We start from the raw sequence: 56314 nt of genomic DNA on the forward strand, positions 1-56314 counted from the left end.
CCCGCCGCCCCCGCCGCGCCGGTCGCGCAGCGGGCGTGGGAGGGCTCACGTACTGTCGGCGGCGGGTTGTTTAATGGGGATTCGTGGAGAAGGGCGCCGTGCACGAGCAGTTGGCGCTGGTGCGTGCCCGGGTGTCGGCGCCGCCGAAGCCGGTGCAGCCGGCTGAGGATCGGCCCGTGGCCCGGATCGCGGTGGATCTCGAGCCGCCGCATCTCGACCGCTACTTCGACTACGCCGTGCCCGCGAAGCTCGCGGAGACGGCGCAGCCGGGCGTGCGGGTGCGGGTGCGGTTCGCCGGGCGGCTGGTGGACGGCTTCCTGATCGAGCGCTGCGAGAGCTCCGACTTCACCGGCTCGCTGGTGCCGATCGAGCGGGTCCTCTCGCCGGAGCCGGTGCTCAGCCCCGACCTGCTCGCCCTCGCCCGCCAGGTCGCCGACGCTTACAGCGGCACGCTGGCCGACGTGCTGCGGCTCGTCATCCCGCCCCGGCACGCCGCGACCGAGGCCGAGAAGCCGTCGCCGCGCCCGCTCGGGCCGATCCAGGCTCCTGATCCGGCGCCGTGGTCGGCGTATCCGGGCGGGGCCGGGTTCCTCGGCGCCCTCGCTTCGGGCGAGGCGCCGCGCGCGGTGTGGACCGTGCTGCCGAACTCGGACGCCTACGGAGCGCTCGCCGCCGCAGTCCAGGCCACGCTCGCCGGGGGCCGGGGCGCCGTGGTCATCGCCGCCACCGGCCGCGACGTGGCGCGGATCGATCTGGCGCTGACCAAGGCGCTCGGCGAGGGGCGCCACGTCGCGCTGACCGCCGACCTCGGCGCAGCCGAGCGCTACCGCCGCTGGCTCGCGCTGAGCCGGGGTCAGGTCCGTGCCGTGGTCGGCACCGCGGCCGCGCAGTTCGCGCCGATCGACAGCCTCGGGCTCGTCGCGATCTGGGACGACGCCGACTCCGGCCACGCCACGCGCCTAGCGCCGTACCCGCACGCGCGTGAAGTGCTGCTCATGCGTGCGCACCAGGCGAAGGCGGGCGCACTGATCGCCGGATACACGGCCACGGCCGAGGCCGCGCACCTCGTGCAACGACACTGGGCCCGGCCGCTCGCGGCCCCGCGCGCCGTCGTGCGCGACCACACCCCGCGCGTGTTCGCGCTGAACGAGGAGCGCGGACGAGACCGCGAGCTGAACCCGGGCGCCGTCGCCGGTCACCTGCCGCCGCAGGCCATCCGCCTCGCGCGCGAGGCGCTGGCGCACGGTCCGGTGCTGGTCCAGGTCCCGCGCTCCGGTTACCGCCCCAGGCTCGCGTGCGCCCAGTGCCGCGAAACCGCGCGTTGCGCGCACTGCAACGGCCCGCTGGCGCAGCCCGGCCCGCGGCAGGATCCGAAGTGCGGCTGGTGCGGACGCGCCGCGACCCCGTGGAGCTGCCGGAACTGTAACGGCGTCGCGCTGCGTTCTCGTGCGACAGGTGTCCACCGCAGCGCGGAAGAGCTGGGCCGCGCGTTTCCCGGCACGCTGGTGCGCGAAAGCAACGCCGCGCGCGGCGTGATCGACGTCGTCCCCGGCGAGCCGGCCCTCGTCCTCGCGACCCCGGGTGCCGAGCCCCTGGCCGACGGCGGTTACGCCGCCGCCCTGCTCCTCGACGCCCCCGAGATCCTCAACCTCCCGACGCTCCGCGCCGCAGAGCAGGCCGTCCGCCGTTGGCTCGGCGCCGCGGCGCTGGTCAGACCCGCGTCGCGCGGGGGAGCGGTCCTGCTCTGCGCCGACGGCACGCTGCCCGCGGCCCAGGCCGTGCTGCGCTGGGACCCCGCCGCCTTCGCCCGCCGCGAACTCGCCGACCGCACGGAGCTCGGCTACCCGCCCAGCGCCCGCATCGCCGAACTCACCGGCCCGTACCCCGCCCTCCGCGAAATACTGGACCTCGCCGACCTGCCCGACGGCGCCCAGCTCCTCGGCCCCGTCCCCGTCCAGCGCGCCGGCGAGCAGACCGAGCGCATCCTCGTCCGCTGCGACCGCGCCGACGGCGCCCGCCTGGCCAAGGCCCTCAAGTCCGCGCTCGGCGTCCGCACCGCGAAGCACGGCGCCGACCCGGTCTGGATCCGGATCGATCCGGTGGACCTGGCGTAGGGCGTTCGGCTCGCGGCCGCTGTCCGACGCTGCCGTGGCACATGCCCTGCCCGATCGTCCCGGCCGCAGCCGCCCTCGGTTCAGCACACGGAATCGGTACTGAAGCAGACCGCGGATGGAGTCAAGGAGTTGATTAGCTTGTTCTCCGGCCGCGCCCCGAGCGCCTCGAAGAAGCGCCCGCGAGAAGTGCCGGATTCGGGGAACCACCACTCGTGGAACGAACCGAGGGCGGCGAGATCGGGCGTCATGCCGAAGTCCAGGCGGCATTCGACCCGGGCCAACCCGCCGTCGGCGTCGGTGGCCAGCTGTCGGACGAGACTCAGGATGAACACCGACTCGCCGTCCTGGCCGGCCGGTCCGTACTGGTAGAGCAGGCCGTCGGCGTCGGGGACGTCAGCGGCGTCCACTTCGCGGCCGGCGAATTCGCGGAACGAGCCGAAGGCGAAGACCGCGTGGTGAGGCAGGGGTCCGTACCCCTGGAAGCCGTCCTGCCGTTCGAGCATGGCTTCCCACGCCTTGGCGGCCTCGTGGAGGTGCAGGGGGCGGTCGAGGAGGATCGGCCTCGGCGCGATCCACGGCGTGGAGGTGCCGTCGGCGTGGTATTCCTCCCCGTCGTCTCCGACAAGGCGGGCGCCGAGCTTCTGCGCGATGACGGCGAGTTCGGCCGCGATGTCGTGGGCCTTCCAGATCGTGATCAGGCTTTCCCGCCAGCCGAGCGTCCAGCCGGTATCGCCGTCGTCGCCGGGAAAGGTGAAGGCCGGCGGCCGGCCGGCGCCGACCGAGTGCTTCCTCAAGCGTGGTTCGGCCTCGGCGACCGCGATCCATTCCTCCAGCGAGATCGGATACATGGCGTGGTCCCACCAATGGTCCGCGCGTGTGATGTGCAGGTCGTAGCCCACTGCTTCCCCCTCGGTCGGCTGGATGCGTCATCAGAGTGCCACCTGCCTCCGACACGGCCCGAGGGGGGTCGACGCGCCGGTAAACTTGTGTGGAACAACGTCCAGCGCGGCTTAAGGGGCTCGAACCGTGGCGATCCGACCGATCAGGCTCTTCGGCGATCCGGTGCTGCGCACCCCGGCCGAGCCCGTGGTGGACTTCGACAAGGAGCTGCGGGTTCTCGTCAAGGATCTGACGGAGACGATGGTCGACGCTCCGGGTTCCGGGCTGGCGGCGCCGCAGCTGGGAGTGTCGCTGCGGGTCTTCACGTACAACGTGGAGGGCGTGCTGGGGCATCTGGTGAACCCCACGCTGGACCTGTCCGACGAGACGCAGGACGGGGACGAGGGGTGCCTGTCGATTCCCGACCTGCGCTTCCCGTGCACGCGGGCGCTGCGGGTGGTGGCGAAGGGCTTCAACGAGTACGGGGATCCGATCGTGGTCGAGGGGAGCGAGATGCTGGCGCGGTGCGTGCAGCACGAGACCGACCACCTCGACGGCATCCTGTTCGTCGACCGGCTGGACCGGGAGCAGCGGAAGGCGGCGCTGCGGGCGATCCGGCAGGCGGATTGGGCGGGGCAGACGGTTCGGGTGAAGGAGTCGCCGCACCCGACGTTCGGTCGGGCCCGCTGATGCGCATTCTGTTCGCGGGTACGCCGCAGCCTGCAGTTCCCTCGCTCGAGGCGCTGATCGCCTCCTCGCGGCACGAGGTCGTCGCCGTGCTGACCAGGCCGGACGCGCCCACGGGGCGTGGTCGCCGGATGGAGCGGTCGCCGGTGCGGAAGGTCGCCGAGTCGCACGGGATCGAGGTGCTGGCGCCGCGGCGCGCGCGGGATCCGGAGTTCCTGGAGCGGCTCGCGGAGCTGGCGCCGGACGTGTGCCCGGTCGTCGCGTACGGCGGGCTGATTCCGCCGGCCGCGCTGGCGATTCCGCCGCGCGGCTGGGTGAACCTGCATTTCTCGCTGCTGCCCGCGTGGCGCGGCGCGGCACCGGTGCAGCACGCGCTGCTCGCCGGGGACGAGATCACCGGCGCGTGCACCTTCCTGCTGGAGGAGGGGCTGGACACCGGTCCGGTGTACGGGACGGTGACCGAGGAGATCCGGCGCACCGACACGAGCGGGGACCTGCTGGAGCGGCTCGCCATCGACGGGGCCCGCCTGCTGGTCGCGACGCTCGACGGGATCGAGGACGGCGAGCTGCACCCCGTGCCGCAGCCGAACGACGGCATCACGCTCGCGCCGAAGATCACCGTCGAGGACGCGCGCGTGGACTGGAAGACGCCCGCCCAGCACATCGACCGGCAGGTGCGCGCGTGCACGCCCGCGCCCGGCGCGTGGACGACGCTGGGCGGCGAGCGGGTGAAGCTCTTCCCGCTCAGCCCGCTGCCCGGCGCCTGCGACGTCGAGCCGGGCCGGATCGTGCTGGACAAGCGCGGGATGACGGTGGGCACCGGCTCCGGGCACGTGGTGCGGCTCGGCGACGTGCAGCCGCAGGGCAAGAAGCGGATGAGCGCCGCCGACTGGGCGCGGGGCCTGCGGCTGACCGACGACGCCGCCCGGTTCGAATAAGATCATCCGATGCCTGCAACCAACGACCCGGCGCGGCGGACCGCGTACGACACGCTTCGCTCGGTCTCCCAGAACGACGCGTACGCCAACCTCGTGCTGCCCGGCCTGCTGGCCGAGCGCCGCCTGGACTCGCGCGACGCGGCGCTGGCGACCGAGCTCGCCTACGGCACCCTGCGCGCGCAGGGCACGTACGACGCGATCCTGGCCGAGTGCGTGGACCGGCCGCTCACGCAGCTCGACCCGGAACTGCTGGACCTGCTGCGGCTCGGCGCGCACCAGTTGCTGGCCACGCGCATCCCGCCGCACGCCGCCGTCGCCGCGACGGTCGACCTGGCCCGCGAGGTGCTGCACGAAGGCGCAGCGCGGATGTCGAACGCCGTGCTGCGCCGGGTCGGCCGGTCCTCGTTCGACGAGTGGATCGAGCGCATCGCCCCCGATCCGCAGGATGACCCCGAGGGCTACCTCGCGCTCGACCGCGCGCACCCTCGCTGGATCGTCTCGGCGCTCTGGGACAGCCTCGCCGCGCACCGCGGCGGCAAGGTCGCGCACGACGAGATCGACCGGCTGCTGGCGGCGGACAACGAGCGGCCCGGCGTGACGCTGGTCGCCCGGCCGGGGCTGGCGAGCGTCGAGGACCTGCTGGACGAGGGCGCGGAGCCGGGCCGGTTCGCGCCGACCGCCGCCTACCTCTCGCACGGCGATCCCGGTCGGCTCGAGCTGGTGCGGCGCGGCCGCGCCGGTGTGCAGGACGAGGGCAGCCAGCTCGTCGCGCTGGCCGTGGCCGACGCGCCGCTGGACGGCGATGACGGACTCTGGCTCGACCTGTGCGCGGGCCCCGGCGGCAAGGCGGCGCTGCTGGCCGCGACCGTCGCCGAGCGCGGCGGACGGCTCGTCGCCGCGGAGCTCGCGCCGCACCGCGCCCGGCTGGTCAAGCGTGCGCTGCAGCCGATCCCGGGCCTGCACAAGGTGATCACGGCCGACGGCACGGAGCCGCCGTGGCGGGGCGGGTTGTTCGACCGGGTGATCGCGGACGTGCCGTGCACGGGGCTCGGCGCGCTGCGCCGCCGGCCCGAGGCGCGCTGGCGCCGCGAGGCCAAGGACGTGGCCCTGCTCGCCGAGACGCAGAAGAAGCTGCTCGCGAGCGCCCTGGACTCGGCCCGGCCCGGCGGCCTCGTCGGCTACGTCACCTGCTCGCCGCATCTCGCCGAGACCCGCATCGTGGTCGAGGACGTGCTGCGCGGCCGGGACGACGTGGAGCAGCTCGACGCGCGCCCCCACCTGCCGGGCGTCCCCGAGCTGGGCGACGGTCCCGACGTGCAGCTGTGGCCGCATCTGCACGGCACCGATGCGATGTACATCGCGCTGCTCCGGCGCAGGTGACCGTCGCGCGGTAGGGCAGAATGGGGTCCATGGCCGTACAGATCTCGCCCTCGATCCTCAACAGCGACTTCGCCCGCCTCGCGGACGAGGTGGCCGCCATCTCCGCGGCGGCCGACTGGGTGCACGTGGACGTGATGGACAACCACTTCGTGCCCAACCTGACCCTCGGCCTGCCGATCGTCGAGTCGCTCCTCAAGGTCTCCGAGCTGCCCCTCGACTGCCATCTGATGATCCAGGACCCGGACCGCTGGGCCCCCGCGTACGCCGAGGCGGGCGCGCGTTCGGTGACCTTCCACGTGGAGGCGGCCGCCGCGCCGATCCGGCTGGCCAGGAGCCTGCGCGCGGCCGGCGCGCGGGCCGGGATGGCGCTCAAGCCCGCGACCCCGATCGAGCCCTACGAGGACCTGCTGCCGGAGCTCGACATGGTGCTGATCATGTCGGTGGAGCCGGGATTCGGCGGCCAGAAGTTCCTGGAGACGGTGCTGCCGAAGGTGCGGCGCACCCGCGACGCGATCGCCCGGCACGGCGGCCAGATCTGGCTGCAGATGGACGGCGGCGTCTCCGCCGAGACGATCGAGCGCTGCGCCGACGCGGGCGCCGACGTGTTCGTGGCCGGCTCGGCCGTGTACGCGGCCGAGGACCGGGACCGCGCGGTGCGCGAGCTGCGCGCGCTCGCGGAGAAGGCCACCTCGGACTCCTCCTGGGCGTGCGCGCACTGAGCGCGCCTTGCCGAACCCGCTGATTTCGAATACTGACGCGTAGGGACGTGTCCTGACGGCCTTCGCGTGCGAACATGGGAAAGGGCCGTGCCCTCCGCGTCGTCGGGTGATGCGGAGAGCACGGCCCGTTCCCGCGGACCTGTCGCGGGGGATGGGGGAGCCCGCAGGTCCTAGCCGAGGTTGTCGAGTTCGCCGTTCTTGACGCCGGCGAGGAACGCGCCCATCTCGGCGCGGTCGAAGAAGAGGACGGCGCCCTCGGGGTCGCGCGAGTTGCGCGCCGCGACGAGTTCCCCGCCGAACGGCGCGAACTCGACGCAGTTGCCCTGGGAGCCGCTGTAGGAGCTCTTGCGCCAGCCGGTGATCTTCGTGTTCTTGCTCATGTGCGCAGCCTTTCGATGAATCCCGTGCACCGTAGTTCTGCAATTGCATGTGCTTCGTGCAGAACGTAGCACGCGTACGCGGCTCAGCGAAGGGGCACGTGTGGAAATCACACGTCCCAGTGATGCGCAAATCTGTTCTCGGCTACAGTTCCAGCCGAAGTTTCTCAAGGAGCTGACGGCTCCCACGAGGCGTCTCGGCGTCCACGACGAGGCGGTCGAAGGCGCGTCCGTAGACCTCGAGCTCGTCCGGGCGCTCCAGATAGAGCGCACCAGTCAAATGTTCGATGTAGGCGATGTCCGGAAGCTCCGCCTCGGCGAAGCGGAGCACCGAGAACGCGCCCTCGGCCACGTAGCCGCTGCGCGAGAACGGCACGATCTGCAGCGAGATGTGCGAGTGCTGGACCGCCTCGAGCAGGTGCTCGATCTGCTTCTTGAGCATCGCCGGACTGCCGAGCGTGCGGTGCAGCACCGACTCGTCGACGACCATCCACAGCCTTGGCGGGTTCGTGCCGTTCAGGATCCGCTGGCGGCGCATCCGCAGGTCGACCTGGCTGTCGATGGTCTCCTGAGCCGCCCGCGGCTGGCCGTGCGCGATCACGGCGCGCGCGTAGTCCGGCGTCTGCAGCAGGCCGGGGATGAACTGCAGTTCCCAGCTCTGGATTCGGGCCGCGGCCTCCTCGAGGCCCACGAAGTCCTCGAACCACTTCGGCATCCGCTCGTTGTAGCGGTGCCACCAGCCGGTCTGCCGGGACTGCGCGACCAGCGAGATCAGCTGCTGGCGCTCCTCGGGGTCGTTGAGCCCGTAGAGCGTGAGCAGGTCCTCGACGTCGCGCTCCTTGAAGCTGATCCGGCCGGTCTCCAGCCGGCTGATCTTCGAGGCCGAGCCGCGGATGCTGTATCCGGCCTCGGCGCAGCTGATGCCCGCCTTCTCGCGCAGCCGGCGCAGCTGGCTGCCCAGAATCAGCCTGCGGACCGAGGGCCCGGCGCGTCCGGCGGTGTTCTCAGCGGCCGTCATCCTCGGTCCTTCCTCGCTGCGGATCAGGATTCGTGCAATTGCGAACGTGGTACAGGGTTCTACGCTAAGTTACCTCACGCCCGAACGCCAGTGCCGAGTCGTGGAAAAACACAGTCGGTTAAGGAGATCGCTACGATGACGGAAACCCCCGCCCCCCCGGTGACGGACAAGCTGCCGCCGGTGGGGGTGGACCCCACGAGGGCGAGTATCGCGCGGGTCTACGACGCCTTCCTCAACGGCAAGGACAACTACGAGATCGACCGCACCGTGCTCAAGCAGGTCCAGGAGCACATGCCATCGGCCCAGGAGCTCGCCTTCGAGAACCGCGGCTTCCTGATCCGGGTGTGCCGCTTCCTGGCCACCCAGACCGACATCGACCAGTTCCTCGACCTCGGCTCCGGCCTGCCGACCGCCGAGAACGTGCACCAGGTGGTGCAGCGGCTGCGCCCGGAGGCGCGGGTCAACTACGTGGACAACGACCCGGTGGTGCTGGCCCACGGCCGCGCGCTGCTGGAGGAGAACGAGAACTGCCGCTTCGTCAACGCGGACATCTTCGACACGAAGTCGATCCTGGAGAACGAGGAGATCCGCAGCTTCATCGACTTCGGCCGGCCGCTCGCGCTGTTCCAGATGGGCACCCTGCACCACTACAACGGCCCGCGTGAGCAGCCGAAGGCCATGATGCGCGAGTTCATCGACGCGCTGCCCTCCGGCTCGTACGTCGGGCTCTCGCACTTCCTCGACCCGCAGAACGAGCACAGCACCACCGCGCGCGACGCGGAGGACGCGTTCCTGCACAGCCCGATGGGCTCGGGCACCTTCCGCACCCACGCCGAGCTGCTCGAACTGTTCGACGGCCTCGAGCTGGTCGAGCCCGGCCTGGTGCGCTGCGCGGACTGGTGGCCGGACGGGCCGCAGCTCAAGTCGCTGACCTCGGCCCAGCGCTGCATCGCCGGCGCCGTGGGACGCAAGCCCTAACGGCACGTCGGATCCCTCCCCGGGACCATCGGCTCGACCGCGCCGCCTCAGTCAGGCGACGTCGTCGAGCAGGTGGTCCCGATGCGCGACCGCGGCCGCCTCGGTGCGGGACGAGACGCCGAGCTTGGCGAGGATGTTCGAGACGTGCACGGACACGGTCTTCGTCGTGATGTAGAGCCTCGCGCCGATCTGGCCGTTCGACAGGCCTTCCGCCACCAACCGCAGCACGTCGGTCTCACGGGCCGTCAGCTGCGGCGCCGCGACGGCCTTCTCCACCTCCTCCGCGGGCACGACGCTCATCAGCCGCGCGCTGCGGGCCAGCTCGTCGATCTCGGCCAACAGCGCCGCCGCCCCGAGCCGCACGGCCGCCGCCCGCGCCTCCCGCGCCGCCTCTGCGGCCTCCTGGCGCCGTCCCGGCGTCCCGGCAGTGGCCGCGGCCTGACGGAGCCTCAGCTGGGCTCTGAGGAACACCGGCGCGCCGATCCCGTCGGCCCGCTCGGCCAGCGCCGCCCAGTCCGCCGAGCGGCGGTCCAGCTCCGCCTCGACCAGCGCCGCGTACAGCTCGTGGATCGGCGCACGCCGCGGCATCTTCTCCGCGGCGTCGCGCAGCAGGCCGATCGTCGAGTCCGGACCCTCGCCGCCGAGCTCGGCCTCGGCGACCGCCGCCGCGTACAGCAGCTGCCACGCCCACCACTCGTAGCCCTCGCCGACCCCGTCGCCCAGCACGGCGCGCACCGCCGCGCGCGCCTCGTCGATGCGGCCGCGCGCGGCCGCGAGCTGGAGCAGCGCGGCGTGATCCGGGATCCGGTACTGCAGCTCCTCGTCGGCGCCCTGCGCGTGCCGGCGCTGGACGACGCTGCGCAGCGACAGGTCCGCCGCATCCAGCTCGCCGCGTGCGATCTGCAGCAGCGCACGCATCCTGAGCAGGCTCGGATCCTGGATGCCCGGCAGGCTGTGGTTCAGGTCCGCGTCGATCTGCTCGGTGGCCTCCTGCCAGCGGCCGAGCTCGATCAGCGGCTCGGCGACGTTGTTGCGCAGCATGCCGCGCTGGGCGCGGTTCGACGCCGAGACGGTGCTCAGCGCGCCCCCGGCGATGCCCGCGGCCTCCGAGTACAGCCCGACCTTGCAGAGCTCGTCGGAGATGAAGATCTCAGTGCGCGAGAGCAGCGTCGGGGTCCGGCCCATCGCCCTCGCCTCGTCCCGGGCGGCGTGCTGGAGCTCGAGGCCCCGCTCCCAGTCGCCCGAGTGGAACACCGCCGTCGCGTACGCCGACAGCGCCAGCACCCGGTCCTCCTGGTCCGCGTACTTCAGGCTCAGATCGCGCGCCTCGGTGGCCACCTGCAGGGCCTCGCTCACCCGGCCGTAGATGCACAGCTTCGACGCGAGCCGCGCGAGCACGAAGGCGCGCTTGGCCGGGTAGCGGTCGGCGGGCAGCAGGTCGACGGCGCGGTACCAGTCCTCGAACTCGATCCGGCCGAGGTGCGCACGGTGCATCGCGCGCTGGTCGTAGAGGTGCGCGGCGAGCGTCGGCCTGGCCTGCTCGTCGATCGCGGCGAGACCGGCCTCGGCGAAGGACAGGCCGCGGTCCGGGTTGCCGGCGCGGCCGGCCGCCAGCGAGGCGCGGTACATCCAGTAGACCTCGTCGGCCGGGTCCTGCCCGTCGCGCGGCACCGCCGACCACAGCTCGAGGGCGCGCTCGAGCATCGCGAGCTCGTCGGAGAACGCGAAGCGCGCGTTGGCGACCTTCGCCGCACGCAGCGAGGCCTTCAGCGCCTTGTCCGGCTGGTTCGCCCGGTACCAGTAGTGCGCCGACTGCACCTCGCGGGCGTCGTCGCCGACCAGCTCGGGCGACTCCTCCAGGATCTCGCCGAGCCGCCGGCAGATCCGCGCGCGCTCGCCGGGCAGCAGATCCTCGCGCAGCACGGCACGCATCAGGGCGTGCCGGAAGCGGAACGCGTCCTCGGTGCAGTCGCCGGTCAGGATGTGCGCGTCGAAGGCCGGGCGCAGCCGGTCGGCGAGTTCGGACTCGTCCAGCCCGGCCAGCCGCGCGATCAGCGCCGTATGCGTGGGCTGATAGGCGCAGCAGATCAGCCGGAGCAGCGCCGTCGTCGGCTCGGGCAGCCGTTCCACCCGGGTCAGGAACAGGTCGTGCAGGGTCCAGGACAGCTCGTCCGCATCCCCGCACTCCACGCTGCAGGCCAGCTCCTCGGTGAAGAACGCGTTGCCCTCGGCGCGGCAGTAGACGTCCTCTACCATCTCCTCGGTGACCGGCGAGCTCAGCAGCGCCGCGAGATGCAGCGCGCTCTCCCGGCGGCTGAACCGGCGCAGATCGATCCGCTCCACCTCGCGCACCCGGGAGAGCTCGGCGATCAGCGGGCGCAGCGGATGGCCGCGGTGCAGCTCGTCGTCGCGGAAGGTGCCGATCAGCAGCACGCGGTCGCCGCGCAGCACCCGGGCCAGGTAGCCGAACAGGTCGCGGGTCGCCCGGTCGGCCCAGTGCAGGTCGTCGAGCAGCAGGATCAGCGGCTTCTCGGCGGCCGCGCAGACCAGCACCGCGCGCACCGCCTCGAACAGCCGGGAGCGGGCGAACTGGTCGTCGATCCTGGCCGGCGGCGCGGCGCCGAACTCCGGCAGCAGGCGGGCGAGCTCGTCGCGCTCCCAGCCCTCGCAGGTGATCAGGTCCGCGTCGTCCAGTGAGCGCAGCGCGCCGGTGAACGCGGCGTAGGGCACGCCGTCCCCGCCGACCTCGATGCAGGATCCGGCCGCCAGCAGCGCCCCGCTGCGCCGGGCGAACTCCTCGACCAGCCGGGACTTGCCGACCCCGGCCTCCCCGCCGAGCAGGACCGTCTGCGCGGACCCGGCCGCGGACCGCTCGAGGGCGGCCCGCAGCTTGGCCAGCTCGCTCTTGCGGCCGATGAACTCCCTACTCACTGACCTCGCCACACCGCCGAGTCTCCCATGGCGCGCCGACAATCGGAGAGGGGTTATCCGGGCCGGGCCCGCGTCCACCCGGCTCATCCGATGTCCGCGGCGCACTTCGCCGCGCCGCGCTGCTGCGGGATCCTGGCCCGTGCGCCGCCGGATCCGTCCCGGCGCCGGGCCTCGCGCCTGCCGAGCTTGAGCGCGCGCACCACGGCGTTGCGCCGGGCGGCGGCCTCCAGCTCGGCCTGCCGCTGGGCGGCGAGCGCGTAGCTGAAGCTGTAGTCGGTCTGGGGGTTCATCATCGGGATCTCCTCGAGCCGTTCTCCGGGGGATCTCCCCGGTGACTCAAGATTCCCGCCCCAGGTAGGCCCGGCGGATCGGACGATCTCCCGATTCCGCGGGCCTCCTCGCGGCCGCCGGCTACCTTAGACGGCGCCGTGGCTACCTCAGGCGGCGCAAGATCGACGAGCGCTACCTTAGGCCTGGCCTAGTGCCGTCGGTCGGCCTGGTTCGGGCCGCTCGCCGGGTGCGTCCGGTAGCCCGCCGCGTACCGCACGCTGACCGCCGCGAACAGCAGTCCGAGCGTGCCGAGCACGGCCGCGCCAGCCACGATCCGGCCCCAGCCGCCGCCGCTGACCGGTGCCAGGGCCGCGAGCAGTACGAGGGCGGACCCGGCGTAGGCGTATACGGCGTGATTCAGCTGCTGGCCTGCCGGGCGCCCGGGCGCGGTCCCCGCGTCGGCGAGGATGAGGTAGGCCGGCAGCAGCGCGAGCTCGACGACCATCAGCCACACCGGCGGGCTCTGGAACGCGGCGAGCAGCGCGGCCGCCGCGGCGAGGAGGGTGTTGCGATAGCGCTGGACCTGGTGCCAGAACCGGTGCGACCGCGCCTCGGGCCGGTCGACGACCGGTGATCCCGCCCAGAAACCGGCGAGAAGCGCCAGGCCCCCGAAGAACCACTGCGGGCTGAGGTAGTCCGGCCAGCCCGCCGGATCGAGGGCGCCGACGAGCAGCGCCGCGCCGAGGACGCGCGTCGGCAGTGACTCCGTCTTCGGGGGCTCGATCCTCTTCATCGCGTCCTCCCGTGCACGGGCCGGCGCAGCAGCGGCGCGAGGGCGAGGTCGAGCGAGTGCTCGCCCTCCCAGGTCACCACCGGCAGGCCGCGCTCGGTCAGGCTGAAGCGCAGCGCGTCGCCGTCGAGCCGCCACAGCCGCAGCGCGAGCGGCGCCCCGGGGTCGTCGGGATCGAGCCGCGGCTCGCCGACCGGGATCTCCACGACCACCGCCGGGTTCCCGCGCAGCGCGAGGTCCTGCAGCGCGTCCACGAACCGGTCGTCGGCCAGCGGGGTGACGGCGTAGACCAGGGCGCCGTTCGGCTGCGCGGGCGGCGGCACCCGGTCCAGGTCGGGGGTCTGGTAGCCGAGGTCGCGGCGCACCTCGAGCACCGATTCGACGATCCGCAGCAGGTGCTGCCCGCCGGTCCCCGGGGAGAGCCAGCGCAGCCGGCCGCCGAGCGAGACGATGCCGACCCGGTCGTGGCTGCGCAGATACGCGCGGGCGATGCCGGCGGCCACCCGGACCGAGTCGTCCAGCGTGCTGCCGCCGTGCGCGCCGACCACGTCGCCGAACGCGTCAAGCAGCACGACCGCGTCCGTCGCCTGCTCCGCCGCGAACTCGCTGATCTGCACCGATCCGCGGCGGGTCGTCGCGGCCCAGTGGATCCGGCGCTGCCGGTCGCCCCAGCGGTACGGACGGACGCCGACGAACTCCAGGCCCTGGCCGTGCTGCCGCGAGGTGTGCTCGCCGAGCCGGTTCGGCAGCCGCGTCGGGATCGGCGTCAGGGAACTGTCGTCGGGCAGCGGGAAGATCTCGCATTCGCCCAGCTCGACCCGCACGGTCTGGCGCGCCAGACCACCGCGGTCGTAGACGTCCACGTCCACCGTGCCCAGGCTCCAGCGGCCCCAGCGGCGCGCGGTGAATTCGAGGTCGAGCACCGCGCCGTTCTGCGCGAGGTCGATCAGCTCGACGCCCGGCCCCGGGTAGACGGCCGGGTCGAGGCCGCCGGCCGCGCCGACGTAGGACAGCTCGATCCGCGCCCGCATCGGCTCGCCCTCGAAACAGCGTCGCACCGGGACGCTCGTGCGTCCCTCGACCCGCTCCGGCCGGGAGCCCGGCGTCGCGGCCAGCAGCAGCCAGACGACCGGCCCCGCGGCGAATGCGAACGCCCAGGCGTGCCCGCTGACCAGCGCGCCGATCAGCGCGCAGGCGGCCACCAGGGTCAGCCGGTGCGCGCGCTCGGACAGCCGCCAGCCCGTCGGCCGGGCCGACGGCGGCTCCAGCGGCTCGACCGGCGTCTGCGCGCCGCCGAGCGCCCGCAGCAGGCTCGGTTTCATGCGCCGGCCGCGTCCTGCGCCGCCGCTTCCCTGGGCATGGTGCGCGGCGTCGGCACCGACCGCACCAGGCCGGCGACGATGTCGTCCGAGCTGATGCGGCGCACCCACAGCTCCGGCCGCAGCGTGATCCGGTGCGCGAGCGCGGGCACCGCGACCGCCTTCACGTCCTCGGGCACCACGTAGTCCCGGCCGCGCAGCACGGCGTGCGCGCGGGCGAGCTGGACCAGCGCGAGACCGCCCCGCGGCGAGGCCCCGACCTGCACCTGCGCGTGCTCGCGGGTCGCGGTGATCAGGGCGATGACGTAGTTGAGCAGGTCCTCGTCCACCTCGACCTTCTCCAGGCTGGCGCGCATCGCGAGCACCTCGGAGGCGTCCGTCTTCGCCTCGAGCACCGCCTCCGGCACGGCCCGCTCGAGCCGCCGCTTGAGCATCGCGGCCTCGTCCTCGGCGGGCAGGTAGCCCATCCGCGTGCGCAGCAGGAAGCGGTCCAGCTGCGCCTCGGGCAGCGAATACGTACCCTCGTATTCGATCGGGTTCTCGGTCGCGATCACCACGAACGGCTGCGGCAGCGGCCGGGTCACGCCGTCCACGGTGACCTGGCTCTCGGCCATCGCCTCCAGCAGCGCCGCCTGGGTCTTCGGCGGCGTCCGGTTGATCTCGTCCGCGAGCAGCAGCTGCGTGAAGACGGGTCCGGGCCGGAAGACCATCTCGGTGGAGCGCTGGTCGTAGAACGGCGCGCCGGTCACGTCCGAGGGCAGCAGGTCGGGGGTGAACTGGATGCGGGTGAAGTCCAGGCCGAGCGAGGTGGCGAAGGACCGGGCCAGCAGGGTCTTGCCGAGGCCGGGCAGGTCCTCGATGAGCACGTGGCCGCCGGCGAGCACGCCCATCATCACCAGTTCGAGCGCGTGGCGTTTGCCGACCACGGCGCGTTCCACCTCGTCGAGCACGGTCCGGGCGCGCTGCCCCGCCTGCTGGGGCGTCAGTTCGTCGGTCATCTCGGTTCGATTCCTCGGGTCCCGGTGTCTCAGTACAGGTCGTCAAAGGTCGTACGGAAGGCTCAGAGCTGCTCCAGCCGGTCCACCAGGGCGCTCAGGACGGCGTCGGTGGGCGGCGGGGCCGGGGCCGCGCTGCGCCGGTCCAGCGCCTGCCGCGGCCCCTTCGCCGGCGGCGGCGTCGGCGCCCGGCGCGGATCGATCCACGGCCACAGGTCCGGGCCGATCAGCTCGGCGGCCCGTTCGGGCTCGGCGTGCAGGCTGATGCCGTACTTCTCGGCCAGGCGTACAGCGTAGAGGCGTTCCAGCTCGGGCTTGACGGCGTGCTGGAAGTTGCCGGTGGACGAGCGTGCCGCGGCGACCAGCGAGGTCCAGCCGAGCATGCTCAGATTGCGCTGCCGGACCATCCGCAGCGGGCGGCGGTACCGGCCGTCCATCACCTCGGAGCCGCTCACGTACGCGGCGAGCCCGATCCCGAGCACCGTCAGCAGGATCAGGCCGGTTCCGGCCGCGAGCCAGCCGCCGACCAGCACGAGCACGACCTCGATGGCGAGCGCGCCGGCGCCGAGCATCGAGAGCAGCACCCGGGGGCGAGGGACCGGCGGACGCTCGAAGACCATCAGCCGGCCTCCGCGCTCGCCGTGAGCTGCGCGGTGATCGCGTCCAGCGCGTGGCGCGCCTGGTCGAGCTGAGCGGCGTTCATCGGATGCGTGGAGAAGCGGGCCTCGCGGAACAGCCGGGCCAGGACCAGCGGAGCGGGGCCGCTGACCAGGCCGCTCTCCGTGGCGCGGCGCAGAAGGTCGGCCGGGCTGTCGGATTCCAGACGCGGCACGCCGGCCTCGGCCAGCGAGTCCTCCATCGCCGCGTAGCACGCGATGATCGCCGCTCGCGCCTCACCCTCCAGCGCGTTGCGCCCGGCCAGCAGGGCCGCGCCGAGCACCGACTCGTCCTGCGCCTCCTCGGCGAGCGCCGGCGGCGGCGCGCCGGTGATGCCCGGCTGGTCCTTGCCGAGCTCGCGCAGCTTGAGGATCAGCAGCGCGACGGCCGCGGCGGCCACGAGCAGCAGCATGACGCCGAGGATCGCCAGGATCAGGCTCAGCGGCAGCTTGAAGGTGGTGTGGTGCGTATTCGCGTTCGTCGTCGGCTTCTGCTGCTGGGGCGTCGCCGACGGCGTGCCGGTCGTCAGGATCTGGATGCACTGCGACCCGCACGAATCCTGGACGCCCGAGGCCTGCGGCCGCATCAGGTACAGCGTGACCGGCACGGCCGCCGTCAGCACCGCGACGACCGCGAGCACGCCGCGGTTGAGCCGGGCCTGCGCGGAGGAGTCGGGCTCCGTCGCCGAGATGCGCTCGCGCAGCTTGACGATCGACACGATCCCGACGCCCACCGCCGCGGCGGCGAACAGCCACCACTGGTCGGCCAGCGGCCCGGAGCCGTGCGTGGCCGCACCCTTCGCCGAAGCCAGCGCGGACGCGCCGAGCGCCAGCAGCAGCACGGCGACGACGGCGAGCACGGGCCGGGGCACGCGTATTCGTCCGCTTTGCCCCATGGCGCCCTTGTTCACGTACTTCTTCCCCACGTCGTGCCCCGCCGCCTCGGCGCGCCGGAGAATGTACCGCCTGCCACCCTGCCACAGCCCGCACCTCGCTGTCAGCACATGCACCGGTCGATACTGCGCCGTCCGGTGGCGTGCCGTGGCGAGGCGGGCCGGGTGGTGAGGCGGGCGGGGCGGTGCAACCGGCGGCGGTCGGCCCGCGCTTGGAGGCACCGTCAGAGGCGGGAGAGCGTGGTCGACGCCTCCAGCAGTTCCGAGCCGATGAGCTTGAGCTCGGCGCGCACGTCGGTGGGGATCTCCCGGAACCGAGCCGGCAGCTGCCGTGTCGACTGATAGAGCGAGAGCTTCGGCAGCGAGTCGGCGAGCTCCGTGTGCCGGTCCATCAGCCGGGCCAGCCCGTGCCGCCGCATCCGCGCCATGCTGTCCGCGAGCCGCAGCGACACCAGCCAGACGCCGAGCTGCCAAAGCGGGATCAGCACGAGCCAGATCGCGACGTACACGTGCGTGGCCGAGGCGAGCGTGACCGTGACGTGCTTGAGGGAGCCGATGGTGCGCAGCACCTTCGGCTCGTAGAGCGTCTCCAGCTTCGAGGGCAGCCAGTAGAGGGCGAGCGACAGGGAGCTGAGCACGAAGGGGATCGTCACGTAGATCGACCAGCGCACCCACGTGCCCGGAGCCTGGAAGCGGCAGTTGAGCCGCATGAACGGCGTCGGCACCAGGACCGAGGTGATGTTGCCGATCGCGATCGGCGCCAGCGGGAGCACGGCGAGCTCCGGCAGCGCCCGCGGCACCCATGCGTCCGAGTGTCCGAGCCGCGCGACGATCGCGATGACCGTGCACACGAAGAAGAACTCGCAGATGAACAGCATCAGGTTGCGCACCCGCAGGATCCGCGCCGGATCCTCGCCGGAGCGCAGCAGATCCGCCGCCCACACCGGCTCGGCGGCGAGCTGGTTGGTCAGCGACCCGTCCGCGATCGCGCTCAGCACGACGAGCACGACCGTCGGCATCGGATCGTTGGTCAGGTCCGGACGGGTGAACAGCACGATGTACGCCAGGAAGCCGTACCCGAAGCCCCAACTGCACAGCAGCCCGTAAAGCCAGTCCGGCCGCGTCCGCACCACCCGCATGAACTCCCCGTGCAACGTCGGCCGCTTCGGCACGTCCCGCGCGGCCGCGGCGTTCGCCGGAGCGAGGGCGTCGGGTAAGGCCTGTGGCATGGTCGGCGCGGTTGCGGGGTTCGCCGGAGCGTAGGCAGTGGGCAAGGCCTGCGGCATGTCCCGTGCGGCTGCGGGGTTCGCCGGAGCGTAGGCGTCGGGTGAGGTCTGCGGCATGGCCACGTTTAGCGGGCTCGGCGTGGTCGCGGCGATGACCGGCACCGCTGTGACCGATTTCGGCGGCTTCGGCTCGGTCGTCGCGACAGCTGCCTCCAGTACGTCCGCTGAAGGTCCTGCATCCCGCGGGATCGGCGTGCTCGGCGCCCGTGCCGGATCCAGCGGTGCCGCGGCGCCGTCTCCCAAGGCGCCCACCGCTGCCACCTGCACGTCTGTCGTCGTTTCCTGCGCGTCCATGCCCGCCCTTCCGCGGCAGTGCTCGCAACTGACGGCAGGTCAGACTACCCACACCGCGGCGTACGTCGCCAGGTTCCGATCACCGCGGCCGGAAGCGTTCTCCGAACGTGAGAGAAACCCTCGGTTTCGGTGGCGCAGTTGCGCCACGGCAGGTTCCCGCCACGGCGCAGGACTCCCATGGCGGCCGGTCGCCGGGCATGCTGGTCCGGTGGCTCGGGCGGCGACGGAGGGGCGCCGGTCGCGCTCACACCTGCCCGGGGCCGGGAGACCCCGCACGGTGGAGTACAGCGGGGGGAAGCTGTGCGACGGGCCGGTGCAACCGGTCACCCCCGCCGATGGGACCCCTCGGCGGCCCGACCCGGCCCGTCGCGCCACGCTCGCGGACTCCCGCGACCTGCCGCTGCGACTCCCGCGGATCTGACACCGCAGACGTGATTGCCCGGTCGCGCAGGCCTTCCCGCCACCTCATCCTGCCGACCCTGGCGGAGGTTCACCTCTGCGCGGCGCGCGTCACCTCCCGGTCGGCGGCACCGCCAGCTTGAACTCGACCCTGACCGCGGCCTTCCCGCCGGCCATCCTGCGGACCTCGGTGGAGGTTCACGTCTGTTCTGCGCGGCGCGCGTCACCTCCCGGTCGGCGGCACCGCCAGCTTGAACTCGACCCTGACCGCGGCCTTCCCGCCGGCCATCCTGCGGACCTCGGTGGAGGTTCACGTCTGTTCTGCGCGGCGCGCGTCACCTCCCGGTCGGCGGCACCGCCAGCTTGAACTCGACCCTGACCGCGGCCTTCCCGCCGGCCATCCTGCGGACCTCGGTGGAGGTTCACGTCTGTTCTGCGCGGCGCGCGTCACCTCCCGGTCGGCGGCACCGCCAGCTTGAACTCGACCCCGTTCGGGTCGGTCAGTCCGGCCATGCGGCCGAACGGCGTGTCGGCGACCGGGTCGGCCAGGTGCGCGCCGCCCGCCAGCGCCGCGGCGACCGCGATGTCCACGTCGGCGACCTGGAAGTACGGCCGCCAGTGCGGGGTCTCCACCTCGTCCACCCGGAAGATCCCGGCCCGCGGCTCGCCGTCCACGTGCAGCGTCCAGTACGAGTCCGGCATCTGCTCCATCGCCTGCACCTCGGCGTCGAACAGCGCGCCGTAGAACTCGGCCGAGGCCTTGCCCTCGGTCGTCACCAGTTCGAACCAGTACAGGCAGCCCGGCTCGCCGTAGATCTCGAAGCCGTGGAACGAGAGCGCCTGCCACAGGCCGAAGTGCGCGCCGCCCGGGTCCACGCCGTGCGCGAAGCGGGCCATCTCGCCGGCGTTCATCGCCGGGCAGATCACCTTGCCGCCGAGCTCCGGGATCCTGGCGACGGTGGCCTCGGCGTCGCGGACCGAGAAGTACCCCGTCCAGGGCATCATCGGCTGGTCCTCCGGCATGTAGCCGATTCCCGCCACCGTCTTGCCGTGCACCTGCTGCACCGCGTAGCGCGTGTTCTCGTCGTTCGGGTCGGGATCTCCGGTCCAGCCGAGCAGCGGCTGGTAGAACTGCAGGCACTCCTGCTGCCTGGTGAGCAGCGTGTCGAGCCACGCGACAGACCCCTGCGGGTGCGGGTGGGTGCAATCGGGCATCGTGCTCAGCCTCCTGGCGGGATCGCCGTTTTCGGGATGATTCGGTCCTACCCGAGTCACTCTGCCACCGACGTCCGACATTCGCGCCCAATCCGGCCGACTCACCGTTCTATCGGTTCCGGCGGGGGCGGGCGGGGCTACACGTTCTCCGCGTGCGGGATGTTCTCGACGGCGTGCTCCGCCTGGCGAAGAGCCTCGTCGAGCAGAGGCTTGATGTGGTCGCCGCGCAGCCGGTAATAGCGCGCGCGGCCCTCGGCGCGCTGGTCGACGAGGCCGGCCAGCCGCAGCTTGGCCAGGTGCTGGCTCGCGGCGGTGGGCGTGCACCCGGCCGTCTCCGCCAGGGTGCTGACGCCGAGTTCCCCGTCGCGCAGCGCCCACAGCAGCCGCAGCCGGGTGGGCTCGGCGAGCATGTCCAGGTAGGAGACGGCGAACTGGACGTGGGCGTCGGGCAGGATGCGGCCGAGCGCGGGTCTGTGGTGTTCCTGGAGATGCTCGCCGGGGTCTGCTGCGGGGACCATGCCTCATCATCTCACCTGCGAACTATCCGCAGGAAGCAGCTGTGTGCATTTACCTTCCCATATTCACTGATGTGAAGGTGTCGGGTACCGTGGCATGCATGAACTCCGCCTCCGCGCTCGTTCTCGCCGCGGCCGGGGTCGGCTTCGGCCACGCCGTGCTGCCGGACCACTGGGCTCCGCTCGCGGTGCTCAGCCGCACCCGCAAGGACCCGCTGCCCCGCGTCGTGCGCCGCTCGCTCGCCGCCGCCGGCACCCACGTGCTGCTGTCGCTGCTGCTCGGCGCGCTGCTGATCGGGGTCGGACTGAGCTTCCGGGCGGCGGTCCTGCGCTATGAGGATTACGTCGTCGGCGGACTGCTGATCACGACGGGCGCGGTCTTCCTCGCGCTCGAACTGACCGGTCGGGGGCACGGCCATCCGCACGGCAATCCGCACGACCACTCGCACGGAGACGGCCACGAGCACGGGCATGATCACGGACATGTTCACGACGGTGGGCACGCTCATGCATACAAGGCCGGCCATGATCATGGTCACGGACACGGACATGATCACGGGTCGGATCACGCTCACGCGCACACCTCAGCGACCGGCGGCGGGCGGGTGCGCGGGGCGCTCGCGCTTGCGGTGCCGTTCGGGGCCGCGGCGTCGCCGGATCTGACGATCCTTCCGGTCTTCCTCGCCGCAAGCGCGCTCGGCGCGGCGGCGGCGGTCGGCTCGCTGTTGGTCTTCGCCGGCGTGACGGTGGCGACGATCGTGGGGTTGACGGTCGCCGCGTCGCTCGGTGCCTCGCTGCTCACCGGGCCGTGGATCGAGCGCCGGGCGAATCTGCTGACCGCGGCGACGCTGCTCGTCTTCGGCGGCCTGATCGCCACCGGGCTGCTGTAGAAACCGCGTCCGGACAGTACTTGGAAGACGACTCAGAACACGATGGGGCTGCGCCGTTCTAGTCGGGCGACGTCGCGCCAGCCGCGCTCACCGTGCTTGCCGATCTTCTCCTGCACGCCGAGCGTTCGGAAGCCCGCCCGCTCGTGCAGCGCGAGCGAGGCGACGTTTTCCGGGAAGATCCCCGCCTGAAGCGTCCAGACGCCCGCGGCCTCGGTCGACTCGATGACCCTGGCGAGCAGCGCCCGGCCCACGCCGCCGCCGCGCGCGTCCGGACTCACGTAGACCGAGACCTCGACGACGCCCGCGTAGACGGGCCGGCTGGAGACCGCCGAGACGGCCACCCAGCCGAGCACCGCGCCGTCCTGCGCCGCGACCGCGACGAAGCGGTGGAGCGGCAGCTTCCCCGCGTCGAACGTCGGCCAGTCGGGAGCCGCGGTCTGGAAGGAGGCGTTCCCGGTGTCGAGGCCGGCCTGGTAGATCGCCAGCACCGCGTCCGCGTGCTCGGCGGCCATCGGGACTACCTCGAACTCGGACATGCCCGTCACGCTAAACCTCCCGGGTTTCATTTCGGTTTCCCCCGGAACCGGGTCAAGACCCTCCGCATCCAAGCTGCGCCGAACAAGCGGCGGAGGGATGGGGAGCCAGGCATGACGAGAATACGCAGACGTGTGCGTCGCACGGTGGGAATGATCATCCTGTTGGCGCTGGGAGTCGCCGGAACGGGCATCCTCGCGGGCTGCAGTCGTAACAGCTCGTCGGCGGGTTCGTCGACGAGCGCGGGCCGCCAGGTCCCGGCCGCGCAGGGCAACGCCGGCGCGGCGCAATCGGGGAGCACCGCGGCGAGTTCGAAGACGGACGTCAGGAACACCGCCGATCTGATCGTCATGGCGGGGCTGCAGCTCGCCGTGAAGGATCCCGAGCAGGCCGCCGGACAGGCCGAGCAGGACGTCGTCGCGGCGGGCGGGTACGTCGCGGGGGAGGCGGAGGGAGTCGGCACGCAGGTGCTGCCGGGCACGGTCACCACCGCGGACTCGTCCGAGAGCACTGATACCGGAGTCAGCCCCCTGTCCCTGCCGGCGCCGGACGCCGCGGCGAACTCCGACGAGGCGCTCCTGCTCGTGCGCGTGCCGCCGGCGAAACTCGACGCCGTGCTCGCCGAACTGGCCGGTTCGGGCGACGTCGCGTACCGCACCCGGTCCGCGACGGATGTGACCGGACAGGTCGCCGACGTGAACAGCCGGATCGCCTCCGCGCAGTCCTCGATCGCCGAGCTGCGCGGCATGATCGACAAGGCGGCCTCGATGAACGACCTGATCTCGCTGGAGCAGGCCCTTGCCACCCGGGAGTCAGACCTCGAATCGCTGGAGGCGCAGCAGCGCGCTCTCGCCGACCAGACGGCCTACGCGACGGTGACCATCGGGTACTACGAGCCCGCCGGCGCCGCGACGGTCGAACCGGCACCTCGCCAGGCGGGTTTCCTCTCCGCGCTGCACGCCGGCTGGCACGCGCTGCTGGCCGTGTTCCGGGTGATCATGATCGGCGCCGGCTGGGTGACGCCGTTCGCCGTGCTCGTCGCCCTGCTGTGGTGGCCGGTGCGCCGGGCCCGACGGCTGACCTGGTGGAGCCGCCGTCCGGGGCATCGGACAGAATAGGTGGATGCCGATCTTGCCGCCGGCCGGGGAACTCGCCCCGGCGAGCCCGTACGTGGACCTCGACCGCGAGAGCTGGAGCGGCCTGCGCGAGCGCACCCCGCTGCCGCTCACGGCCGAGGAGGTCGAGCAGCTGCGCGGCCTCGGCGACGAGATCGACCTCGACGAGGTCCGCGAGATGTACCTGCCGATCTCACGGCTGCTGAACCTGTACGTCGGCGCGGTGCACGGCCTGCGCGGCGCGCTCGGCACCTTCCTCGGCGACCCGGCCGAGACCGGCGGCGTCCGCGAGACCCCGTTCGTGATCGGGATCGCGGGCAGCGTCGCGGTCGGCAAGTCGACCACCGCGCGGCTGCTGCGGGCGCTGCTCGCTCGCTGGCCCGAGCACCCGCGCGTCGAGCTCGTCACCACCGACGGCTTCCTGCTGCCCAACGCCGAGCTGGAGCGGCGCGGGCTGATGCAGCGCAAGGGCTTCCCGGAGTCCTACGACCGGCGCGCGCTCACCCGCTTCGTGGCCGACATCAAGTCGGGTCGCGACGAGGTGACCGCGCCGGTCTACTCGCACCTGGTGTACGACATCGTGCCCGGCGAGCGCGCCGTCGTGCACCGGCCGGACATCCTGATCGTCGAGGGCCTGAACGTGCTGCAGCCCGCGCTGCCCGGCCAGGACGGCCGCACCAGGATGGCGCTGGCCGACTACTTCGACTTCAGCATCTACGTGGACGCGCGCGAGTCCGACATCGAGCAGTGGTACCTGGCCCGCTTCCGCAAGTTGCGGGATACGGCGTTCACGGATCCGAGCTCGTACTTCCGCCGCTTCACCGAGGTGTCGGAGCAGGAGGCGCTCGACTTCGCGCGCGGCGCGTGGGCCAACATCAACCGGCTCAACCTGATCGAGAACGTGCTGCCAACCCGTGGCCGCGCCACGCTCGTGCTCCGCAAGGGCGCCGACCACCGCATTGAACGCGTCCGCCTGCGGAAGCTTTGAAGCGCATGCAGGTGCGCCCAGGCCGGGATGCCGCTGGCCAGGACCCGGTCGAGCGTCCGCTGCGGACGTACTCGGGGCGCGCCCCAGGGTGCCCCAGCCGTCTGCTGGAAACGCAGCCGGCTGCGCATGCTCGATGTGAGCCTGCGCAGCCCGACGCGATGGTGGCCGGGGTACGGCGGGGGTCAGGCCCCTGCCGCGCTCGAGTCGGTGATGCCGGAGATGATCTGCGAGTTGACCGTGGCCAGGCTGGGCGCCTGGGAGGACTGGTCCACGCCGATGTCGATCAGGGTGTAGTAGCCGGACTCGCCGGTGACCGGCAGGGCGATCAGCTCGACCGTGCCGCTGGGGCCGGAGTAGTCCGGGGTCACGCTCCAGGTCACCTCGTAGCCGGACCGCCCGGCCACGGTGATCGCGCCCTGGCCGGTGACCTTGTGCGCGGAGAGCGTGCCGTAGTTGCCCTTGGCCATGCTCGCGATGTCGGAGGTCGCCACGCTCTGGGCGGACGAGCCGGAGGTCGTGGTGAAGTTGACGCCGCCGCGGGTGCACTGCGGGGTGGAGCCCGAGGTGGTGCCGTTCTCCGAGGCCAGCGCGCTCGGGCAGGTGTAGGTGCCGGTGCTCAGCGTCGGCCAGGAGCCGTTGCCGCTGGTCGAGCCGGACTGGCCGGTCCAGCCGCTGGGCACCGGGATGTTCAGCCCGTCGATCGGGTCGGAGACGGTCTTGCCGCTGCCGCCGGTCACCGTCGGCTCGGGCGAGGCCGAACTGCTGCTGCCGCTGCCGGGGCCGCCGTTGCCGCCGCCGAACCCGCCGCTGCCGTTGCCGCCGCCGAAACCGCCGGTCGGGCCGGTGGTCGGCTGGCTGCCGCTGGAGGCGGTCGTGCTGCTCGAGTCGTTGTGGAACGCGAAGTACGCGCCGATGCCGCCGCCGATGAGCACGACGACCACCGCGGTCGAGATCAGGGCCCTGAAGGCCGAGCTGCGCCTGCCGCCGCCGCCCGGGGTGCCCGCGTCGCCGCTGCCGAGGGGCCGCACCATGGCGCTCCACCCGGAGCCGTCCCACCACCGCTCCACGGGAAGGCCGTCGGGACCGGTCTCTCCGGTCGGGTACCAGCCAGGAGGGGCTGAGGGTTGCGTGGGGTCCGGTATCGACATGTCTGGAGGATATCTGCGCGGCACCTTGAGACTGTCGTGACCAGGCTAAGAATTCCCCGAACAACACCTGTGGGAATCTTAGGCATCACCCGTTCCGCTCAGTCGATCACCTCGAACTCGGCCCCGACGCGCAGCGCGCCGACGGTGTCCGGGATCAGGTTCACTGCGAAGTAGACGGCCTTGTCCTCGCGCCGGTGCTTGCGCAGCGCCTTCAGCGGCTGCTGCCCGGCGAAGCGGCCGAGCTCCGGGTCGACAGTCGTCATCACGCAGCGGTCGCAGCGCTTGACCACCCGGAACCGCTGCCCGCCGATGCTCACCCGCTTCCAGCCGTCCTCGGCCCACGGCTCGGTGCCCTCGACCACGAGGTTCGGCCTGAAGCGGGTCATCGGGACCGGCTCGCCGCCCATCTCGACGATCCAGTCGCTGAGCGCGGCGAGCGAGGAGGCCGAGGCGAGCAGGAGCGGGTAGCCGTCCGCGAAGGAAACGCGGTCCTCGGCCCGGGAGTAGTCCGGATCGGTCGGCCGCGCCCCGGTGTCGTCCATCCGGACCAGCCGCGAGGGCAGGCCCAGGAAGTCCGTCACCCAGGCGTCCGCCTCGCTGCCCGCGGCCGCGGCCGGGCCGGTGAACCGCCAGACGGTGACGGTCGCCTCCGCGGCGCCGGCGGCGCGGGAGACCGGCGGCAGAATCAGGTCCGGCATGCCGGGCGCGGTCAGCCGCAGGCCGTTCCCCTCGGTGTACGCGGGCCGGATCAGGGCCATCCGGGGCAGCTCGCGCTGCGTGCGCAGCCGCCCGGCCGCGTCGGTGACGAGCCAGCGACGGTCCCCGGCCAGGCCCCAGGGCTCGAGCTCGGCCGACTCCAGGTCCACCCGGTGGCAGGACTTCACCGGATAGATGTGCAGCGACTTCAGGTGTGCGGTCATGCCCGGATCAGCCAGCCAGTGCGAGAGCGAGCGGGAGGACGGCGGGTGCGCCGGCCCGGCGCAGCAGCCGGGCGGCGACACACTTCACCGGATAGATGTGCAGCGCCTTCAGGTGTGCGGTCATGTCCGGACGAGCCTGCCAGTGCGAGGGCGAGCGGGAGGACGGCGGGTGCGCCGGCCCGGCGTAGCAGCCGGGCGGCGAGACTTCACCGGATAGATGTGCGGCGCCTTCAGGTGTGCGGTCATGTCCGGACGAGCCTGCCAGTGCGAGGGCGAGCGGGAGGACGGCGGGTGCGCCGGCCCGGCGTAGCAGCCGGGCGGCGAGACTTCACCGGATAGATGTGCGGCGCCTTCAGGTGTGCGGTCATGCCCGGATCAGCCTGCCAGTGCGAGGGCGAGCGGGAGGACGGCGGGGGCGCCGGCCCGGCGTAGCAGCCGGGCGGCGACGGTCATGGTCCAGCCGGAGTCGACGAAGTCGTCCACCAGCAGCACCGGACCGGGGCATTCGGCGAGCCGGCCGCGCAGCTCGGGGTCGAGGTCGAAGGCCTCGTGTACGGCGCGCAGCCGCCAGGCGCTGTTGCTCGGGCCGGCGTGCGCGTCCTCGCGGACGCGGTGTACGGAGCCCGCGATAGGCAGCTTGCCGATCTCGGAGACGCCCTCGGCCAGCGAGCTCAACAGCCGCGGCCGGGTGCGCGACGCGATGGTCACGATGCCGACCGGACGGCCCACGCCGCTCCAGCCGGGTCCGCCGGACGAGGCGGCCGCCGCAGCTGCTCCCGAGGCCCCCGGCGAACCCGCCGCCCGCGCTCTCGCCGATCCGGGTGCGCCCGCCCCCGGGGCCGCCGGCCCGTCGCCCGGACCCGCGCCGCCGGACGGGTCCGTCGCCCACTCCTTGAGCACGTTGACGATCGCGCCGAGCAGTTGCGGCTCGACCGGCCGGTCCGGCGCTCCGGTGCCGAGCAGCTCGCGCAGCGCCGCGCCCCAGCCCAGGTCCGTCAGCCGCGCCAGGGCCCGGCCCTCGGCGGCCAGCTCGCCGGCCGGGATCTTGCCCTTCAGCTCGACGCCGACCGACGGCATCCCGCTCGGCCACTGCCGCCGCGGCTCGATCGACACCCAGGCCCGCTTCGCGTGCGAGCCGGCCGCCGCCACGACGCCCCGCGAGACCTTCGCCTCCAGCCTGCGGCCGGTGCAGTTGTCGCAGCGCCCGCACGGGGCCGCCTCGGTGTCGTCGAGCTGGCGGCGGAGGAACTCCATCCGGCAGCCGTCGGTCTGCGCGTACTCGAGCATCGCCTGCTGCTCCCGCTCACGCGCGGCGGTGATCCGCGCATAGCGCTCGGCGTCGTAGAACCAGGGCCGGCCGGTGCCGATCCAGCCGCCCTGCACGCGCTTGACCGCGCCGTCCGCGTCCAGCACCTTCAGCAGCAGCTCCAGCCGCGAGCGCTTGAGGTCGACCAGCGGTTCGAGGGCCATCGTGGACAGCGGCTTCGGCGCCTCGCCCAGCGCGCCGAGGACGCGCTCGACGGTGCCCTGCGGCGGGAAGGCGAGCGAGGTGAAGTACTTCCAGATCTCCTTGTCCTCCGCGCCCGGCAGCAGCACCACCTCGGCCCGCTCGACGCCGCGCCCGGCCCGGCCGACCTGCTGGTAGTACGCGATCGGGGAGGAGGGCGCGCCCAGGTGGACGACGAAGCCGAGATCCGGCTTGTCGAAGCCCATGCCCAGCGCGGAGGTCGCGACCAGCGCCTTGATCTTGTTCTCCAGCAGGGCCTGCTCGGCCTGCCGCCGGTCCTCGTCCTCGGTGCGCCCTGAGTACGCGGCGACCGCGTAGCCGCGCGAGCGCAGGAAATCCGCCGTCTCCGAGGCCGCCGAGACCGTGAGCGTGTAGATGATCCCCGAACCCGGTAGCTCGCCCAGCTGCTCGGCGAGCCAGGCCAGCCGGCTCGCGCTGTCCGGCAGGCGAAGCACCGACAGATGCAGCGACTCGCGGTCCAGCGGTCCGCGCAGCACGAGGGTCGACTCGCCGGTGCCGAGCTGCTCGGCCACGTCCCGCGTCACCCGCGCGTTCGCCGTCGCCGTGGTCGCCAGCACCGGCAGGCCGGGGGCGAGCGAGGCGATCAGCTCGCGCAGCCGCCGGTAGTCGGGCCGGAAGTCGTGCCCCCAGTCGGAGATCGAGTGCGCCTCGTCGACGACCAGCAGGCCGACGCTCGCGGCGAGCCGGGGCAGCACCCCGTCCCGGAAGCCGGGGTTGTTCAGCCGCTCCGGCGAGATCAGCAGCACGTCCACCGAGCCCTCGGCGATCCGCGCCTGGATCTCCTCCCACTCGGGCAGGTTCGCGGAGTTGATCGTGCGGGCGCTGATCCCCGCGCGCCCGGCGGCCTCGACCTGGTTGCGCATCAGCGCGAGCAGCGGCGAGACGATCACCGTCGGGCCGGCGCCGCGCGCCCGCAGCAGCGCCGTGGCCACGAAGTAGACCGCCGACTTGCCCCAGCCCGTCCGCTGCACGACCAGCGCCCGCCGCCCCTCGACGGCCAGCGCGCGGATCGCAGCCCACTGATCCTCGCGCAGCCGCGCCGACTCCCCGGCGAGGCGGCGGAGCACGGCCTCGGCCTCGTCACGGGTCGGTGCGCCGGTCGCGGCGGACGGTGATTCGCTCATGCCGTCTTTTGTACAGGTTCGTTCCGACGAAGGGCGAGTTCGGGCCGGTCACGTGGGAAGATCCGACCCGTTTCACGCTGAGACCGGCACTCCGAGGCCGTCCAGCACGACGGCGTTCGGCAGCTCGGCGAGCACGGCCCCGGGCAGCCAGAGCTTCGAGCCGCGGATGCCCGAGCCGACGACGACGTGCGGCGCCTCGGCGACGGCGCGGTCGACCAGCACCGGCCAGTCCGCGGGCAGCCCGATCGGCGTAATTCCGCCGTACTCCATGCCGGTGAGACCCACCGCGTCGTCCATCGGGGCGAACGACGCCTTCCGCGCGCCGAGGTGCTTGCGTGCGAGACCGTTGACGTCGGCCCGGCTGGTCGCGAGCACCATGCACGCCGCGTAGAAAACCTCGCCCGCCTTCTTGGCAGCGAGTACGACGCAGTTGGCGGATTCGTCAAGGGCGACACCGTATTCAACGCAGAACGCCGCGGTGTCGGCGAGCGTCGGATCGATCTGTGCCACCTCGACGCGGTCGGCGAGGCCGAGCTTGGCCACGGCGTCGAGGGTTGATTCCGCCAGGAGTTCGGGCCGGTCGAGCGCGGGTTCGTGTGTGAGCTTCCCAGACATGGCGTCCAGCTTGCCACGGCTTTACCCCGGCCGTGGTGTGATGAGCAGAGCGTGAAGTCCGACGGATTTCCGTGATCCGGCTGGTCCCGGACCGTCTCCGTTAGGGAAGGACGGCGAATCCGCGCGATACGCGTGCGAGGCGATGGGAGTGTGCGGCGTGAGCCTACAGATGGATACGGCGCGGGTTCGCGCCGCGCGGTCGGGCGATCCGGAGGCGCTGGACGCGGTGGCGACCGAGTATCTGCCGCTCGTGTACAACATCGTGCGCCGCTCATTGCGGCACAGCGCGGACGTGGACGACGTCGTGCAGGAGACGATGCTCCAGCTCGTACGCAACGTCGGTTCGCTGCGCGACCCGGAGCGGCTGCGCCCGTGGCTGGTCGCCATCACGGTCAATCAGATACGCGACCATCAGCGCATGGCCGTCAGGGCCCCGAGTTCGTTCGACGACCGGCTCGACATACCCGATCCGGGCGGCGAGTTCGTCGACTACACGCTCATGCAGCTCGACGTGTCCATGCAGCGCCGTGAGACGCAGCAGGCAGTGCAGTGGCTCGATCCGGATCACCGCGAGCTGCTGGCGCTGTGGTGGCTGGAGGTGTCCGGGCATCTGACCCGGCCCGAACTCGCGGAGGCGCTCGGCGCCGACTCGCACAACGTGGCCGTGCGGGTGAGCCGGATGAAGGAGCAGCTCGACGCCTCGCGGCGCATCGTGCGCGTCCTCGGTCTCAGCCCGCGATGCCCCCATCTGGACGACGCCGCTTTCGACTGGGACGGCGAGACGTCCTCCGTATGGCGTAAACGCTTCGCGCGTCATGTCCGTGAATGCCCGACTTGCGATGCCGCGACCCGAGATCTGATCGCGCCAGAGCGGCTGCTCGCCGGCCTCGCGCTGCTGCCGATTCCCGCCGCGTACGCCGCGTTCCGCGCCACATCGCTGTTCATAGAGGTCGCTCCGCCCAAGCCCCGCCCGCGCCACGGAGCGCATCGCGGCGGCAAGGTGGCGGGGATGACCGCGGCCAAGCCGATCGGCATCGCCTTCGCCGCGATAGCGGTCGTCGCGGCCGGCGCCGTCGCCGTGGACACGCTGGGCGCGAAGCAGAACACCGTCGCGATAACGACGACGGCCACCGGTTCGGCGATCGCCTCGAGCCCGCAGGCGTCGCCGAGTGCGCTGACGATCCCGACCGTCTCCGCGTCGCCGAGCAAGTCCGCGACCTCCGCCAAGCCCACTACGGCGCCGACCACGGCCCGAACCACCGCCGTCCAGCAGACCACGGCTGCGGCCGTCGTCGTCAGGACGTCGAGTGCGAGTTCTAATTCGGCCGCTCAGGCGGTCCTCGACGTGATCAACAACGCGCGCAAGGCGGCCGGCCTCAAGCCGTACACGATGGCCGGCGGCCTCGTGAGGAGCGCCACGGCGCACAACACGGTGATGGAGGGCGGCTGCGGGCTCTCGCACCAGTGCCCCGGCGAGGCCGCGTTCGGCGACCGGGAGACGGCGGCCGGCGTGCACTGGAGCGCGGCGGGCGAGAACATCGGCGAGGGCGGCCCGGAGAGCGACACCCAGTCCGCGATCACCGACATGGCCGTGGGGTTGACGAACAGCATGCTCGCCGAGAAGGCGCCGGACGACGGCCACCGGCTCAACATCCTGAGCAGCACGTACACCGAGGTCGGCATCGCCGTGACCCGGGATAGCTCCGGCACGGTCTGGATGACGCAGGACTTCGCCGCCGTCTCGTGACGCGGTGGCCGTCCGGTGCTCAGCCGGGAGACCGTGACCCGGGATAGTTCCGGCACGGTCTGGATGACGCAGGACTTCGCCGCCGTCTCGTGACGCGGTGGCCGTCCGGTGCTCAGCCGGGAGACCGTGACCCGGGATAGTTCCGGCACGGTCTGGATGACGCAGGACTTCGCCGCCGTCTCGTGACGCGGTGGCCGTCCGGTGCTCAGCCGGGAGACCGTGACCCGGGATAGTTCCGGCACGGTCTGGATGACGCAGGACTTCGCCGCCGTCTCGTGACGCGGTGGCCGTCCGGTGCTCAGCCGGGAGACCGTGACCCGGGATAGTTCCGGCACGGTCTGGATGACGCAGGACTTCGCCGCCGTCTCGTGACGCGGTGGCCGTCCGGTGCTCAGCCGGGAGACCCGTCCCCCAGCGCCTGCTCCGCCGCATCGAGCTCGCGCTGGGCGTCCGCGGTCCAGGCCGGCAGCAGGCCCTGCGCGCGGGAGAGCTCGACGGCGCGCCGCAGCAGCAGTACGGCGCGGCGGGGGTTGCCGTTCTCCCGCTCCGCCCGGCCGAGCGCGACCAGGCCGCTCGGCACCAGGCGCCGCTCGCCCTGCTCCTCGCGCAGGTCGAGCGAGATCTGCAGGTGCTGCACGGCGACCGCGGTCTGCCGGTCGGCGACCAGGTGGTAGAAGCCGAGGTGCCGGTGTATCTCAGAGCGCGTGTACAGGTCGCCTGCCGCCTCGAGCGCGGGGATCAGCGACTCCGAGCGCCGGTAGTGCGTCATCGCGGCGTCCCAGTCCTTGTTCAGCACCTGCTCGACCAGCCCGAGGCCGAAGGACGCCCGCGCGCTGCCCGGTTCGTCGCCGGCCTCCTGGAAGCCGGCCAGCGCCTCGGCGAACAGCTCGCGCTCCGCGGCGACGTCCGCGGGCGCCGGGGTTCCGCCGTCGGCCAGGACGAAAATGTTGCGGAAGTGCTGTACGTACCCCAGCTGGTTCGCTGCGGCCGCGGACGCCGCCGCATCGCCGTCCCGTGCGGCGCGCTCAGCGGCGGCCCGCGCGAGCAGTTCGGCTCCGTCGAGGTCCCCGGTCCGGAAGCCGGCTTCGATCAGGGCCTCATCCGCCGCGGCGAGCAGCTCCGCCGCGGTCATGTCAGTGCTCTGTCCAGAAGTCATGAACCCACTGTAAGGGGCGGCGAGTCGCCCCAGTCCCAACGGATTCCCAAGCGGCAGGGCCCCGCGGACAGCGCGACGGCGAGCACCGAGCCGATCGCGTCCGGCTTGAGCAGCCGCTCCTGCGGGCGGGCGTCGGCGTCGAGCTCGGCGGTGCGGTACGAGTAGCAGGACTCGGGCAGCGCCGCGACGTCGAAGCGCACCTCCATCAGGTACTCGCGCACCGGCACGTGCAGTGCCGTCTGCATCGACGTCGAGTACGGCCGCGGCATCCCGTTCTCGTGGTAGTACTCGAGGATGATGATGTCGCCCCGGCTCAGCGGGCGGTCGAACAGGATCTCGGCGACGCCCAGGCCGATCGCCTGGTTCTCGACCACCTTGCCGATCCGGTGCGGCGCCTCGACGCGCAGCCGCGGCGGCTCGCCGGGATCGTCGCGCTGGAAGCCGGTGATCCACCGGTCCGGTCCGTCCACCTCGGCGCGCAGCAGCTGGCGGCTGTACATGCCGCGCTCCCGGCCCTGCGCGTCGAGTTCCAGGCGGCAGTGCGTGCTCAGCCGGGTCAGCGCCTCGTCCCAGCGGGTGTCCACCTGGCGCAGCGCGGACTCCATGTCGACGGGGTCGGAGTCGCTGAACGCGGCCAGGCCGCGGGTGTCCGTCACGGCGGCGAGCCGGCGCCCGCGCGGGCGCGGCGGGCCGATCAGCGCGGACAGCGCCTTCGGCGGCACGCCGAGGACCTCTTCGAGGTCGGCGAGCACCAGCAGCGAGGCCGGCCGCTCCGGCCGGTAGCGCCCGGACTGCCAGGAGCTGAGCGTGGCCACCGAGATCCGCGAGCCGCGCCGCTTGAGCCGGTCCTGGATCCGGTCCAGGCTCAGCCCGCTGGCGGCCACGGCGGCGCGCAGCGCCTCGTCGAACGGCCCCGTGTTGAGCAGGCGCGCGAGCCGGGCCTCGGCCCGTTCCCCGGCTTCCGCGGCACCGCCGCGCGGCGCCCCGGGGTCCGCCGGACCCGAGTGCATCACCGATGTCCTCCCGGCCTCTCGCGCGGCGTCGCCCCCTAGGGGAGAACGTACCGGTCAAAGCCCGCGCGATGGTGAGTGGTTTCCTCAGGTGTTCTCCGAATCGTGACCTTACGTTGATCTTCGCGTCGGCCCCGCGCAACGGTGCGTCCGCCGGATCGATTGCGTCTTCGTGCCCTGCTATGTCGGGAATTGTAGGGACGGCCGGGCAATTCGCTCAATGCTAAACGGCCGGAAAACCCTTGTCGGCCCGCACGCAACACCCGCAAGCTGAGCAACGGCCGCACCGATTGCCCACACACGTCGGTGCGGTTCAACCGGCGTGCCGGGCGGCCCCCCGTTCCCGCCGCCCGGCCGCGTCCCTTTACACCCACGAGAGGGAGAGCAAGGACATGTCCCACAGGTCTCACGTCCGCATGATCGCGCTCGGCTCGGCCGCCGCCACGGCCCTGTTCGCCGCCCCCGCCGCGTTCGCCGCGGACGGAACCGTATCCGCGCCGCTGCAGGTGACCGCCGCCCAGGCGCACCAGGAGAGCCACGGCCTGCACGCGCTGGCCCACCGCAGCAGCACCACCGTCTCCTCGAGCAACTGGTCCGGCTACGCCGCGACCGGCGGCAGCGGCGCCTTCACCCAGGTCTCCGCCTCGTGGACCCAGCCCGCCGTCACCTGCGGGTCGAAGACCACGTACTCGTCGTACTGGGTGGGCCTCGACGGATACAGCAACTCCGCGCTGGAGCAGACCGGCACCGAGGCCGACTGCATCCGCGGCAAGGCGACCTACGGCGCCTGGTGGGAGGTGCTCCCGGCCTCGGAGAGCGCGTACTCGGTGACGGTGAAGGCGGGCGACGCGCTGAGCGCCAGCGTCGTGGACAACGGCAACGGCACCTTCACGATGACGCTGTCCGACTCGACCGAGGGCTGGACGAAGACGACCACCGCCAACGGCTCCTCCGGCTACCAGGACTCCTCCGCCGAGGTCATCGCCGAGGCGACCGAGGTCAACGGCAGGATCGCGAACCTCTCCGACTTCGGCACCGTGACCTTCACGAACGCCGAGGCCGACAACACCTCGCTCGGCAGCTACTCGCCGACCGAGATCGTGATGGCCGGCACCTCGGACACGAAGGCGCAGCCGGGCTCCATCTCCGGGGGCACCTTCAGTGACACCTGGGAGAACTACAGCTGATCACAGCTGTCCACCAGCTAGGAGCGTGGTCGCCGACCCCCGCGCATCCCGCCTCCTAGGCGTGTGACCCACGCCGCGGTCCCGTCCCGCCGCCACCATGCGGCGGGACGGGACCGTTCCTTATCTCCGGTAATTCCGGGTGATTCCGGGAGAGCCCACCTAAACTCGGCCGAATGAGGATCCTGTTCGGCTCGACGTCCCTGGCCGGCCACTACGGGCCGCTGCTGCCCTTCGCCCGCTCGTTCGCCGCACGCGGGTGCGAGGTGCTGTTCCTGGTGCCTCCGGAGGCCCGCTCCGCCCTCGAGGGGGCCGGTTTCGCGGTGCGCGAGGCGGCGACGCCCGATCCCGTCGAGCACCAGCGGATCAAGGACGCGGTCGCCGCGGATCCGACGGCGGCGGCGCTGCTGATGAACCGCGACTACTTCGGCCGCCTGTGCACGGAGGCGATCCTGCCCGCCGCGCTGGAGGCGTGCGCCGCCTGGAAGCCCGACCTGGTCGTGCACGAGCCGTGCGACTACGCCTCGCCGATCGCCGCGCACCGCGCAGGGATCCCGCACATGCAGGTCGCCATCGGCCTGGCCCGGCTCGAATGGGGCAGCCTGCACGATTACGCGGCGCAGGTGCTGCCCGCCTACGAGCCGGACGCCGTGCGCATCATCGTTGAGGCGCCGTACGCGACGCGCCTGCCGGAGAGTCTCGACCCGAGCGACTATCCGCAGACGATCCGGTACCAGGAGGATGCTGAGACGTCGCCTGCGGAACCCCTCGGCGCGGATCTCGCGCCGGAGGGCTCGACTCTCGTCTACGCGACGCTCGGCAGCGTCACCCCGAGCACGGAGTTCTCCCCGGGTGCATACCGCGTGCTGCTGGACGCCTTCGCGCTGCTGCAGCGCTCGCGCCCGGAGATCAGGGTGCTGCTGACGACCGGCCGCGACCTCGATCCGGCGACGCTCGGGGCCATCCCGGGCAACGTGCGCCCCGAGCGCTGGGTGCCGCAGGAGCGCGCGTTCGCCGCCGCGCGGGCCGTGGTCAGCCACGGCGGCTCCGGAACGGCGTACGGCGCGCTGTCGGCCGGGCTGCCCGGCGTCTTCCTGCCGCTCTTCTCCGACCAGCCGCACAACGCGAGGCTGATCGCGGCCGGCGGCGCGGGGATCCAGATCGAGACCGCGGACATCCGGGAGCACGGCATCCCGCTCGCCGCCGAGCCCGCCGACCGGGCCCGGCTCGCCGCGCTGGCCGCGGAGCTCGCCGGGGCCCTGACCGCGGTGCTCGACGACCCGTCGTACGCGGCCCGCGCCCGGGATCTTGGCGCCGGGCTGAGCGCGCTGCCGGCGCTCGAAACAGTCGTCGGAGTATGGTCGGCGAAAGCCGCGCTCCGTTCGAACATTTGAGCTAAAGTGGAGCCATGGCAACCACCCTTCTCCTGATCGACCTGCAGCGGAACATGTTGGAGCCACCCGAACAGGTCCCGACGGCGCACCAGCTCATCGTGCTCGTGCACGGGCTGCTGGAGCGGGCCAGGGCCGTCGGCGCGGCCGTCGTGCACGTGCGGAACAACGGCGCCGAGGGCGAGGCCGACGTGCCGGGCACGCCGGGCTGGGAGCTCTACCACGTGCCGGTGGACGGCGAGGCGATCGTGGACAAGTTCGGTCTCGACGCCTTCGCGGACACCGCGCTGGCCGAGCTGATCCCGGCCGGCTCGCGGATCCTGGTGGCCGGCCTGGCCAGTGACTACAGCGTGCGCGCGACGTCGCTGAGCGCGCGGCGGCGCGGCTACGACGTGCGGCTGATCCACGGCGCGCATGGGACGTACGACGCGGACGGCAAGAGCGCGGAGACGATAGGGAAGGAGGTCGAGTGCGAGCTGCGCGAGGCGGGCGTGCGGATCGTCGAGCCGGGCAGTCCCATCTTCCGGGACTGAGTCTCCCGAGAGCCGGTCCTCCCGGCGGGATCCGGTCATCCGGGATCGGGTCTTCCTGGATTGATTGAATGTTCAGCTGTTTGTGCGAATCCGGTTCCGTGACAGGGGGAAAGGCAGGATCGTGGACGTCTTGACGCAGGCGCTGGCCTCGATGCGCACCGGCCGCTCCGTGTCGGTGCGCATGAACGGCCGTGCGCCGTGGGGCCTTCGCCTGCCGCCGAGCGAGTCAGCCGGTTTCCACGTCGTGCTGCACGGCCGGTGCTGGCTGATCCTGCCTCAGCCGGGCGGCGGGCCGGCCGTCCCGCTGCGCCTCGAGGCGGGCGACGTCGTCTTCCTGCGCTCCGGGCCCGGGCACGTGCTCGCCCACGATCCGGATACCAGGACCGGATTCGCGGGCGCGGAGCACTTCCAGAGCGACGAACTGCTCGGCGCGCACGACATCGGCGGGAACGGCGAGCTGACGAGCCTGCTGTGCGGCCGTTACCCCCTGGACCGCGCGCGGCCGCATCCGCTGGTGAGCCAGCTGCCCGAGGTGATCCACCTGCGTACCGGGGACGGCCGTCACCCGCAGCTGACGGCGGCCGTCGAGCTGCTGCGCACCGAGCTCGACGGTCTGCGCATCGGCGCGAGCGGCATCGTGCCCTCCCTGATCGACTCGCTGCTGCTCTACATCCTGCGCGCGCACCTGGACGAGTGGCCGGGCCGGGCGCCGGGGACCGGCTGGGCGGCGGCGCTGAAGGACCCTGCGATAGCTCCCGCGCTCGCCGCGATGCACGCCGATCCGGCGGACTCGTGGACGGTCGAGTCGCTGGCCGCGCGGGCCGGCCTGTCGCGGGCCGCGTTCGCGAAGAAGTTCCACGCGGTGGTCGGCGAGCCGCCGCTGACGTACCTGACCCGCTGGCGGATGACCACCGCGGCCCGGCTGCTGCGCGAGTCCGACGCCCCGCTGGCCGCGGTCGCGGCGCGGACCGGATACGGCTCCGAGTTCGCCTTCGCCAAGGCCTTCAAGCGCGAGTACGGCCAGGCACCGGGCGGCTACCGCCGCGCCGCGCACGCGGCGTCCGTCGCCGCCGCGGCATGACCGAGCGACGGTGGCTCGCGACGGCGTGGTCGGGCGAGGTCCGCGACACCGTGACCATGCGACGGTGGACCGCAACAGTGTGGCCTGGCGACGCGCTCGGACCTCGTCGGCCGCGCCCGGTGCGGGCTTAATCCAGCCTTGAGTCGAACTTTGGTCTAGACCCTTGACAGTGCCATTGGTCTGGACCACATTCTCGGCATGCGTCTTTCACCCACCCCATCGGCGCCCCGCGCGAGCAAGCGGCTCGCAGTACTCGCCTGCGCCGCCCTCGTGCTCGGCGGGGCCGCGACGGTCAGCGTGCTGTCCGGCGCGGCCGGCGCGGCGACCGTGAACCTGCTGGCGAACCCCGGCTTCGAATCCGGCAGCCTGACCGGCTGGACCTGCGACTCCGGCACCGGCTCGGTCGTCACCGGCCCCGTCCACTCCGGCAGCTACGCGCTGGCGGGCGCCGCGACCTCGTCCGACGACGCGCAGTGCACGCAGACCGTCTCCGTCCAGCCGAGCACCAGCTACACGCTGTCCGGCTACGTCGAGGGCTCCTACGTCTACCTCGGCGTCACCGGCGGCACCGACAACTGGACCCCGTCCGCGACGAGCTGGCAGCAGCTGTCGACGACGTTCACCACGACGTCCTCGCAGACCTCGATCCAGATCTACGTGCACGGCTGGTACGCCCAGGGCACGTACTACGCGGACGACCTGGACCTGTCCGGTCCGGCCGGCCCGACCTCGTCCGCCTCGGCCTCCGCCACCGCGACCACCCCGACGGCGACCGCGACCGCCACCGCCACCGCCACCGCGTCGAGCTCGCCCACCTCGACGGCCACCGCGTCCTCCAGCCCGACCCCGACCGGCACCGGCACGTCCACCGGCGGCTCCGGCTCCTGGACGCACCCGGTCTACTGGATGCCGCTGGACAACGACCCGCAGTCGATCTCCTCGATCGTCGCCGGTTCCGGCGAGACCGAGTTCAACCTCTCCTTCGTCCTCGACTCCGGCGGCTGCACGCCCGCGTGGGACGGCAGCACCAGCCAGCCGGTCTCCGGCGACACCGCCGTGCTCGCCGATGTCAACGCCATCCGCGCCGCGGGCGGCGACGTGGCGGTGACCTTCGGCGGCTACAACGGCACCGAGCTCGGCACCAGCTGCGGCTCGGCGTCCGCCCTGGCCGCCGCGTACCAGGAGGTCGTCACCAAGTACAACCTGACGCACGTCGACTTCGACTACGAGAACGGCGCTCTCGACTCGAACACCGCGATCCGCTTCGGCGCGATCAAGATCCTCGAGGCAAACAACCCGAACCTCAAGGTCTCGCTCACCGTCCCGATGACCACCGTCGGCTTCCCCGGCACCGGCACCGACGAGATCTCGCAGGCCAAGGCCGACGGCGCGCGCCTCGACGTCGTCAACATCATGGACTTCGACACCGGCCTGACCTCCGGCACCGAGACCGCCCAGACCGAGACCATCGCCGACGACGCCGTCTCGCAGCTGGAGACCATCTACGGGTGGACCTCCGCGCAGGCCTGGTCGCACCTCGGCATCACCCTGATGAACGGCCACACCGACCAGCCGTCCGAGCTGTTCGCCCAGTCGGACTTCAGCAACATCCTCGCCTTCGCGCAGGCGAATCACCCGGCGCTGTTCTCCTTCTGGTCGGCGAACCGCGACTTCGAGTGCCCCGCCGGGGCGGTCGAGCCGTGGGCGCCGGGCACCTGCTCCGAGGTGACCCAGAACGCGTACGACTACACCAAGATCGTGGTCCAGTACGCGGGCTGAGCCCCCGATACCGGCCCGGCCGCCCGGATGCGCAGACCGCGCATCCGGGCGGCCGGCTTTCGGACGCCGGCCGGAGCGATAGGTTTCCCGGCATGGACGATGCGACGTGGGAGACGATCGGGCGGCTGGCGGCCTGGCTGGACCGGGGGAGCGCGCTGCCGGCGGAGACGAAGACGATCCTGCAGATCCTCAAGATCACCGAGGAGGCGGGGGAGGTGGCGGAGGCGCTGATCGGGGTGACGGGGCAGAATCCGCGCAAGGGGTTCTCGCACAGCTGGGCGGATGTGGAGGGCGAGCTGTGCGACGTCGTGATCACCGCGATGGTGGCGCTGACCCGCGTTAATCCGGATGCGGCGCGGAGCGTGTTCCGGCAGCATCTGGCGGCAGTGGCGGCGCGCGTGGACGAGAGCGCGGCCGCCGGGACGAGCGGAGAACAGGGGACGCGATGACTGCGCGTATTCGGATTGCGGAGGCGGACGACGCGGCGGCGGTGCTGCGGATGTTCGACGGGATCGTGGAGTGGCTCGAGTCGCTCGGGCGCACCGGGCAGTGGGGGACGGACCGCTGGTCGCAGACGCCGCAGCAGGTGGAGCGGCTGACGGGACAGATCGAGCGCGGGGAGCTGCGGATCGCCGAGGAGGGGCCGGCGCACGCGCCCGAGTTGCTCGGCGTGATCGCGCTGTCGGAGAAGTGCGGTACGTACGTGAGCCCGCCGCCGGAGCCGGAGCTGTACATCAATCTGCTCGGCACGTCGCGGGCGGCGAAGGGCCGCGACATCGGCGGACTGCTGCTCGCGCACGCGCGGGCCGAGGCGCGGCGGCGCGGGCTGCGGCTGCTGCGGGTGGACTGCTACGCGGGCGGCGACCGGCGGCTCAACCGCTGGTACGTCGACCAGGGCTTCACCGAGGTGGGGCCGTTCGTCGTCCAGCGGACGGGCAGGCCGGACTGGCCGGGGATGCTGCTGCAGGAGTACCTGGACAGCTGAGCGTCGCATCGTGGGATACTGATCGACTCATAGTGTTTTCCTGACTGTCGACCGCGGGCGGGCCTGATGCCGAACATCATGTGGACGTGGCAGCAGGCCGCTGCGGTCGCCGGGGTCCTCGCCGCCGTCTGGGGCGTGCTCAAGGCGCGCGGCGCGGCCCCGCGGGCGCGGCCGTTCGTGTACGAGGCCGCGTTGATCATCCTGCTCTACGGGCTGTGGCAGCTCGTCGGCAGCCTCTCCGGCGGCGGCGACTATTCGGCGATCTCGCGCGCGAAGTGGATCTGGAACGCCGAGCGCTCGGCCGGGTTGCCGAGCGAGCGGACGCTGCAGGGCTGGATCCTGCCGCATCCCATCCTCGTGCAGGCTGCGAACCTCTACTACGCGACGATGCACTTCACCGTGCTCATCGTCTTCCTGGTCTGGCTCTTCTCCCGGCACCGCGACCTCTACGGGCGCTGGCGGACGGTGCTCGCGCTGCTCACGCTCTCCTGCCTGCTGATCCAGTTCCTGCCGGTCGCGCCGCCGCGGATGGTCCCGTCGACAGGGATGGTGGACACGGCGGTCGTCTACCACCAGTCCGTCTACGGCACGATGGGCGGCTTCGAGGCGGACGCGCTGTCCGCGATGCCGTCCGTGCACGTGGGGTGGGCCGTGCTGGTGGCGATCGCGGTGTGTTCGGTCACGAAGTCGCGCTGGCGCGCTCTGGCCGTGCTGCACGCGGCGCTGACGGTCTTCGTGGTCGTCGTCACCGGCAACCACTTCTGGGCGGACGGGATCGTGGCCTGCGTGCTGCTGCTGGCCGCGCTCGGCGCGGAGCGGACGGGGCGCAGGCTCTGGCAGCGTGCTGCGACGCGCGCGGTATCCACCGATTCGCCCGAATCCTCGGCGAACCTCGTTGACGTAGCGTGACCGCCGGGCCCGCGCCGCGGTGGCGAGGGCGGCCGGGGCTTGTTTGAAAAGCCCCGAAAGGGCCGGTGAATGTTGCCGGATATCCGGATATCCTGCCCAAGGTCCTGGAGGCCGCGGTCGGGTGGAGCCCCCGATCGCACCAGCTGCCCTCCGAAGACGCCCGCGCCCCGACCTTCCGACCCGGCGAACCGGGGCGGGGGTCGGGGCGCGAGCGTATGACGCGGGCACTCGGCCGGATCGGCGGCCGGCCGGACCAGGTCAGCCGGTGGTGACCGCGGTGCCGTCGATGGTGACGTCGACGAGCTCGAAATCGTCGACGAACTCGAGCGTGTTCGAACCGGTCATCGTGGCGAGGACGAAGTCCTGCAGCAGCACGGCGCCGACGTGGTCCTCGGTGTAGCCGATGACGTCCCACGCCGCGGTGGCCGTCCCGACGTTCCAATACAGAAGGTTGATATCGGTGACATCGGGGTAGTACGTGCCGGTGTCGCCCTCGCCGTAGGTGTAGTCGATGAGCAGCGCCGGGCCGCCGATCGTCGGCGCGCTCACCCGGAAGATGTTGCTGTCCTCGATGTAGCCGCCGCGCACGGAGTTGGTCTTGAGCCGGTGCCCGGCCAGCAGTCCCGTGCTGGACAGGACCAGGTCGCGGCCGTAGACGTGCGCGACGCCCCCGGTCATCTCGGAGCCGATCGTCACGCCGCCGTGGCCGTTGGCGCACTGCGTGTTCTGGATGACCAGGTCGGTGCAGGGCACGTTCACCCGGCGGCCGTCCGCGTTCCGGCCCGCCTTGATCGCCATGCAGTCGTCGCCCGCCGAGATGGAGCAGTGGTCGATGACGACGCGGGTGCACGACTCGGGGTCGATGCCGTCGGTGTTCGGGCCCGTCGTCGGGCCGACCGTCACACCCTCGACGATCACGTCCTGCGAGAGCGTCGGGTGCAGGTGCCAGAAAGGCGAGTTGACGAACGTGACGCCCTGCAGAAGCACGCGCTCGCAGTTGTAGGGCTCGATCATGGTCGGCGGCAGGTAGTAGCCGGCCCCCATGATCCGCTGCGCGACCGGCACATCGTCGTCGGCGTACGCCTGGAGCACGTTCCAGCCGGGCGTCTCGAGGGACTTCCACGCCCACCAGTTGCTCGTCGACGCCTGGCCGTCCAGCGTGCCGTCGCCGGTGATGGCGATGTCGGTCGCGCCGTACGCGTAGACGTTGGGGGAGTAGTTGTAGCACTCGATGCCCTGCCAGCGCGTGTATACGAGCGGGTAGTCCGCCGGGTCGGTGCTGAACAGGACCGTCACCCCGGCCGGCACGTGCAGTTCGATGCGCGACCGCAGGTGGATCGGGCCGGTGAGGTAGGACGCGGTTCCGGTCGCCGGGTCGGCCGGCAGCACGACGCGTCCGCCGCCGCCGCGGGACGCCGCCGCGATGGCGGCCGCGATCGCCGCGGTGTCGTCGGTGACGCCGTCGCCGACCGCGCCGAAGTCCGTGACCGGGAAATCGCGGCGCGGGATGCGCGGCCGCCGGGTCTGGCAGTAGATCCGATCGGCGGCACGGTCCTGCGGCAGGTCGCGCGGCCCTGCCTGGTCCGCGCACCCGCGGCCGGCGAACCACGCGGCCGGGGGCCGCTCGGCCGGGTCGAGGTCGTCGAAGCGCGCGGCCGACGCGTCGGCCGAGGCGGTGCCGGGCAGCAGCGCAACGGTGGCGGCCGCGCCGGAGGCGGCCGCGGCGATGAGCAGGGTGCGACGATCAAAGGTGGGAGACATCTTCGTCCTTAGTCCCGTGAACGTGCGACGAGTTGGGTGGGGTTGACGAAACGCAGCGCGATCACCAGCAGCACCAGCATCGAGCCGGTGTAGATGACCGCCATCGCGTCGATGTTCTGGGCGGTGCGGATGCCCGCCGAGGTCGCGGCGGAGAACAGGCTCACCACGAGCGTCTGGCTGGTCGGCCCGGCGGTGAGGAACGTCAGCTCGAACATGCCGAACGTGCGCACCAGCACGAGGATCCCGGCCGCCAGCATGCCCGGCAGCAGCAGCGGCGCGATGATCCGGCCGAGCACGCTGCGGGTCGGCGCGCCGCACATCCGCGCGGCCTGTTCCAGCCGCGGGTCGATCTGCTCGATGAACGGCGTCATCGTGTAGACCACGAACGGGACCGACGGCACCAGGTTGGCCGCGACCACGCCGGTGAACGAGCCCGCCAGGTGCACCTTGTAGAGCATCGTGGCGAGCGGGATGCCGTACGCGATCGGCGGCACCAGGATCGGCAGCACGAACAGCAGCATCACGGCCCGCTTGCCGGGGAAGTCGCGCCGGGCGAGCGCGTAGGACGCCGGCACGCCGATCAGCAGCGAGAGCCCGACGACCAGCAGGGTGATCTGGAAGGTGACGGTCATGACCTGGCCGAGGTCGAACTCGTCCCAGGCCTGGGAGTAGTTCGAGGTCGTATACCCTGTGGGCGTCCAGCCGCTGAACCAGGTCTTGCCGACCGAGTCCAGGACCACGGACCCGATCACGCCGAGCACATTCACCAGGAAGAACACGACCAGGGCCCAGACCAGCCAGCTGCCCGGCCGCATCCGCAGGGCGCGCCGCTCCCGCCGCGCACCCGCGGCCTGCGCGATGGCCGCCATCAGCCCTTGCCTCCCGTCGAACCGGTGTAGAAGAACCTGCGCACGCCCATCACGAGGCCGATGACCAGCAGCATCGCGGCGGTCATGATCATCGCGTCGGCGCAGCCCTGCGGGTAGTTGAAGTTCTGCAGGGCCTGCTCGTAGGCCTCGATCGAGATCACGTGCGTCCTGCCGTCGGGGTCGCCCACCATGATCGCCGACGGGAAGACGGAGAACGCGAGCACGAACGTGAGGCAGAACGTGGTCAGCAGGCCCGGCAGCAGCAGCGGGAAGGTGACGAACCGGAAGCGCTGCCACCAGCCCGCGCCGAGCGTCGCCGCCGCCTTCTCCAGCGCCGGGTGGATGCCGGAGAGATACGAGTGGGTGAGCAGGAAGGCGAACGGGAAACCGCTGATGATCAGCGAGAACAGCACGCCCCAGTAGTCGTTGACGAGCGTGATCGGATGCCCCGCGCCGACCAGGCCGAGCTTCTGCAGGGTCAGGTTGAACCAGCCGACCGGCCCGAAGTACTCGAGGATGCCCTCCGCCGTGAGCACGGTCCCGAGCGTGATCGGCACGACGAGCAGCGTCAGCAGCAGCCGCTTGCCGCGGAAGTCGCCGCGCATCCGGTAGGAGATCGGCACGGACAGGCCGACGTTGATCAGCGACGCGGGGATCGCGAGGCCGAGCGTCGTCCAGATCGTGCCTTCGGAGAACGAGTCGCCGAAGAACGCCGAGTACGCGCCGAACACGCCGCCCTTGGCCGGCTGGAACGACAGGCCGAGGCCGTAGATGAACGGGTAGCAGAACAGCGCCGCCATCGCGATCACGCCGGGGAGCAGGAGCAGCAGGGTTCTGTCGACGCCGCGCTCGGCGAGCCGGTGCCGGAGGGCGGCCTTCGGGGCGTCGGCCACGGTCACGGTCGCGGCGCTCATCCGGCCTCACCCGGATCCTCGGCCGCCCCGCCTGCTTCGGCATTCTCCGCCGCGAAGACGAGCGCCCGCCGCGGATCCACCGTCAACGACAGCCGATCTCCTGGGGCGACCCGCTCCGGCGTACGCAGGTGCACGCGGCTTCCGGCGCGGGTGAGCGCGTCGACCTGGAACTCGCGGCCGTGGTACTCGACGACCTCGGCGACCGCCTCGAACGCCGCATCGGCCTCGCCGGCCGCGATCTTCAAATCCTCCGGCCGCACGGCCACCTGGACCGATGCGCCCGCGGTCACTGCCGCGGACACCGTGCCGGCGAACTTCACGCCGTCGCCGACCACCGTCGCCGCGCCCGCGTCCACCGACTCGGCCCGCAAGCTCAGGATATTGCGGTACCCCATGAAAGCCGCCACGTACGCGCTGCGCGGCGACTCGTACAGTTCGGAGGGCGTCCCGACCTGCGCGACGCGGCCCGCGTTCAGCACGACCAGGCGGTCGGCGAGCGAGAGCGCCTCCTCCTGGTCGTGCGTGACGTAGAGCGTGGTGAGGCCGAACTCCTGGTGGATGCGGCGAATCTCCGCGCGCATGTCCAGCCGCAGCGCCGCGTCGAGGTTCGAGAGCGGCTCGTCCATCAGGACCAGCGGCGGCTCCAGCACGATCGCGCGCGCGATCGCGACACGCTGCTGCTGGCCGCCGGAGAGCTGGCCCGGCAGCTTGTGCGCGTGCTCGTTCAGGCGGACGAGATCGAGCACAGCGCTCACCCGGCGCTCGGTCTCCGCCTTCGAGACCTTCCGCATGCGCAGGCCGAACGCGATGTTCCGGCGCACGCTCAGGTGCGGGAAGAGCGCGTAGTTCTGGAAGACCATCCCGAAGCCGCGCTTCTCCGGCGGCAGCGTGTCGATGCGCCGTCCGTCGAGCTCGATCGAGCCCGCGGTCAGCGGCAGCAGGCCGGCGATCGAGTTGAGCGCGGTCGTCTTGCCGCAGCCGGAGGGTCCGAGCAGCGCGATGAACTCGCCGCCGCGGACGGTCAGGTCGAGCGGGTGGAGTGCGGTGTGCGCGCCGTACGCGCGGCTGATCCCCTGCAGTCGCAGCTCATTGAATCGCTGCGCGTCCAGGGTCTTGGCGGGGGTCTGTGCCGTGTCGGTCATCTCGGTCGTCGTCACTTCGTGCTGCCGATGTGCTTGTCCCACAGGTCGAACGCGGTGACCTGCGCGGTGGCGGGCAGCGAGTTCTTCATCGGGTACTGCGTCATCCAGGTGTCGAACTCCGGCTCGCCGTACGTCGAGATGACCTCCTGCGAGGACGCGGGCGCCTGCGAGATCGTCACGCCCTTGACCGCCGGCCCCGGGTAGAAGTAGCCCTTGTCGTACGTCACGGCCTGCGCCGACGGCGTCAGGATGTAGGCCAGCAGAGCCAACCCCGCGATCAGCGTGTCGTTCGAGACGCCCTTCGGGATGACGCCGAACTGCGCGTCGGTCACCCAGGTCATGTTCTGGAACTTGGCCACGGCCATCGACTTCGGCACCGTGCCGAGCGCGCGCGGGTTGATGTACCAGCCGGTCGTCGACGCGATCAGGTCCGCGGTCCCGGCGGCCAGGTTCTTCATGGTGGCCGTGGTGCCGGAGGGGTACTGGTCGATGTACTTGTTCAGCTCGGTCAGGTAGGCCCAGGTCTTCGACCAGCCGTTGGTCGGGTCGGCCGGATCCGAGTCGCCGAGCAGGTACGGCAGGCCCATCAGCCAGGTGCGTCCGGGGCCGGAGTTGCGCGGCCGCGCGTACTGGTACTTGCCGGGGTTCGCCTGCGCCCAGGCGAGCAGCGCGTCGGTGGTGGCCGGCGGCGTCGCCACCTTGGCCGGGTTGTACTCGATCAGCGGGCCGCTCGGGTACCAGACGATCTCGATGCCCTGGTCCTGCGCGAGGGTCGCCATGCTCGCCGCGGCCGTCTGGTAGTTCGACATCAGGCCCGGGAAGAACTGGTCGTAGTACGTCTTGAGGTTCACGTACAGGCCGTCGGTGATGCCTGAGGCCAGCGCGTCGGTCCCGGTGAGCACGAGCGAGGTCTGCACGTTGCCGCCGGCCTGCTCCGCCTTGAGCTTCGCGGGCACGTCCGGCGCGGTGCCGGTGGTGTACGTGATGTTGGAGACGATGTGCGGGTTGGCCGCGGCGAAGGCCTGGATCGCGGGCTTGGTCAGCGCCAGGTTGCCGGCCACGTCGAGGATGTTGAGCGTCACCGGCGAGCTCGGGGTGGCGGCCAGGGAGGCCGCCGGGCTGCTGCTGGAGACACTCGAGCTGGGCGCGGAGCACGAGGACAGCAGGGGTGTGACAGCGGCTGCGCCTACGGCGAGCCCGGCGGTGCCGAGCAGGGTGCGCCGGTTCAGGGCAGGCTGGGGTGAGGACATGGTGAACCGCCTTTGGTCCATTGATGTTTTCTGGGTTGGCTGTGCCGTCGAAGCGACCGACGGGATGTCGGTTGGTGCGCTTGGAGCCCGTGGAGCGCTCAGTGCGGGTCGGGCTGGGGGTTGTGTCCGGGGCGTGCCAGGAAGTCGAAGTCGCAGCCCTGGTCGGCCTGGGTGATGTGGGACTGGTAGAGCGCGCCGTATCCGCGTTCGAACTTGGGCGCGGGGGCCTGCCATGCGTCGCGGCGGCGGGTGAGTTCGGCCTCGTCGACGTCGAGGGTGAGGGTCCTGGCCTCGACGTCGAGCGTGATCAGGTCGCCGGTTCGCACGAGGGCGAGGGGCCCGCCGACGTGTGATTCGGGGGCGATGTGCAGCACGCAGGTGCCGTAGCTGGTCCCGCTCATCCGGGCGTCGGAGATGCGTACGAGGTCGGTGACCCCGGCCTCGAGGAGGTAGGCGGGGATGGGGAGCATGCCGTATTCGGGCATGCCGGGTCCGCCGATCGGGCCCGCGCTGCGCAGCACGAGCACGGAGTCCTCGGTCAGGGCGTGCACCGGGTCGTCGATTCCGGCTCGCAGCTCGGCGTAGTCGTCGAAGACGACGGCCGGTCCGGTGTGCTTGAGCAGGCTGGGTTTCTGCGAGGCGATGTACTTGATCACCGCGCCGTCGGGGCACAGGTTGCCGCGCAGCACGGCGAGTCCGCCCTCGGGGCTGCACGGCCGGTCCGGGCTTCGGATGACGTCCGGGTCGTGCACGGTCGCCTGGTCCCAGTGCCCGCCGACGGTGCCGCCCGCGACCGAGGGCCGGTCCGGATGCAGTGCCCCGTCCACGGCGCTGAGTTCGTGCAGCAGCGCCTGCAGGCCGCCCGCGAAGTAGAACTCCTCCATCAGGTGCTCGCCGGACGGACGCAGGTTCGCCAGCACCGGGACCCGCCGCGAGATCACGTCGAAGTCGTCCAATGTGAACTCGACTCCGGCGCGTCCGGCCATGGCGATCAGGTGGATCAGGGCGTTGCTGGATCCGCCGAGCGCGAAGACGGTGGCGGCGGCGTCCTCGAACGCCTCCCGGGTGAGGAACCCGGTGATCTTCCTGCCGTCGCGGGCCAGGGCGACCGCGGTCGCCCCGACCTTCGCCGCCATCCGGTGGTGCGCGCTGTCCACGGCGGGGATCGAGGCGCTACCCGGCAGCGCCACGCCCAGGACCTCGGCGATCGAGGTCATGGTGCTGGCGGTGCCCATGGTCATGCAGTGGCCGGGGGAGCGGGCCAGGCCGCAGCCGACCTCGGCGAGGTCGCAGTCGGCGATGCGTCCGGCGCGGTGCTCGTCCCAGTATTTCCACAGGTCGGTGCCGGAGCCGAGTGCCTGTCCGCGGTAGTTTCCGCGCAGCATGGGTCCTGCGGGGAGGAAGACCGCGGGCACGTCCGCGCTGGCGGCGCCCATGAGCAGCGCGGGGGTGGACTTGTCGCAGCCGCCCATCAGCACCGCGCCGTCGATCGGGTAGGAGCGCAGCAGTTCCTCGGTCTCCATCGCGAGCAGGTTGCGGTACAGCATCGGGGTGGGCTTCTGGAACGTCTCGGACAGCGTCGAGACGGGGAACTCGAGGGGGAAGCCGCCGGCCTGCCAGACGCCGCGCTTGACCTGCTCGGCGCGTTCGCGCAGGTGCATATGGCAGGGGTTGATGTCCGACCAGGTGTTCAAGACGGCGATGACCGGCTTGCCCTCGTACTCGCCCGGCTCGTACCCGAGCTGCGCGAGACGGCTGCGGTGCGAGAAGGCGCGCAGGTGGCCGCCGGTCACGCCCTCGCCGAACCAGGCCTGGGAGCGCAGGGCAGTGCTCATATCGTCCAGCGCTCCCCCCACGAGGCCAGGATCGCCTCGATGTGATCCCGCACGCTGCGCGGCAGCGGCCGCGAGGGCGGGCGCACATCGGCCCGGCACAACCCCAGCTGCGCCAAAGCCTCCTTGACCACGCTGACGTTGTCGGCGGACGAGTCCGCCGCGCGCAGCTCCTCGAACGGGCGGATCAGCCCCCAGATCGAGCGCGCCCGGCCGTAGTCGCCGGCGGCCAGTTCCCGGTAGAAGTCGAGGGAGATCGCCGGGACCACGTTCACCAGCCCGGAGGTGAATCCGGTCGCGCCCATCGCGAAGTACCCGGGCGCCGAGAGCTCCGCGAGCCCGGCGACCCACTCGAACCGGCCCGCGCCCGCGTCCATGGCCACGGAGGCGAAGCGGACCGGATCCGGGACCGAGTACTTGATCCCGATCACGTTCGGGCACAGCTCGCCCAGCCGCGCGATCTGCGCCCCGCTGATGCGCGCGTCGCGCACATACAGCACGATCCCGAGCTCCGGCACCGCCTCCGCGATCCGCCGGTGGTATTCGCTCCAGCCCTCGCCGGAGATGTACGGATGCACCGGCTGGTGCACCATGACCATCGAGGCACCGACCTCGCGGGCGTGCCTCGCGGCGTTGATCGCGGTCGTGGTGTCCAGGCCGACGCCGACGATGATCGCCGCGCGCTCGCCGACCTGCTTGACCGTGTTCTCCGTCGCGCGCCGCGCCTCGGCCGGCTCGAGCGTGTAGAACTCGCCGGTGTTGCCGTTGGGCGTGATCGCGCCCACCCCGGCGGCGACGAGGCGCTCGATCAGCGCGCCGTGCCGCTCCCAATCGACCAGGCGCCCTTCGTCGCCCGCCTCGAAGGGCGTGACCGGGATCGCGACGACGCCGCGCAGCGCGCGTCGCTGCCGCGCGAAATCGCCCGGGCCGGCTCCCGGAATAGGCGTCGGCGTACCCGCCGTGCCATCATCGGACTGCATACTGTGTCCCCACTCTGGATGTGCGGTGCGGTATCGCTCCGCGGTCCGGACCGTTGCAGCGGTCCGGACCGCTTCTTCGTTCGTGCCCAGGTCAGACCTGGCTGAAGTTCCGGTCCACGAAGGCCCGGATATGCTCCTCCAGCAGGGTCGCGGCGAGATCGCCGCGCCCGGCCCTGATCGCTTCCAGGATCGCCCGGTGCTCGGCGGCCTCCTGCTCCCAGCTGGCGTTGCGCGTCCACACGGCCGTGGACACCAGCGCCGTCTGGTCGCGCAGGCCGTCCAGGATGCCGATCATCAGGTCGTTGCCGCAGCCGAGGTACAGCGCGCGGTGGAACTCCCGGTTGGCCTGCTGCCGGTCGGCCCGGTCGGCCGCCCGGTCCGCCGCGTCCAGCGCGGCGTCCGCCGACTCCCAGGACGCCGCCTCGCACCGGGCGGCGGACCTGCGCACCGCCTCCGGCTCGATCAGGATCCTGATGTCGTAGACGGAATGGGCGAGGGCGTCGTCCACCATGCGCACCGAGGCGCCCTTGTACGGGCTCATCGTCACCAGCCCCGCACCCGCGAGCGTCTTGAGCGCCTCGCGGACCGGGGTCTTGGAGACGCCGAGCTGCGCCGCGAGCTCGGTCTCGATCAACGGCTGGCCCGGCGTGAGCCGGCCGGTGAGGATCGCGTGCTTGACCGCGTCCAGCACCGCCTCGGTGCGCGAGGGCACCGCGACCGAGGGCATCACCGTGTCAGGCATGGAGGATTCTCTTCCATATCGGGTATCTCGTATACGATGTGAGGGGGACGCTAGCGCCGTCCGGCCCGCGGTGTCAATGCCCGATTCCCGTTGCCCCGCACCGGAGTGGGAGCGGGAGCATGGCGGCGAAAGACCCGCGCGGACAGGCCCCGGCCGAGTGAGGGTGTGCCGGAGGTCCGCCCGCGCGGGAGTCGACCGTCGTTCGATGTCTCATATACGACGTGCCGTGGAACGTATCCGTGACACGAGATTCCGTCAACGCCCTTGACGCCGCCGGGATCCGCATCTAGCGTCCCGGACTGCACGTGTGCCGGATATGAGGGTGTCCGGCCGAGTGAGGGACCCACCCACCGCTTATCAACGTCGATACGGACGGCCTTCATGCGTTCTTCGCGAACCCTCTCCCGCCTCATGCCCTTGCCCCTGCTGGCGCTCTGCACGCTGCTGCTGACGGCGGTTCCCGTCGGCCCCGCGTCCGCGGCCAGCCTTGGCGACCAGCGCAGCGTCAGCGAGCCGACGCTCCCGGGGACCTGCGCCACGCTCACCTCCACGCTGGCCACGCCCAGCTCCCGTCAGTTCACCAGCTCGCAGGAGGCCACCCCGCCGGACACCTCGCGGATCCAGGCGGACCTGACCTCCTGCGCCGGCACCGGAAAGGCCGTCGTGCTCGCGGCCTCCGGCTCCGACACCGCGTTCCTCTCGGCGCCGCTGACCATCGGCGCCGACGAATACCTGGTCATCGACACCGGCGTCACGCTCTTCGCCTCGCGCGTCGCCGCCGATTACCAGTCCAGCTCGGGCGCCACGTGCGGCTCGATCTCCTCCAGCACGAGCAGCGGCTGCAATGCTTTCATCACCGTGGACGGCGCCGACTCCGGCATCGAGGGCACCCAGTCCTCCTCCGGCTCGCAGGGCGCCATCGACGGACGCGGCGACCTCGACATCTACGGCACCTCGACCTCCTGGTGGGCCAACGCGGCCACCGCCAAGGCCGACGGGGACAAGCAGGTCAACCCGCGGCTGATCCAGGCCACCGACGCGAACAGCTTCACCGTGTTCCACATCGACCTGGAGAACTCGCCCAAGGAGCACCTGTACTACGAGGGCGGCACCGGGTTCACCGTCTGGGGCATCCGGATCAAGACCGTCGACACCGCGCTGAACACCGACGGCGTCGACGTCGACTCGACCAAGGACGCGACGGTCGAGGACTCGTACATCATGGACGGCGACGACTGCGTGGCCATGCAGACAAACTCCGCCGAGGACGAGTACCTCTCGGTCATCGGCAACCACTGCTACGGCACGCACGGCATCTCGATCGGCAGCGAGACGACGTACGGCGTGAACTCGGTGCTGGTGAACGAGAACTGGATCCAGGGCACGGACACCAACGGCACCGAGTCCGGCAGCGCTAACGGCATCCGGATCAAGAGCTACAGCAAGGTCGGCGGCACCGTCACGAACGTCGAGTACGAAGACACCTGCATGACGAAGCTGAAGTACCCGATCGAGATCAACCCGTTCTACTCCTCGTCCACGGGCTCGAACTACCCCTACTTCAAGTCCGTGACCATCGACGGCGCGACCGAGACCAGCTCCGTCTCCAGCGCCTCCTCCGCGATCGAGGGCTACAGCTCCAGCTACCCGCTCGGGCTGACGCTCGAGGACGTGAGCCTCGACAGCAACGGCTACACCGCCGAGTACGCGAACGTGTCGTACTACAACTCGACCCTCGTGCCCAGCGGCACCGGCGTGACCACCACGAAGATCAGCGGCTCCGGCTCGGCCCCGAGCTGCTCCTTCGCCGCCTACCCGAGCCTGTAAGGACTCTCCGATGAAGCTGCGCAGCGCCATGCTGCTCGCGGCCGGGACGTCGGCGGCTCTGGCCGCCGGCGTCGTCGCCGCGGTGCCCGCCTCCGCCGCGACCTCGGCCGCGTCGGTCACGCTCACCGTCGCCAAGAGCGGCGCCGAGTACACCACCGTGCAAGCCGCGGTGAACGCCGTGCCGGACGACTCCAGCACCTCGTACACGATCTCGATCGCCAAGGGCACCTACAGCGAGATGGTCAACATCCCGGCCACCAAGCTGCACCTGTCGCTGATCGGCGCCACCGGCAACGCGTCGGACGTCGTGATCACCTCGTCCACCTACTCCGGGGAGACGAACACCAGCACCGGCAGCACGTACGGCACCGAGGGCTCGGCGACCGTGCACGTGAAGGCGAGCAACTTCACCGCGAAGTACATCACCTTCAGCAACACCTTCGACAAGCTGGACTACCCCTCGGTGACCGCGACCCAGGCCGTGGCCATCGCGATGGAGGGCGACCGGCAGGTCTACGAGGACGACATCTTCTACGGCCACCAGGACACGCTGCTGTCCTGGGACTCGACCGCCTCGGCCCAGCTGCGGCAGTACGTCTACGATTCGACCGTCGAGGGCGACGTCGACTTCATCTTCGGCAACGGCGACCTTGTGGTGGACCGCTCGGCCATCAAGACCCTCAACGACGGCATCTACTCCAGCGCCTACCTGACCGCGCCCGCGACGTACTCCGAGGACACGTACGGGATCCTGCTCACCGGCGACACCGTGACGAGCAGCCTCGCGTCGAACGCGGTCTACCTCGGCCGCGCGTGGAAGCCGTACACGGACTCCTCGCCGCAGCTCGTAGTCCGCAACACGAACCTGCCCGCGCAGGTCAACTCCACCGACCCCTATCTGGGGATCAGCGGCGCCACCTGGACCTCCGGCCGTTACTACGAATACGACAACTCGGGGTACGGCGCGAACGCGAGCGAGTCCACGCGGCCGCAACTCACGTCGTCGAACGAGGGCACGTACACCGCGACGAAGTACCTCGCCGGCTCGGACAGCTGGGACCCGGTCGTCTCCGGATCGGCGAACGCGGTGACCACGGCGACCGCAGCGGTGGCCGAGAACGGCCAGGTCGGCGACACGCGCCAGGTGGACCGGCCGACGACTCCCGGCACCTGCCAGACGGTCAACGCGGACTTGGCCGACCCGGCGAACCGCGAGTTCACCGACGCCCAGGAGGCCGCCGCGCCCGACACCGCGCGGATCCAGGCGGCGCTCACCGCGTGCGCGGTCACCGGCGAGGCGGTCGTCCTGGCGCCGAGCGCCGACGGCACCGACACCGCCTTCCTGTCCGCGCCGCTGTCGATCGGCAAGCTGGAGTACCTGGTCGTAGACCCCGGCGTGACGCTCTACGCGTCACGTCAGGCCTCTGACTACGGCACGACCGGCGGCTACGTGCCCTTCATCTCGGTGAGCGGCAACGCCAGCGGCATCGAGAGCATCCGGTCGGATCACCATCGCGATCACTACGGCAACCCGCTCCAGGGAGTCATCGACGGCCGTGGCGACCTGCCGCTCCTCGGCACCACGACGAGCTGGTGGGACCTGGCCGCCGCGGCGAAGACCCAAGGCCTGAAGTCGGATGCGCCGCGGCTGATCCAGGCCACGAAGTCCGATGACTTCACCGTCTACGACGTGACCCTGCGCAACTCGCCGAAGGAGAACATCTACTACAAGCAGGGTGGCGGCCTGCTCGTCCAGGGCGTCGTCATCGAGACGCCGGACACCGCGCTGAACACCGACGGTGTCGACTTCGACAGCTCGGCGTACGGCACGATCCGCGACTCGTGGCTGATGGACGGCGACGACTGCGTGGCGATGGAGGCCAACGACGCCACGGTCGCGCACCTGAGCGTCGAGAACGACCAGTGCTTCGGCACGCACGGCATCTCCGTCGGCAGCGGTACGGCGTACGGCGTCGAGGCGGTGCTCGTCGACCACGATCTGATCGAGGGCAAGGACCTCGACGGCACCGAGTCGGGTATCGCCGCCGGTATCCGGATCAAGTCGTACGCGGGCGCCGGCGGACTCGTCCAGGACGTCGTCTACCGGGACATCGTGATGAACGACCTGGCCAACCCGATCGACATCGACCCGTTCTACGCGACGGCCACCGGCACGAGCGCGCCGGACTTCGCCGGCATCCTCATCGATGGCGCGAATGCGTCGAACTCGCTGCCGGGCGCCCAGGAGATCGTCGAAGGCTACGACGCGGCCGACCCGACCGTGCTCACGCTGCGGAACGTGCACGTCGACGCGACCGCGACCGTCTCCCAGTACGCCCGGATCACCGAGCGGGAGACGAACCTCGGCTTCACCGGGACGGGGGTCGAGGTCCAAGACATCCGATGAATGGCTTGCGCCGGGTCCCTTCGGGCTTCTACATTCAGTCCCACCAGAAGCCTGAAAGGACCCAGCGCCATGTCGGTTGCCCGCGCGCGCATCGCGGCCGTGGAGACCCACGACATCCGGTTTCCCACCTCGCGTGAGCACGACGGCTCCGACGCGATGAATCCGGACCCTGATTACTCGGCGGCGTACGTGGTGCTGCGCGCCGACGTCGCCGACTGCGCCGGCCGGGAGCTCGCGGGCCACGGCTTCGCCTTCACGATAGGTCGGGGCAATGACGTCCAGGTGGCCGCGATCAACGCGCTGCGCTCGCACATCGTGGGCCGCGACCTCGACGAGCTGTGCGCCGACCCGGGCGTGATCAGCCGGGCGCTCGTCGGGGACAGCCAGCTGCGCTGGCTCGGCCCGGAGAAGGGCGTCATGCAGATGGCGATCGGCGCGGTGGTCAACGCCGTCTGGGACCTCGCCGCCAAGCGCGCCGGCAAGCCGGTCTGGCAGTTCCTCGCCGACGCCGAGCCCGAATGGCTCGTCTCGCAGATCGACTTCCGCTACATCGAGGACGCGCTCAGCCGCGACGAGGCCCTCGAGCTCCTGCGCGCCGGGAAGGCCGGCTCCGCCGAGCGCGCCGCGCGGCTGCGCGAGGCCGGCTACCCGGCGTACACCACGTCGCCCGGCTGGCTCGGCTACAGCGACGAGAAGCTGACCCGGCTCGCCAAGCAGGCCGTCGCCGACGGATTCACCCAGATCAAGCTGAAGGTCGGCGCCGACCTCGAGGACGACGTGCGCCGGTTCCGGGCCGCGCGGGCCGCCGTCGGCGACGAACTGCGCATCGCCGTCGACGCGAACCAGCGCTGGAACGTGCCCGAGGCGGTCGACTGGGTCGGCGCGCTGGCCGAGTTCGACCCCTACTGGATCGAGGAGCCGACCAGCCCCGACGACATCCTGGGCCACGCCGCGATCCGCCGGGCCGTCGCGCCGGTGAAGGTCGCCACCGGCGAGCACGTGCAGAACCGCATCGTCTTCAAGCAACTGCTCCAGGCCGGATCGATCGACATCCTCCAGCTCGACTCCGCGCGCGTGGCCGGCGTGAACGAGAACCTCGCGATCCTGCTGCTGGCGGCCAAGTTCGGCGTGCCGGTGTGTCCGCACGCGGGCGGCGTGGGCCTGTGCGAGCTCGTGCAGCACCTGTCGATGTTCGACTACGTGGCCCTGACCGGCACCACGGACGACCGCGTCATCGAGTTCGTCGACCACCTCCACGAGCACTTCACCGACCCGGTGCGGATCAGCGGCGGCAGCTACC

General features: G+C 71.7%; 49 protein-coding genes (1 of these 49 cut by a window edge). 21 read left to right on the top strand and 28 right to left on the bottom strand.

Translation table 11 applies throughout. From position 1 onward, the window contains the following. Positions 1-83: 83 nt before the first annotated feature. On the top strand, positions 84-2114 hold the full coding sequence (locus KDK95_RS08770; RefSeq protein ID WP_212517547.1) for a primosomal protein N': 2031 nt from the start codon (positions 84-86) through the stop codon (positions 2112-2114). A gap of 80 nt (positions 2115-2194) precedes the next feature. Here the strand turns inward: KDK95_RS08770 and KDK95_RS08775 are convergent, their stop codons facing one another. Beyond that, positions 2195-3013, bottom strand: a complete 819-nt coding sequence (locus tag KDK95_RS08775) for a hypothetical protein (RefSeq protein ID WP_212517548.1) — start codon at positions 3011-3013, stop codon at positions 2195-2197. A gap of 127 nt (positions 3014-3140) precedes the next feature. Here KDK95_RS08775 and def point away from each other — a divergent pair, with 127 nt between their 5' ends. From def to rpe, 4 genes are read left to right on the top strand one after another with little or no spacing between them, the layout of a single operon-like run. Continuing rightward, positions 3141-3683: a peptide deformylase gene (gene def, locus KDK95_RS08780; protein ID WP_212517549.1), complete on the top strand. Its 543-nt coding sequence runs from the start codon at positions 3141-3143 to the stop codon at positions 3681-3683. Beyond that, on the top strand, positions 3683-4618 hold the full coding sequence (gene fmt, locus KDK95_RS08785; protein ID WP_212517550.1) for a methionyl-tRNA formyltransferase: 936 nt from the start codon (positions 3683-3685) through the stop codon (positions 4616-4618). The genes def and fmt overlap by 1 nt, the downstream gene beginning before the upstream one ends. 9 nt (positions 4619-4627) lie before the next feature. Continuing rightward, on the top strand, positions 4628-5998 hold the full coding sequence (locus tag KDK95_RS08790; RefSeq protein WP_212517551.1) for an RsmB/NOP family class I SAM-dependent RNA methyltransferase: 1371 nt from the start codon (positions 4628-4630) through the stop codon (positions 5996-5998). A 29-nt stretch (positions 5999-6027) separates the two neighbouring features. After that, the gene (gene rpe, locus KDK95_RS08795; RefSeq protein ID WP_212517552.1) at positions 6028-6717 is read left to right on the top strand and encodes a ribulose-phosphate 3-epimerase; all 690 of its coding nucleotides are present in this window, start codon (positions 6028-6030) and stop codon (positions 6715-6717) included. Positions 6718-6887: 170 nt separating this feature from the next. Here the strand turns inward: rpe and KDK95_RS08800 are convergent, their stop codons facing one another. Next, positions 6888-7097, bottom strand: a complete 210-nt coding sequence (locus KDK95_RS08800) for a DUF397 domain-containing protein (protein WP_212517553.1) — start codon at positions 7095-7097, stop codon at positions 6888-6890. A 142-nt stretch (positions 7098-7239) separates the two neighbouring features. Beyond that, on the bottom strand, positions 7240-8112 hold the full coding sequence (locus KDK95_RS08805) for a Sco1979 family transcriptional regulator (RefSeq protein WP_212517554.1): 873 nt from the start codon (positions 8110-8112) through the stop codon (positions 7240-7242). Positions 8113-8247: 135 nt separating this feature from the next. Here KDK95_RS08805 and KDK95_RS08810 point away from each other — a divergent pair, with 135 nt between their 5' ends. Beyond that, the gene (locus KDK95_RS08810) at positions 8248-9090 is read left to right on the top strand and encodes an SAM-dependent methyltransferase (protein ID WP_212517555.1); all 843 of its coding nucleotides are present in this window, start codon (positions 8248-8250) and stop codon (positions 9088-9090) included. A 51-nt stretch (positions 9091-9141) separates the two neighbouring features. On the opposite strand, the gene KDK95_RS08815 is transcribed toward KDK95_RS08810, so the two are convergent. The 10 genes from KDK95_RS08815 to KDK95_RS08860 all read right to left on the bottom strand — a co-directional run bounded on the left by KDK95_RS08815 (position 9142) and on the right by KDK95_RS08860 (position 20656). Then, positions 9142-12033, bottom strand: coding sequence for a helix-turn-helix transcriptional regulator (locus KDK95_RS08815; protein ID WP_212517556.1), 2892 nt, complete (start codon positions 12031-12033; stop codon positions 9142-9144). A 71-nt stretch (positions 12034-12104) separates the two neighbouring features. After that, a complete protein-coding gene (locus tag KDK95_RS08820) occupies positions 12105-12314 on the bottom strand; it encodes a hypothetical protein (protein ID WP_212517557.1) in 210 nt (69 codons plus the stop codon). Positions 12315-12499: 185 nt separating this feature from the next. After that, complete coding sequence (locus tag KDK95_RS08825) at positions 12500-13084, bottom strand: hypothetical protein (RefSeq protein ID WP_212517558.1); 585 nt, start codon at positions 13082-13084, stop codon at positions 12500-12502. After that, on the bottom strand, positions 13081-14403 hold the full coding sequence (locus tag KDK95_RS08830; protein ID WP_212517559.1) for a DUF58 domain-containing protein: 1323 nt from the start codon (positions 14401-14403) through the stop codon (positions 13081-13083). The genes KDK95_RS08825 and KDK95_RS08830 overlap by 4 nt, the downstream gene beginning before the upstream one ends. Then, positions 14400-15398 carry an AAA family ATPase gene (locus KDK95_RS08835; RefSeq protein ID WP_212517560.1) on the bottom strand — a complete coding sequence of 333 codons (999 nt, stop codon included), beginning with the start codon at positions 15396-15398 and terminating at the stop codon, positions 14400-14402. The genes KDK95_RS08830 and KDK95_RS08835 overlap by 4 nt, the downstream gene beginning before the upstream one ends. A 62-nt stretch (positions 15399-15460) precedes the next feature. Continuing rightward, complete coding sequence (locus tag KDK95_RS08840; RefSeq protein WP_212517561.1) at positions 15461-16015, bottom strand: hypothetical protein; 555 nt, start codon at positions 16013-16015, stop codon at positions 15461-15463. Continuing rightward, the gene (locus tag KDK95_RS37380; RefSeq protein ID WP_212517562.1) at positions 16015-16977 is read right to left on the bottom strand and encodes a DUF4129 domain-containing protein; all 963 of its coding nucleotides are present in this window, start codon (positions 16975-16977) and stop codon (positions 16015-16017) included. Before KDK95_RS37380 ends, KDK95_RS08840 begins: the two co-directional genes overlap by 1 nt. 191 nt (positions 16978-17168) lie before the next feature. Beyond that, entirely contained in the window at positions 17169-18524 is a 1356-nt protein-coding gene (locus KDK95_RS08850) for a hypothetical protein (RefSeq protein WP_212517563.1), read from the bottom strand. A gap of 846 nt (positions 18525-19370) precedes the next feature. Further along, the gene (locus tag KDK95_RS08855) at positions 19371-20138 is read right to left on the bottom strand and encodes a VOC family protein (protein WP_212517564.1); all 768 of its coding nucleotides are present in this window, start codon (positions 20136-20138) and stop codon (positions 19371-19373) included. 137 nt (positions 20139-20275) lie between these two features. Then, the gene (locus tag KDK95_RS08860; RefSeq protein ID WP_212517565.1) at positions 20276-20656 is read right to left on the bottom strand and encodes an ArsR/SmtB family transcription factor; all 381 of its coding nucleotides are present in this window, start codon (positions 20654-20656) and stop codon (positions 20276-20278) included. A gap of 98 nt (positions 20657-20754) precedes the next feature. Here KDK95_RS08860 and KDK95_RS08865 point away from each other — a divergent pair, with 98 nt between their 5' ends. After that, positions 20755-21543, top strand: coding sequence for a hypothetical protein (locus KDK95_RS08865; protein WP_212517566.1), 789 nt, complete (start codon positions 20755-20757; stop codon positions 21541-21543). A gap of 32 nt (positions 21544-21575) precedes the next feature. On the opposite strand, the gene KDK95_RS08870 is transcribed toward KDK95_RS08865, so the two are convergent. Then, positions 21576-22079, bottom strand: coding sequence for a GNAT family N-acetyltransferase (locus tag KDK95_RS08870; RefSeq protein WP_212517567.1), 504 nt, complete (start codon positions 22077-22079; stop codon positions 21576-21578). Positions 22080-22241: 162 nt separating this feature from the next. On the opposite strand from KDK95_RS08870, the gene KDK95_RS08875 reads away from it, so the two are divergent. Continuing rightward, positions 22242-23195 (top strand): DUF4349 domain-containing protein, encoded by a 954-nt coding sequence (locus tag KDK95_RS08875; protein WP_212517568.1) that lies wholly within the window; start codon positions 22242-22244, stop codon positions 23193-23195. A 4-nt stretch (positions 23196-23199) separates the two neighbouring features. After that, the gene (coaA, locus tag KDK95_RS08880) at positions 23200-24180 is read left to right on the top strand and encodes a type I pantothenate kinase (protein ID WP_212517569.1); all 981 of its coding nucleotides are present in this window, start codon (positions 23200-23202) and stop codon (positions 24178-24180) included. A 182-nt stretch (positions 24181-24362) separates the two neighbouring features. On the opposite strand, the gene KDK95_RS08885 is transcribed toward coaA, so the two are convergent. From KDK95_RS08885 to KDK95_RS08905, 4 genes are all read right to left on the bottom strand, one after another. Next, complete coding sequence (locus tag KDK95_RS08885) at positions 24363-25328, bottom strand: DUF2510 domain-containing protein (protein ID WP_212517570.1); 966 nt, start codon at positions 25326-25328, stop codon at positions 24363-24365. A gap of 98 nt (positions 25329-25426) precedes the next feature. Beyond that, the gene (locus KDK95_RS08890; protein WP_212517571.1) at positions 25427-26248 is read right to left on the bottom strand and encodes an MOSC domain-containing protein; all 822 of its coding nucleotides are present in this window, start codon (positions 26246-26248) and stop codon (positions 25427-25429) included. Between the two features lie 375 nt (positions 26249-26623). After that, the gene (locus KDK95_RS08900) at positions 26624-28900 is read right to left on the bottom strand and encodes a RecQ family ATP-dependent DNA helicase (RefSeq protein ID WP_249160722.1); all 2277 of its coding nucleotides are present in this window, start codon (positions 28898-28900) and stop codon (positions 26624-26626) included. Positions 28901-28972: 72 nt separating this feature from the next. Further along, positions 28973-29515, bottom strand: a complete 543-nt coding sequence (locus KDK95_RS08905) for a YbaK/EbsC family protein (protein ID WP_212517572.1) — start codon at positions 29513-29515, stop codon at positions 28973-28975. A gap of 157 nt (positions 29516-29672) precedes the next feature. Between KDK95_RS08905 and KDK95_RS08910 the strand changes: the two genes are divergently transcribed. Continuing rightward, entirely contained in the window at positions 29673-31262 is a 1590-nt protein-coding gene (locus KDK95_RS08910; protein WP_212517573.1) for a sigma-70 family RNA polymerase sigma factor, read from the top strand. Between the two features lie 391 nt (positions 31263-31653). Here the strand turns inward: KDK95_RS08910 and KDK95_RS08915 are convergent, their stop codons facing one another. Both KDK95_RS08915 and KDK95_RS08920 read right to left on the bottom strand, forming a co-directional pair. After that, positions 31654-32418, bottom strand: a complete 765-nt coding sequence (locus KDK95_RS08915; protein WP_212517574.1) for a hypothetical protein — start codon at positions 32416-32418, stop codon at positions 31654-31656. Further along, entirely contained in the window at positions 32415-33428 is a 1014-nt protein-coding gene (locus tag KDK95_RS08920) for a helix-turn-helix domain-containing protein (RefSeq protein WP_212517575.1), read from the bottom strand. The genes KDK95_RS08915 and KDK95_RS08920 overlap by 4 nt, the downstream gene beginning before the upstream one ends. Positions 33429-33820: 392 nt before the next feature. Between KDK95_RS08920 and KDK95_RS08925 the strand changes: the two genes are divergently transcribed. The 8 genes from KDK95_RS08925 to KDK95_RS08960 all read left to right on the top strand — a co-directional run bounded on the left by KDK95_RS08925 (position 33821) and on the right by KDK95_RS08960 (position 41290). After that, positions 33821-34615 carry a G1 family glutamic endopeptidase gene (locus KDK95_RS08925; RefSeq protein ID WP_212517576.1) on the top strand — a complete coding sequence of 265 codons (795 nt, stop codon included), beginning with the start codon at positions 33821-33823 and terminating at the stop codon, positions 34613-34615. 173 nt (positions 34616-34788) lie between these two features. Then, positions 34789-36006 carry a glycosyltransferase gene (locus KDK95_RS08930; protein ID WP_212517577.1) on the top strand — a complete coding sequence of 406 codons (1218 nt, stop codon included), beginning with the start codon at positions 34789-34791 and terminating at the stop codon, positions 36004-36006. Between the two features lie 14 nt (positions 36007-36020). Next, positions 36021-36536 carry an isochorismatase family protein gene (locus tag KDK95_RS08935; protein ID WP_212517578.1) on the top strand — a complete coding sequence of 172 codons (516 nt, stop codon included), beginning with the start codon at positions 36021-36023 and terminating at the stop codon, positions 36534-36536. 121 nt (positions 36537-36657) lie between these two features. Then, entirely contained in the window at positions 36658-37617 is a 960-nt protein-coding gene (locus KDK95_RS08940; protein WP_212517579.1) for an AraC family transcriptional regulator, read from the top strand. Between the two features lie 198 nt (positions 37618-37815). After that, complete coding sequence (locus KDK95_RS36775) at positions 37816-39396, top strand: carbohydrate binding domain-containing protein (protein ID WP_212517580.1); 1581 nt, start codon at positions 37816-37818, stop codon at positions 39394-39396. A 92-nt stretch (positions 39397-39488) separates the two neighbouring features. After that, on the top strand, positions 39489-39845 hold the full coding sequence (locus KDK95_RS08950) for a MazG-like family protein (RefSeq protein ID WP_212517581.1): 357 nt from the start codon (positions 39489-39491) through the stop codon (positions 39843-39845). Beyond that, the gene (locus KDK95_RS08955; RefSeq protein WP_212517582.1) at positions 39842-40381 is read left to right on the top strand and encodes a GNAT family N-acetyltransferase; all 540 of its coding nucleotides are present in this window, start codon (positions 39842-39844) and stop codon (positions 40379-40381) included. Before KDK95_RS08950 ends, KDK95_RS08955 begins: the two co-directional genes overlap by 4 nt. Positions 40382-40447: 66 nt before the next feature. Then, positions 40448-41290 (top strand): phosphatase PAP2 family protein, encoded by an 843-nt coding sequence (locus KDK95_RS08960; RefSeq protein ID WP_212517583.1) that lies wholly within the window; start codon positions 40448-40450, stop codon positions 41288-41290. Between the two features lie 258 nt (positions 41291-41548). On the opposite strand, the gene KDK95_RS08965 is transcribed toward KDK95_RS08960, so the two are convergent. From KDK95_RS08965 to KDK95_RS09000, 8 genes are all read right to left on the bottom strand, one after another. Beyond that, positions 41549-43051, bottom strand: coding sequence for a glycoside hydrolase family 28 protein (locus KDK95_RS08965; RefSeq protein WP_212517584.1), 1503 nt, complete (start codon positions 43049-43051; stop codon positions 41549-41551). 8 nt (positions 43052-43059) lie between these two features. Beyond that, complete coding sequence (locus tag KDK95_RS08970) at positions 43060-43920, bottom strand: ABC transporter permease (protein WP_212517585.1); 861 nt, start codon at positions 43918-43920, stop codon at positions 43060-43062. Further along, the gene (locus tag KDK95_RS08975) at positions 43920-44834 is read right to left on the bottom strand and encodes an ABC transporter permease (protein ID WP_212517586.1); all 915 of its coding nucleotides are present in this window, start codon (positions 44832-44834) and stop codon (positions 43920-43922) included. Before KDK95_RS08975 ends, KDK95_RS08970 begins: the two co-directional genes overlap by 1 nt. After that, a complete protein-coding gene (locus KDK95_RS08980) occupies positions 44831-45976 on the bottom strand; it encodes an ABC transporter ATP-binding protein (protein ID WP_212517587.1) in 1146 nt (381 codons plus the stop codon). Before KDK95_RS08980 ends, KDK95_RS08975 begins: the two co-directional genes overlap by 4 nt. Before the next feature lie 11 nt (positions 45977-45987). Further along, positions 45988-47226 carry an extracellular solute-binding protein gene (locus KDK95_RS08985; RefSeq protein ID WP_249160724.1) on the bottom strand — a complete coding sequence of 413 codons (1239 nt, stop codon included), beginning with the start codon at positions 47224-47226 and terminating at the stop codon, positions 45988-45990. Between the two features lie 98 nt (positions 47227-47324). Next, positions 47325-49061 carry an IlvD/Edd family dehydratase gene (locus KDK95_RS08990; RefSeq protein ID WP_212517589.1) on the bottom strand — a complete coding sequence of 579 codons (1737 nt, stop codon included), beginning with the start codon at positions 49059-49061 and terminating at the stop codon, positions 47325-47327. Continuing rightward, positions 49058-50038: a dihydrodipicolinate synthase family protein gene (locus tag KDK95_RS08995; RefSeq protein ID WP_212517590.1), complete on the bottom strand. Its 981-nt coding sequence runs from the start codon at positions 50036-50038 to the stop codon at positions 49058-49060. Before KDK95_RS08995 ends, KDK95_RS08990 begins: the two co-directional genes overlap by 4 nt. A gap of 91 nt (positions 50039-50129) precedes the next feature. Further along, positions 50130-50780, bottom strand: a complete 651-nt coding sequence (locus KDK95_RS09000) for a GntR family transcriptional regulator (RefSeq protein WP_212517591.1) — start codon at positions 50778-50780, stop codon at positions 50130-50132. A gap of 381 nt (positions 50781-51161) precedes the next feature. On the opposite strand from KDK95_RS09000, the gene KDK95_RS09005 reads away from it, so the two are divergent. From KDK95_RS09005 to KDK95_RS09015, 3 genes are all read left to right on the top strand, one after another. Further along, entirely contained in the window at positions 51162-52607 is a 1446-nt protein-coding gene (locus tag KDK95_RS09005) for a glycoside hydrolase family 28 protein (RefSeq protein ID WP_212517592.1), read from the top strand. Between the two features lie 10 nt (positions 52608-52617). After that, positions 52618-55014, top strand: coding sequence for a pectinesterase family protein (locus tag KDK95_RS09010; RefSeq protein ID WP_212517593.1), 2397 nt, complete (start codon positions 52618-52620; stop codon positions 55012-55014). Between the two features lie 69 nt (positions 55015-55083). Continuing rightward, positions 55084-56314 carry the 5' portion of an enolase C-terminal domain-like protein gene (locus KDK95_RS09015; protein ID WP_212517594.1) on the top strand. Its footprint extends 125 nt past the window's final position, so only the first 1231 of its 1356 coding nucleotides appear in the window; it begins with the start codon at positions 55084-55086; the stop codon falls past the right edge of the window.

It is taken from the genome of Actinospica acidithermotolerans (assembly GCF_018139625.1).
Lineage (GTDB): Bacteria > Actinomycetota > Actinomycetes > Streptomycetales > Catenulisporaceae > Actinospica > Actinospica acidithermotolerans.

What these genes read in the sequence shown, in the direction of transcription:
- KDK95_RS08860 (WP_212517565.1), bottom strand. Translation starts at nt 20,656, where the DNA reads ATGGTCCCCGCAGCAGACCCCGGCGAGCATCTCCAGGAACACCACAGA.
- KDK95_RS08865 (WP_212517566.1), top strand. Translation starts at nt 20,755, where the DNA reads ATGAACTCCGCCTCCGCGCTCGTTCTCGCCGCGGCCGGGGTCGGCTTC.
- KDK95_RS08890 (WP_212517571.1), bottom strand. Translation starts at nt 26,248, where the DNA reads ATGACCGCACACCTGAAGTCGCTGCACATCTATCCGGTGAAGTCCTGC.
- KDK95_RS08820 (WP_212517557.1), bottom strand. Translation starts at nt 12,314, where the DNA reads ATGATGAACCCCCAGACCGACTACAGCTTCAGCTACGCGCTCGCCGCC.
- KDK95_RS09000 (WP_212517591.1), bottom strand. Translation starts at nt 50,780, where the DNA reads ATGCCTGACACGGTGATGCCCTCGGTCGCGGTGCCCTCGCGCACCGAG.
- KDK95_RS08905 (WP_212517572.1), bottom strand. Translation starts at nt 29,515, where the DNA reads ATGTCTGGGAAGCTCACACACGAACCCGCGCTCGACCGGCCCGAACTC.
- KDK95_RS08885 (WP_212517570.1), bottom strand. Translation starts at nt 25,328, where the DNA reads ATGTCGATACCGGACCCCACGCAACCCTCAGCCCCTCCTGGCTGGTAC.
- KDK95_RS08960 (WP_212517583.1), top strand. Translation starts at nt 40,448, where the DNA reads ATGCCGAACATCATGTGGACGTGGCAGCAGGCCGCTGCGGTCGCCGGG.
- KDK95_RS08870 (WP_212517567.1), bottom strand. Translation starts at nt 22,079, where the DNA reads ATGTCCGAGTTCGAGGTAGTCCCGATGGCCGCCGAGCACGCGGACGCG.
- KDK95_RS08920 (WP_212517575.1), bottom strand. Translation starts at nt 33,428, where the DNA reads ATGCACTCGGGTCCGGCGGACCCCGGGGCGCCGCGCGGCGGTGCCGCG.
- KDK95_RS08955 (WP_212517582.1), top strand. Translation starts at nt 39,842, where the DNA reads ATGACTGCGCGTATTCGGATTGCGGAGGCGGACGACGCGGCGGCGGTG.
- KDK95_RS08855 (WP_212517564.1), bottom strand. Translation starts at nt 20,138, where the DNA reads ATGCCCGATTGCACCCACCCGCACCCGCAGGGGTCTGTCGCGTGGCTC.
- KDK95_RS08790 (WP_212517551.1), top strand. Translation starts at nt 4,628, where the DNA reads ATGCCTGCAACCAACGACCCGGCGCGGCGGACCGCGTACGACACGCTT.
- KDK95_RS08805 (WP_212517554.1), bottom strand. Translation starts at nt 8,112, where the DNA reads ATGACGGCCGCTGAGAACACCGCCGGACGCGCCGGGCCCTCGGTCCGC.
- KDK95_RS08975 (WP_212517586.1), bottom strand. Translation starts at nt 44,834, where the DNA reads ATGAGCGCCGCGACCGTGACCGTGGCCGACGCCCCGAAGGCCGCCCTC.
- KDK95_RS08925 (WP_212517576.1), top strand. Translation starts at nt 33,821, where the DNA reads ATGTCCCACAGGTCTCACGTCCGCATGATCGCGCTCGGCTCGGCCGCC.
- KDK95_RS09005 (WP_212517592.1), top strand. Translation starts at nt 51,162, where the DNA reads ATGCGTTCTTCGCGAACCCTCTCCCGCCTCATGCCCTTGCCCCTGCTG.
- KDK95_RS08980 (WP_212517587.1), bottom strand. Translation starts at nt 45,976, where the DNA reads ATGACCGACACGGCACAGACCCCCGCCAAGACCCTGGACGCGCAGCGA.
- rpe (WP_212517552.1), top strand. Translation starts at nt 6,028, where the DNA reads ATGGCCGTACAGATCTCGCCCTCGATCCTCAACAGCGACTTCGCCCGC.
- KDK95_RS08950 (WP_212517581.1), top strand. Translation starts at nt 39,489, where the DNA reads ATGGACGATGCGACGTGGGAGACGATCGGGCGGCTGGCGGCCTGGCTG.
- KDK95_RS08800 (WP_212517553.1), bottom strand. Translation starts at nt 7,097, where the DNA reads ATGAGCAAGAACACGAAGATCACCGGCTGGCGCAAGAGCTCCTACAGC.
- KDK95_RS08830 (WP_212517559.1), bottom strand. Translation starts at nt 14,403, where the DNA reads ATGAAACCGAGCCTGCTGCGGGCGCTCGGCGGCGCGCAGACGCCGGTC.
- KDK95_RS08850 (WP_212517563.1), bottom strand. Translation starts at nt 18,524, where the DNA reads ATGGACGCGCAGGAAACGACGACAGACGTGCAGGTGGCAGCGGTGGGC.
- KDK95_RS08965 (WP_212517584.1), bottom strand. Translation starts at nt 43,051, where the DNA reads ATGTCTCCCACCTTTGATCGTCGCACCCTGCTCATCGCCGCGGCCGCC.
- KDK95_RS08970 (WP_212517585.1), bottom strand. Translation starts at nt 43,920, where the DNA reads ATGGCGGCCATCGCGCAGGCCGCGGGTGCGCGGCGGGAGCGGCGCGCC.
- KDK95_RS08900 (WP_249160722.1), bottom strand. Translation starts at nt 28,900, where the DNA reads ATGAGCGAATCACCGTCCGCCGCGACCGGCGCACCGACCCGTGACGAG.
- KDK95_RS08935 (WP_212517578.1), top strand. Translation starts at nt 36,021, where the DNA reads ATGGCAACCACCCTTCTCCTGATCGACCTGCAGCGGAACATGTTGGAG.
- KDK95_RS08835 (WP_212517560.1), bottom strand. Translation starts at nt 15,398, where the DNA reads ATGACCGACGAACTGACGCCCCAGCAGGCGGGGCAGCGCGCCCGGACC.
- KDK95_RS08825 (WP_212517558.1), bottom strand. Translation starts at nt 13,084, where the DNA reads ATGAAGAGGATCGAGCCCCCGAAGACGGAGTCACTGCCGACGCGCGTC.
- KDK95_RS08985 (WP_249160724.1), bottom strand. Translation starts at nt 47,226, where the DNA reads ATGTCCTCACCCCAGCCTGCCCTGAACCGGCGCACCCTGCTCGGCACC.
- KDK95_RS08990 (WP_212517589.1), bottom strand. Translation starts at nt 49,061, where the DNA reads ATGAGCACTGCCCTGCGCTCCCAGGCCTGGTTCGGCGAGGGCGTGACC.
- KDK95_RS08810 (WP_212517555.1), top strand. Translation starts at nt 8,248, where the DNA reads ATGACGGAAACCCCCGCCCCCCCGGTGACGGACAAGCTGCCGCCGGTG.
- KDK95_RS09010 (WP_212517593.1), top strand. Translation starts at nt 52,618, where the DNA reads ATGAAGCTGCGCAGCGCCATGCTGCTCGCGGCCGGGACGTCGGCGGCT.
- fmt (WP_212517550.1), top strand. Translation starts at nt 3,683, where the DNA reads ATGCGCATTCTGTTCGCGGGTACGCCGCAGCCTGCAGTTCCCTCGCTC.
- KDK95_RS36775 (WP_212517580.1), top strand. Translation starts at nt 37,816, where the DNA reads ATGCGTCTTTCACCCACCCCATCGGCGCCCCGCGCGAGCAAGCGGCTC.
- coaA (WP_212517569.1), top strand. Translation starts at nt 23,200, where the DNA reads ATGCCGATCTTGCCGCCGGCCGGGGAACTCGCCCCGGCGAGCCCGTAC.
- KDK95_RS08995 (WP_212517590.1), bottom strand. Translation starts at nt 50,038, where the DNA reads ATGCAGTCCGATGATGGCACGGCGGGTACGCCGACGCCTATTCCGGGA.
- KDK95_RS08840 (WP_212517561.1), bottom strand. Translation starts at nt 16,015, where the DNA reads ATGGTCTTCGAGCGTCCGCCGGTCCCTCGCCCCCGGGTGCTGCTCTCG.
- KDK95_RS08915 (WP_212517574.1), bottom strand. Translation starts at nt 32,418, where the DNA reads ATGACTTCTGGACAGAGCACTGACATGACCGCGGCGGAGCTGCTCGCC.
- KDK95_RS08930 (WP_212517577.1), top strand. Translation starts at nt 34,789, where the DNA reads ATGAGGATCCTGTTCGGCTCGACGTCCCTGGCCGGCCACTACGGGCCG.